The following is a 57,671-nucleotide window of genomic DNA, read 5'->3' as shown; positions in this document are numbered from 1 at the left end:
CTCGAAAATCGGCATCAGCCGCTCGACGTGCTCCTGGGCGCCGCCGACCATCAGGGCGTACCCGTTCTGCCGGCCCCAGACGCCGCCGGAGACGCCGACGTCGACGTAGCCGATGCCCTGCTCGTTCAGGCGCTCGGCGCGCGGGGCGTCGTCGCTGAACCGGGAGTTGCCGCCGTCGATGATGATGTCGCCCTCGCCGAGGACGCCGGCAAGCTCGTCGATGGTGGCGTCGGTGACCCCGGCCGGGACCATCACCCAGACCGCACGGGGCGACTCCAGCTTCTCGGCCAGTTCCGCGAGGCTCGCGACGTCACTCAGCTCCGCGTTGCGGTCGTAGCCGACCACCTCGTGGCCGGCGGCGCGCAACCGCTCCCGCATGTTGCCGCCCATCCGGCCGAGTCCTACCAGGCCGAGCTGCATCTGCTCCTACCTCCGTACGTCTGTCTTGCTGGGGCGCGATCAGCGGGACACGCGGATCGGCATGATGAGGTACCGGTACCCCGGGATGACCTCGCCATCCTCACCCGCGGGAGAGATGACCGCAGGCTTGAAGGCGTCGACGAACGCGAGCAGGGCGTACTGGGCGCCGAGGTTGGCCAGGCCGTCGATCAGGTACTGCGGGTTGAAGCCGATGGTGAGCGGGTCGCCGGTGAAGGTGGCCTCCATGGCCTCGCTGGCCCGGGCCTCCTCGGTGCCGCCGGCCTCCACGACCAGGCCGTCGGCGCTGAAGCTCAGCAGCACCGGCGTGGTCCGCTCGGCGACCAGGGCGACCCGCTTGACCACCTCGATCAACGTGCTGACCGGCACCCGGGCCTCAGCGTTGTGGCTGGCCGGGAAGAGCGAGCGGACCGGCGGGTAGTTGGCCCCGTCGAGCAGCCGGCTGGTGGTCCGGCGGGTGCCACCGGAGAAGCCGATCATGCCCTCGCCCGCGCCGCCCTGGGACAGCGCCATGGTCACCTGGCCGCCGAGCGGGCCGAGGGCCTTCGCGGTGTCGTGCAGGGTCCGGGCGGGCACCAGCGCGTTGAGGCTCACCTCGGGGTCGTCCGGGTTCCACTCCATCTCGCGCAGCGCGAGGCGGTAGCGGTCGGTGGCGAGCATCGCTAGGGTGCTGCCGGAGAGCTCGATACGTACGCCGGTCATCATCGGCAGCGTCTCGTCCCGGCCGGCGGCGACCGCCACCTGGGCCACCGCGGCGGCGAAGGCGGCGGCGTCGACCGTGCCGGCGCTCTCCGGCATCTCCGGCAGGGCCGGGTAGTCCTCGACCGGCATGGTCGGCAGGGTGAAGCGGGCGCTGCCGCAGACCAACTCCAGGTGGGCACCGACGGCGGCGATGTCCACCGGCTTGGCCGGCAGGGCCTTCGTGATCTCGGCGAGCAGGCGGCCGGAGACCAGCGCGGCGCCGTCGGCGTCGCCCTGCACCTCGACGGTGACCTGGCTGGAGACCTCGTAGTCGAAACCGGAGACCTGGAGATTGCCGTCGGTGACCCGGAGCATCACTCCGGCCAGCACCGGTACGGAGGGTCGGTTGGGCAGGCTCTTGGCGGTCCACGCGACCGCCTCGGCGAGCGCGTCGCGCTCCACTCGGAACTTCATCAATGCCTCCGCGTCGACGTCAGCGACAACTCTCTCATGCCGACCGCTGCCACCCGTCCCGCCCGACCGGCGGGTACCCCTCGAACCTTAGGTCGCGCGGGCATCGGCTGTGCGCCCGACCCCGTGGATCCAGGTGCCGGGGCGACTGCCGACGGCAGCGTTCCGGCCCGATCCACAGGAAGTCCAACGGTGATGATTGGTTTTTGTTGTTTAGAAGAGATAACTCATCGTCTTCATCGCACCTGTGCAAACTGTGGAGAACCGGCGTCCGCGCAGGTCAAACAGGTTATCCACCAGTGGTTTGGCTGTGGAGAACCAGGGGTACAACCGGTGTTCTGGTCCACAGCCCGCGCCGGCCCCCAGGTTGTCCACGGTTGTCCACCGGTTGTCCACCGTTAATCCACGGGGTTTCTCCCCAGCGTTGTGGACGGGCCGGACCGCGTTGATCGACGTCATCCCCAGAACCTTCAACAGGCCGCCCACAGGCTGACCGTCGGCCGTGGACAACCCGGCCGTTGTCCCCAGGCGTCCACAGCGTAGTCCCCAGGAGTTGTCCACAGTCTGTGGGTAACCGCGCCGAGACGTAGCGTGGTTTTCCACCGTCTGTGGAACAGGGGGTGTGGACAACGAAGCCGAGCTGTGGACGAACACGACGCCGATCCTGGGCCCTCGACCGGGTGGAGGGTCAAGCTTCCGACGTCCGCCGGCATGAAAAAGGCCCGGCCGGAAGTCCGGCCGGGCCTGCGCCACGGTTGCGGGGCGGACGAAGAAGTCAGGTGGTCTGCTTGATCCGGTTGGTCAGCTCGGCGATCTGGTTGTAGAGCGAGCGCCGCTCCGCCATCTGCTGGCGGATCTTCCGGTCGGCGTGCATGACCGTGGTGTGGTCCCGGCCGCCGAACGCCTGCCCGATCCGCGGCAGCGACAGGTCGGTCAGCTCGCGACACAGGTACATGGCCACCTGGCGGGCGTTGACCAGCACCCGGGAGCGGGAGTGGCCGCGCAGGTCCTCCAGGCTCACCCCAAAGTAGTCGGCGGTGGAGACCATGATCTGGTCGGCGGTGATCTCCGGGCCGGCGCCGTCCGGGATGAAGTCCCGCAGCACCTCCTCGGCGAGCGACAGCTCCACCGACGAGCGGGTGAGGCTGGCGAACGCGGTGACCCGGATCAGCGCGCCCTCCAGTTCCCGGATCGAGTTCGACACCCGCGAGGCGATGAACTCCAGCACGTCCGGCGGCGCGTACAGGCGCTCCTGCGCCGCCTTCTTCTGCAGGATCGCGATCCGGGTCTCCAGGTCCGGCGGCTGGATGTCGGCGAGCAGTCCCCACTCGAACCGGGTCCGCAGCCGGTCCTCCAGCGTCGCCAACTGCTTCGGCGACCGGTCGGAGGTGATCACGATCTGCTTGTTGGCGTTGTGCAGGGTGTTGAAGGTGTGGAAGAACTCCTCCTGGGTCCGCTCCCGGTTCTCCAGGAACTGGATGTCGTCGATCAGGAGGATGTCCACGTCCCGGTAGCGGCGCTGGAACGCGCTGGTCTTGTCGTCGCGCAGCGAGTTGATGAAGTCGTTGGTGAACTCCTCGGTCGAGACGTACCGGACCGAGCGGGCGTTGCCCAGCGTCGTGGCGTAGTGCCCGATGGCGTGCAGCAGGTGGGTCTTGCCCAGCCCGGAGCTGCCGTAGATGAAGAGCGGATTGTACGCCTTCGCCGGCGACTCGGCCACCGCGACACTCGCCGCGTGGGCGAAGCGGTTCGACGAGCCGATGACGAACGTCTCGAACATGTACTTCGGGTTGAGCCGGTTGCCGCCGGTCTCCCCGCCACCGGGCAGCCGCCGGTCGGCCTGGCCGCCGGGGCGGTGGTCCGGGCCGCTCCGACCCGGCCCGCTGTCGGTGGCGCCGTCCCGGGGCAGCCCGCGTAGCGGTGTGTCGGCCGGGCCGGGGTGTTCCCGGTAGCGGGGCTCGTACCCGCCGGCGTCGGGAGCCGGGGACTCGACCCGGGACCGCTCGTCGAAGCCGCGGCGCTCGGGGCCGCGCATCGGCTCGGTGAAGGCCGTGCTGAACAGGGTGTCCTGGCCGTCCCGGCTGGCCGGGATCAGGTGCGGCCGGCCGCCGTCGGGCGTGCGCTGCCGCGGCGCCGGCTCCTCGATCGGGGGCTCGGTCGGCTCATCGGCGTACGGGGTCTCGGGCCGGCCCGGGTAGCCGAGCTCGGGGAAGTCGGGTGCTTCGACCGGCGGGCCGGGTTCGAGGCCGGCGAGCAGGTCCAGCGGGGCGTCGCGGTCCGCCGATTCGGGACCGGTGCGGTAGACGGTGCCGGCCGCGCGGCTGCCCGCGTCCTCGGCGACCCGCACGGTGACGGCCACCTGGATAGGCCGGCCGAGCCGCCGGCTGAGGGCCTCGGTGATCGCCGGGCGCAGCCGCGACTCGATCACGTCCCGGGTGAAGGCGTCCGGTACCGAGAGCAGGGCGGTGTCCTCGACGATCGCCCGCAGCCGGGTGAGCCGGAGGTACGCCCGTTGCTGCGCGGAGATGATCTCGTCGGCGAGCTCCTCGGTCGCCGCCGTCCACACCGCGGCAAGTTCGGTCGCTCCGGTCACCGTCGTGCCACCCCCTCGCCTCTGCTCCCGACCACCGCTGCTGTCCATCGGCAGTCCCGGCCCGCCACCGCGTACGCGCGGGCGTACGCCACGCCCACCCGGACGGCTGACCGGTCGTCATCCACAAGTTATCCACAGCCTGTGTGTACCGACCGATTGTGGCCGCCCACCGGACGCGGGTCGGACCTGCCCCCCTGGTTCGCGGGAGGCGCTGAAGCGGGTTCACCGTGCCGAACGATTCACTACCTTGTCCGGTCTTGCCGATCAGCGACAACCCGGAGCCCGACGCTGACCGCAATCGGGCACGCTAACAGCGGGGACCCCGCGCGTTCAACCGTCGACACCGTGGCAGCCTTGTCAACATCCGCGAAAACCGCCCCTTCGGTCGCGCTCCCAGGGGCGGCCGGGGTGGGAGTGTGTGATGTTTGACGGCTATTGCCCCCCTGCGTAGGCTGGAGCGGCTGCTCTCTCGCCCTCTGCTAGGGTGATGGGTGCTTGCTGTCCGCGGTCGCTTCCCCGTATCGCCGAGGTCCCGCGTCGCCGGGCAGCACCGATCGGAGGTCACCGGGAAGGTGGCCTGGACCACCACACGACCCCGGGCGATCCCCCGCGCGGGGCGTACGACAACGGAGAGCCTGACGTGAGCAAGCGCACCTACCAGCCGAACAACCGCCGGCGCGCGAAGACCCACGGCTTCCGGCTGCGCATGCGCACCCGTGCCGGCCGCGCCATCATCTCGACCCGTCGCGCCAAGGGCCGCGCCCGCCTGGCGGCCTGAGGCCGACCGGTCCGGTCCGGGGACGTGGGCAGAGGTGCTGGCCGCCGCGCAGCGACTGCGGCGCAGTAGCGACTTCGCCGCAGCGGTCCGGGGTGGCCGACGCGTCGGCCGTGGTGCCGTCGTGGTGCACCTGACCCTCCCCGAGCAGACCGGACCCACCGCGACAACCTCGCCGGAGCCGGCGCGGGCCAGCGGTGCGGAGTTCCCCGCACCGAGCCGCGCCGGCTTCGTCGTGTCCAAGGCGGTCGGTAACGCGGTGGTCCGCAACAAGGTCCGACGCCGGCTGCGGCACCTGGTCCGCGAGCGCCTGACGGACCTGCCCGCCGGTGCCACGCTGGTGGTACGCGCACTGCCCCAGGCCGCCGACGTGTCGTACGCCCGGCTGGGGGCCGACCTGGACGCCGCCGTCGCCGCCGCGCGTACCCCCCGGGGTCGGCGGGCCCGGTGAGCGGCGGGAACGCCGCGCCGCGGCCGACGACTAGCGGTGCCCGCATGCTGCTGGTGCCCATCATCGCGTACCGTCGGTGGATAAGTCCGGCACTGCCGGCCCGCTGCCGGTTCTACCCGTCGTGCAGTGCCTACGCCGTCGAGGCGGTCTCCCGGCACGGTGCACTGCGGGGAGCCTGGTTGACGGTCCGGCGGCTGTCGCGCTGCCACCCCTTCCACCCTGGTGGACACGACCCGGTGCCGGAGCCGGGCGACCGCCGCCGTGCCGACGTGACTGGAGCCTGAGTGTTTAGCCTCGACTGGGTCTACTACGCCATTTCGTGGATCCTGCTGACCTGGCACTCGGCCTGGGACGCCATCGTTCCGGCCGAGGCGGTGATCGGGACGAACTGGCCCTGGATCCTCGCCATCGTCTTCCTGGTGGTGACGGTCCGGGTGATCCTCTTCCCGGTCTTCGTCAAGCAGATCAAGTCGCAGCGGGCGATGCAGGCGCTCCAGCCCAGGGTCAAGGAACTCCAGGAGAAGCACAAGGGTGACCGGGAGACGCTCCAGAAGGAGATGATGGAGCTCTACCGGAAGGAAAAGGCCAACCCGCTGATGGGCTGCCTTCCGATGTTCCTCCAGATTCCGGTCTTCCTGGGCCTCTTCCACGTGCTGCGGCGTCTGGACCCGAACAAGCAGGCCAAGACGCTCTACGGCTGGACGGTCGACCAGTTCGAGAGCGCCTCGCACGCCAAGCTCTTCACCGCCCCGATCTCCGGCAAGTTCGGCTCCACCCCGGCCGAGCTGGCCAGCCTCGGTGCGAACGGTCACACGGTGAAGCTGATCGCCGGCGTCCTGGTGCTGATCATGATCGCCACCACGTACCTGACCAGCCGCCAGATGATCCTCAAGACCGGCTGGGCGGAGGACCCGCAGCAGCGGATGGTCCAGCGGCTGATGCTCTACGGCATCCCAGTGTCGCTGCTGGTGTCCGGCGCGATCTTCCCGATCGGTGTGATCATCTACTGGGTCACCAACAACCTCTTCACCCTCGGCCAGCAGCAGTGGGTGCTGCGGAAGTTCCCCCCGCCGCCCACCGCGAAGACCGGCACCGCCGCGCGGACCGGGGCCCAGCCGGCCAAGACCGGTGGCCTGCTCGGCCGCAAGGCCCAGCCGGCGGTGAAGGCCCCGGCGACCGCGCCCAAGGTGGCCGGCCCGAAGCCCGGCGCCAAGCCGGTCAACCCGAAGAAGAACCGCCCCGCCAAGCGGCAGGGCTGAGCCTCCGGGCCGCCACCGGGATCCCGGTGGCGGCCCGTTCCGGCCCCCGAGCTGCCGCCGTACGGTCGGCGCCGGGCCGGAACCGCCGCGCGGAGCGCGGTCACGGGCGAAACTGGCCCGTACAGACGTGCCCGAGGGCATCGGCGAACCCCGCGCCGCCCCGGGAGACCAGCGGACCCGACGGTCCGGCCGAGCGAGTACGGAGATGAGACCGTGACCGACACCAGCATCCCCAGCGCCGAGCAGTCCCTGGACGAGGAGACCGTGCCCACCGAGGAGGCCGAGGAGACCGGGGCCGAGTCGACGACCGCGGAGAAGAAGGCTCCGGCCGACAGCGACCTGTTCCGGCAGAGCGAGATCGCGGCGGACTACGTCGAGGGTCTGCTCGACATCCTCGACTACGACGGCGACATCGACGAGCTGGTCTCCGGCGGCCGCCCGGTCGTCGAGGTGGTCGGCGGCCGTCTGCAGAACCTGATCGGCCAGCGCGGCGCCACCCTGGAGGCGCTCCAGGAGCTGGCCCGGCTGGCGGTGTTCCGGCAGACCGGTTCGCCCAGCCGCCTGCTGCTCGACGTCGGCGGCTACCGGGCCGCCCGGCGCAAGGAGCTCGCCGCCGTCGCGAAGAACGCGGTGGAGAAGGTCAAGGAGTACGGCGAGCCGGTGCGCCTGGAGCCGATGTCCGCGTTCGAGCGCAAGTGCGTGCACGACGTGGTGAACGCGATGAGCGGCGTGGAGAGCGAGTCCGAGGGCGTCGAGCCGAACCGCCGCATCGTTGTCCGGCCGGCGGCGGACTGACGGGGTGACCCACGACGAGACGACGGCGGGTGCCGTGGCCGGCCCGGGTGGTAAGCCGCCCGGGCCGTCGCCTGTCCGGCCCGACCCGACGGTCGACCCGATCTTCTCCGGCGGCGACGACGCCTCCCCGGCTCGGCCGTCGATCACCGGCACGCCGTCGGCCGCGGACCCCGCCTTCTCCGGTGGCGGACCTGCTGACGAGCCTTCGATTCCGGTCGATTCATCGGATGCCGTGACTCCGGCCTTCTCGACCGAACCGGAGGCGGAGGAAACGACCCCGGCGGTGCCGGTGGGTGCCGTCGAACCGGTGTTCGCCGAGCCGGCGACGCCTTCCCTTCCAGAGGGCGGTAACGGTGAGGGGACGCCGTCCCCGGGCACGGCGACGCTGCCGCCCGAGCTGGCGGCGGCCGCCCGTACCCTCTTCGGCGACCGACTCGACCTGGCTGCCGCGTACGCCGAACTGCTCGCGACGGACGGCGTGGTGCGCGGGCTGATCGGCCCCCGCGAGACGCCGCGGCTCTGGGAGCGGCACCTGCTCAACTGCGCGGCGATGGCGGAGCGGATTCCGGAGGGCGCGAGCCTGATCGATGTCGGCTCCGGCGCCGGACTGCCCGGCCTGGTCCTGGCGATCGCCCGCCCCGACCTCACCGTCACGCTTGTCGAGCCACTCGCCCGACGGACCGCCTTCCTGATCGAAGCGGTGCAGCAGCTCGGCCTGACCGCATCGGTCCGGGTCTTCCGGGGCCGGGCGGAGGAGGCGGCGGCCGGGTCCCGGGACGTCGCCGCGCTCAGCGCGGACATCGTGACCGCGCGGGCGGTGGCCGCGCTGGACCGGCTCGCTGCGTGGTGCCTGCCCCTCACGGTGCCGGGTGGCCGGCTGGTGGCACTCAAGGGGGCCTCCGCCGCCGAGGAGATCGCCGAGCACGCCGACGCGGTCGCGCGGCTCGGCGGTGGCGAGCCGGAGCTGCACCGGTGCGGTGTAGGCGTGATCGACCCGCCGGCCACGGTGATCGAGGTGGTGCGGGAGCGGGTGGTCGGCCCGGTCCGCAAGAAGGGCCCCAAGCGGTCGCGCGGCGGCCGCCGCCGTGGTGGGCAAGGCCGGGATCGCTGACGCCGGTTTTGCCGTTGCCGCGACGCGAGATGGCCGACCGATCCGAACCCGACGTGGACCGGCTGCGCCCGTCGGCCGTAGGCTGGCCGCGCGTCGATAATGTGGAACGGCGGTGCCGGGTGGCACCGAACCCGACGTTCCCGCCGGGCCGTAGGCCGCGCCGCGAGCGCGGGGGCCTGATTGACGGGGTGCGGACCGACCATCCGGAGCGGGCAGGGATGACAGGTGCATGACGACGGCAGGTACGAAGATCCACGGGTGACCGGGCCAGGAGGACGACCCCCTGCCGCCGACCCCGTTTCACGTGAAACCGACTACCCGGGCTGGCCGGCGAGTGGCGAGTCCCACGACCCGTCCACGCGTCCGCCGGACGTCGACCCGGAGGCACTCCGGGACGTACCGGCCGGAGCGGGCACCCGGCCCACCTCGGCGGTGCCGGCGAACGTGCCACCGACCCGGGATCCACACGAGCCGACCGGGCGCCCCGTGAACGCCCCCAGCTCGCGTCCCACCCCGGCACGCGGCAACTCGGCTGTTCCCGGGCGCTACGAGCCGCAGCCGCCGGCCTCGGCGGTGCCGCAGCAGCTCACTCCGCAGAGCGCACCGGATCTCGCGGCCGACACGCCACCGGCCGCCGCCTACGGTGCCGAAGCCGCCGACAGCACGTACGTTTCAGGTGAAACCCCGACGCGCGAAGAGGATGATCCACCGTTGGCTATGGAGGCTATGCGCGCCGTGCAGATCCTGAATCCCAGTGGCGAGGTGACCATGCCTCGGCCCGAACGGACCCGGGTGATGTGCGTCGCCAACCAGAAGGGCGGCGTGGGGAAGACCACGACCACGGTGAACCTGGCGGTGGCGCTCGCCCTGCACGGCAACCGGGTCCTGGTGGTCGACCTCGACCCGCAGGGCAACGCCTCCACCGGGCTCAACGTCCCGCACCACACCGGCGTCCCCGACGTGTACGACTGCCTCATCGACGGCGTGCCCCTGGCGGACGTCGCCCAGACGGTCGAGGGCATCCCGAACCTGTGGTGCGTACCGGCCACCATCGACCTGGCCGGCGCCGAGATCGAGCTGGTCTCGGTCGTCGCCCGGGAGTCCCGGCTGGCCCGCGCCATCGCCGCTTACCCGGGGCACTTCGACTACGTGTTCATCGACTGCCCGCCCTCGCTCGGCCTGCTGACCGTCAACGCGCTGGTTGCCGCGCAGGAGGTGCTGATTCCGATCCAGTGCGAGTACTACGCGCTGGAGGGCCTCAACCAGCTGATCAACAACATCAATCTGGTCCGCCAGCACCTCAACCCGCGGCTCGAGGTCTCCACCATCCTGCTCACCATGTACGACCGGCGTACCCGGCTGGCCGACGCGGTGGAGCAGGACGTCCGGAACCACTTCGGGGACAAGGTGCTCCAGGCCGTGATCCCCCGGAACGTCCGGGTCTCCGAGGCCCCCAGCTACGGGCAGTCGGTGATGACCTACGATCCCGGTTCGCGCGGGGCCACGAGCTACTTCGAGGCCGCCCAGGAGATCGCCGAGCGAGGCGTCAAGGAGCCGGTGAGCCGGAATGCGTAGTGCGAAGAAGTCGCTGGGAGGCGTCGCATGAAGAACCGTCCTCGCGGCGGTCTGGGCCGAGGGCTGGGCGCCCTCATCCCCACCGGGCCGGTGCCGGGCAGCAGCCCGACGGTCGCCGAGCCCGAAAGTACGACGGCTGCGCCGGTACCGCCCCCCGCCGTGGCGGGCGCCGCCGCTGCCGTCCTCGGGGCGGCAGCGGTTGAGGAGCCCGAGCCGCAGCTGAGCCCGGTGCCGGGAGCCCGCTTCGCCGAGATCCCGGTCGACGCCATCGTGCCGAACCCCAAGCAGCCCCGGCAGGTCTTCGACGAGGACGCCCTGGAGGAGCTGAAGACCTCGATCCAGGAGGTGGGGTTCCTCCAGCCGATCGTCGTACGGCAGCTCGACGGCGAGAAGTACGAACTCGTCATGGGCGAGCGGCGCTGGCGGGCGGCCCAGGCGGTGGGCCGGGAGAGCATCCCCGCCATCGTCCGGGACACCAAGGACGATGCGATGCTCAGGGACGCGCTGCTGGAGAACATCCACCGGGCCAACCTGAACCCGCTGGAGGAGGCGGCCGCATACCAGCAGCTCCTTGAGGAGTTCGGAGCCACCCACGAGGAGCTGGCCCGTCGGATCGGCCGGAGTCGGCCGCAGATCTCGAACACGATCCGGCTGATGAACCTGCCCGCTCAGGTGCAGCGCCGGGTTGCCGCCGGGGTGCTCTCGGCCGGCCACGCCCGGGCGCTCCTCAGCCTGGACGACGCCGAGGCCCAGGAGCAGCTCGCCAAGCGGATCGTTGCCGAGGGCATCTCCGTACGCGCCACCGAGGAGATGGTGGCCCTCGCGCTCGCCGACGGACCGGCGAAGACGTCGACCGCGAAGCGCCGGCCGAAGCCGCACGCGCCGGCGCTGACGGACCTCGCGGACCGGCTCTCCGACCGGTTCGACACCCGGGTGAAGGTCGACATCGGCCGTAACAAGGGCAAGATCACCATCGAGTTCGCCACGGTCGACGACCTGGAGCGGATCGTCGGGATCATCGGGGTGGGCCAGGAGGAACAGCCAGGCGACTGAGCACCGCTCGTCGGTTTTCGGCCGCGTCGTCCCTGTGACGGCGCGGCCGACTTGTCTGTGGTCCGCGACTGCTCGTCGCGGTCGCCGGAGAATGGTCCGTCGACGCCTGTCGCCCCGACGGCCTGACGCGAAGCTCGGACCGGCGGCCCGGCCCCCGTGTGGGGCTGCTCCTGTGCCGGCTGTTGCTCGGCCGCCCGCTGCCGCCGCTCGGTTGGCTGCTCCGGAACGTGGACGACCCCGCTCTGCGGCCCGCCTGCCGCCGATTCCGGCGTGGAGGCGTCCTCTACTGCCCGCTGCCCTGCCGTCGTGCTCACGGGCCTCTGGGAGGCTCGGACGGTGAGGGTAGCGGGAGGCTCGGACGGTGAGGGTAGCGGGTCGTCTGCGGTCCGCGTGATACGGACTCAAGCCGGGTGATCCCCGCGAGTCGCTCGCCGCGATCCCGACCGTGGCCGACGGTGGGGCGCACACCTCCGGGTCGGTGGATCCACGGGCGTCCTCGTTGAGGAGCCCCGTCGCTCTGGCGCTTCTAGTCCGTCGTGGGGACCGCTGATGCTTGCGGCCGACGCTTCACGTGGAGCGGTGGCGAGGGGAGGCTGCTGGGGGTGACCGGGGCTGGCGGCGGTTTGGGCAGGCCGGCTGCTCAGCGAGCACCCTGGCATCATCGGCCGGAGCATCGCCGGGTTTCACGTGAAACGACCTCGGCGGAGCGGATTGGCGCAGGCCGGTAGCGCGGTGCGCGGCGACGTGCCCGTCGGGACACCGGGGTGGGCGGTCCGACGCGGGTGGTGGTTGCGGGGTTGGCCGTTGGGGTTGCGCCGGGGCGCGCCTTGGCTCCGGAGCCGGCCGTCTGTCAGGGGTGGCTGCGCCGGTAGGACGTAGGGCGCTTCGGGTCCATCTCCGCACTCGCTGGTTTCACGTGAAACGAGGCCGCTCGTCCGGGTGATAGCAGAACCTGGTCCTTGGCGCTCGCCGGCATGTGAGCGATTGCAGGTCGCTCGCTGGCCGGACTCCGGTCGTCGCCAGCACAGCACGAGGGCCTGCCGTCTTCCTGCCTCGCGTGACGTGACGCGACGCCGGCGCTCTGATGTGGCTCTGGGGCCGACTCGCCGTCAATGCCCGCCTCGCTCCTTCGGTGGCCCGATCCCCGCCTTGCCGTCCCTGCCCCAAAGGGGAACGGTCGGAGCGAGGAACGGAGCCACGCCGGCAGGCCGGCCGTTTCACGTGAAACAGGCGAGCAGGCGGGAGGAGTAACCGGCGCGTTCGGAGCAACGAGCAGCGGTCGCCGTCATGCACGGGCGGAGCCCACCCCGGGGTCGACTCAGGCCGGACTGTGGCGGCGATGCCAAGGACTGCCGTCAACGGCTGCTGCGCGCGTCGCCGCCGACGGCTGCTGCGCGCGTCGCCGCCGACGGCCGGCGGTCAGCAGTCGGCTGGCTTCCTCGGCCGCCTCGACAGTTGCACCACTGATCCGGACCCGACGTTGCGCGAACCGCCGACCGGGCCGCAGTGCCAACAGAGCCGCGTCGCGCCCTCGCGAGCGCAACCGGCACTGTGTCCCTGTGCCGGAGGGGGGCGACCTGGTTCCGCTCGCCGGGAGAAGTCCCGCCCTCGCGGGCGGCAACACCATGCCCGCCCGGCGGCCGTCCGGGGCGCCGGACCTGGCCCCGGCGACCCCGGCTCGGGCTGGGTGGGAGTGCAGCCGAATCGTCTGTCGGCGGCATCGTTGGTCTTCCTGCGGCCGTCCGCACCGTTGGTCGTCCTGCAGCCGTCCGCATCGTTGGTCGTCCTGCGGTCGTCCACACCGTTGGTCGTCCTCCGGCCGACCGCGCCCGGGGTCCCCACCGCCGAGGCGTGCCGTCACCGGCGCGCCCCGACGGGCGGGACCGGCCGTGACCGTGGCGGTCGTGGCAGCACCATCACTTCGCACTGCGGCTCAGGAGTGCGGTGGTCCCCGGCGAGTCGGGAGGTGGCTGATGTCCCGATCGGGGGTGTGGGCCGGCCGACGGGCGGTGTCGGACGACGAAGGGCCGCTGGTGCACCCCGCTGAGGGCCTCCACGGCGACGCCCGGTGGCCCCCCTCACCGTCGCCAGCCGGCCCGGCGGGACGGTACGCGGGCGCCCTTCGCGATCCGGCCGGATTGGCCGAGGCTGAGCCAACGCCCGCTGCCGAAGCCGACCGCGCTCCACCGGCGTCTGGAGCTAGGGCACGAGGTGACGCCGCCCGGCGAACCGGTGCCGCCTCAGCCAACGCGACGAGGACGACGCCGGCCGCGCCAGGACCCGCCCCCGCCCCTGGGGGCAGATGCAACGCAATCCAACGCCCAGGGGCATCCGGGGCGGAGCTCCGCCGGCCGGCTTCGCGACTGGGCAGACCCGCCTCCGGAGGCGAGACGCGGCAGGGCGGGATTGGAGGCAGCCTCGGGAAGGCAAGCCGAGCATCTGGTCAGCGCCGAACCAGCGCGGTCCGGCCCTGGAACCAAACGAGCGAGGCCGATGCCCATTGACCCGTCGCTCGTTAGGTAGGAAGGCCCGGCCGTGGGGTGAACATCCGGTGGACAACCAGCCGCGATCCCCGGTGGGTTATCCACAGTCGTTGTCCACAGGGTGCCCTCGTTTCACGTGAAACAGCGCTGCGAAAGCCGTGTTGAGCTGTGGATGACGCGGTGTGGTGGTGAGCTCAGCGGCCTGTGGACAACGCGGTGGACAACATCGCGGCGACCGACAACGGACGCTCGTCAACCGACGAAACGGGTAGGGACAGGCGTCGCCGACTCGGTTAGGGTCAGCCTCGTGCAGGACACCCCTCCCTCAGTGCCGGACTTCACCCAGTGGCCCTCCTTCCCCTTCGAGGGCGACCTCCGCGTCAAGCAGCTCGACGATCCGGTGCCGGTCGAACCGCCCCGCCGGGGCGAGGGAAACCGGGAATGCACCGCCTGCAACGCCCCCGACGAGGCGTACATCTGGGTCGGCGAGCGGTGGCGGGTACGCGCGATGGACCGACCCACCGGCCTCCCGATGGTGCTGATCCTGGAGTCCCGCTCCCATCTCGACCTCGGCGACCTGCCGAACCTGCTCGCCGCCGAGCTGGGCGTGATGACCGTCCGCCTGGAGCGGGCCATCCGCTCGCTGGACGGCGTCGCCCGGGTGCACGTCAACCGCTGGGGCGACGGGTCGGCGCACCTGCACATGTGGTTCCTGGCGCGGCCGTACGGGCGGCTGCAACTGCGCGGCACGTTCCTCTCCCTGTGGGACTCGATCCTGCCCCCGATCGCCGAGTCGCAGTGGCGGGAAAATCTGGCCCTGGTCGCCGCGTGGCTGGCCGAGTTCGGCGGCCGCCCGCTCGCCGAGCCGCCCCGCATCCAGTGGCAGGCCCCGTCGAGCCTCTCCTCGCCGTCGCCGGAGCGGGTGACGGCCGAGGAGGAGGAGAGCGTGTCGGTGATCGAGGCGGCGGAGGAGATCCCGGAGCCGGAGAACGACGCGGCGGCGAGCAGCGAGCCTGAGCGCGAGCCAGCGGCAGCGGGCAAGGAGCCGGCGGGCAAGGGGCCGGGGGGCAAGGAGCCCGCCGGCTGAGCCGACCGAGCAGGCGATCTTACGGGCGACGTGCGGCGGCCCGGGTGACCAGTGCGCCGAGCACCCGCCCGAAATCCAGCCCGGCGGCCTGGATGGCCAGCGGCAGCAGCGAGGTCTCGGTCATCCCTGGGGAGACGTTGACCTCCAGCACGTGCGGCTGGCCGTCCGCGTCGACGATCAGATCGACCCGGGAGAGGTCGCGCAGGCCGAGTGCTGCGTGGGCGGCGAGCGCCACCTCGGCCACCCGCTCGGTCGTCTCCCGATCCAACCGGGCGGGCGCGTGCCAGGTGGTCCGGCCGGCGGTGTAGCGGGCGGCGTAGTCGTACACGCCGTTGCGCGGCACGATCTCGACCGGAGGTAGCGCCTGCGGTCCCTCGCCCAGGTCCACCACCGAGACCGCCACGTCCATCCCGGGCACGTAGTGTTCCACCAGCGCGGTCTGGTCGTACGCGAAGCAACCGACCATGGCGGCCGGCAGCGACGCGGCGTCCCGGACCACCGCGGCGCCCAGTCCGGAGCCACCCTGCGCCGGCTTGATCATCAGCGGCAGGCCGAGCCGGTCGGCGATCCGGTCCAGCACGGCCACCGCGCCCAGCTCGGAGAAGCGGTCGTGCGGCAGGGCCACCCAGTCGGGGGTGGGGATGCCGGCCTCGCGCAGCACGGCCTTGGCCGACGGCTTGTCCCAGGCAAGCCGGGAGGCCCGGGCGTCGCAGCCGACGTAGGGCACGCCGCACAGGTCGAGCACCCCGCGCAGCGAACCGTCCTCGCCGGTGGCACCGTGCAGGGCGATCACCACGGCATCCGGTGGGTCGGCGGCCAGGGCGGGCAACAGGGCCACGTCCGCGTCCCGCAGTTCGGCCTCCACCCCGACGGCCCGCAGCGCGTCGAGCACGCGCCGGCCGGATCGCAGGGAGACGTCCCGCTCGTACGAGAGTCCACCGGCGAGCACCAGCACGTGCAGCTCGTCGGTGACGGCGGATTCGGTCACGGAAGTGTGCTCGGCAGGGCTGACGGCCATGCGGGCATCATGCCAAGTCGGGACCGGGCGCGTCCGAGCCGCCCTGCCGGCGCCGCGGCCCCGAGCCGCCGACCGCGCCGAAGACCCGGCGCATCGCGATCTCCTGCTCCATCACGCCGGCCAGCCGGCGGACGCCCTCCCGGATCCGCTCCGGCGACGGGAAGGAGAAGTTGAGCCGCATGTTGCCGCTGCCGGCACCGTCGGCGTAGAAGCCGGTGCCCGGCACGTACGCGACCCGGGCCGAGATCGCCCGCGGCATCATCGCCTTCGAGTCGAGCCCCTCGGGCAGGGTCGCCCACACGAACAGGCCGCCGCCCGGGTTGGTCCAGCTGGTGCCGGCCGGCATCAGGTCCTCCAGCGCGGCGAGCATGGCGTCCCGGCGCTCCCGGTAGACCTCCCGGTAGACCTTGAGCTGTTCCCGCCAGGGCATGGTGCCGAGGTACGTCGAAACGGCGGCCTGCGCGTAACCGCTGGGGCAGAGGATCTGCGCCTCGCTGGCGATGACCAGTTTGTCGCGGACGGCGTGCGGCGCGAGGATCCAACCCACCCGCAGGCCGGGGGCGAAGGTCTTGGAGAAGGTGCTCAGGTAGAAGACCCCGTCCCGCCGGCGGGCCCGCAGCGGCGCGGGCGCGTCCCCCTCGAAACCGAGTTGGCCGTACGGGTCGTCCTCGACCACCAGCAGGCCGGCCCGCTCGCAGATGTCGAGCACCCGCTCGCGCCGCTCCTCGCTCAGCGTCACGCCGGTCGGGTTCTGGTAGGTCGGGATGGTGTAGAGGAACTTCACCCGCCGGCCGGCGCGGGCCAGGTCGGCGATGGCGCTCTCCAGCGCCTCCGGGATCAGCCCCTGCTCGTCCATCGGCACGTGGGCGACCTGGGCCTGGGCAGCCTGGAACACCCCGAGCGCGCCGACGTACGTCGGGCCCTCGGCGAGCACCACGTCGCCCGGGTCCAGGAAGAGCCGGGCCACCAGGTCGAGCGCCTGCTGGCCGCCGACGGTGACCACCACGTCCTCGGGCGAGGCACCGCACGAGGCGTCGATCCCGGAGAGGGACATCACCTCGCAGATGCGCTCGCGCAGCTCCAGGGTGCCCTGACCGATGCCGTACTGCAGGGTGGTGACGCCGTGCTCGGAGCCGAGCCGGCCGAGCATCTCGCCGACCGCGTCCAGCGGCAGCGCCGCGATGTACGGGGCCCCACCGGCGAGTGAGACCACCTCCGGCCGGCTGGCCACCGCGAAGAGTGCCCGGATCTCGGAGGCCGTCATCCCCCGGACCCGACGGGCGTACCGGTCGGTGTAGTCGTCGAGCGTCGTGCCGGTCATGACATCACCTCGATCGGGTGTCGGCGGGGCTGCCGCCCGGATGTGGTACCCGCGATACCGGCAACCATGGCGGCCCGGGACACCGGTTGGTCGATCGTAGTCCGTGACCCCCACCACCTGCGCCGCCATGTGAAGAAAGTCCACATCCCGGACCGGCCCTCCCCGCCCCGGGTGGGCCTACGCGCGTCCTCTCCCGTACCGTCGGACAACGGCGTACGATCGCTCGTCGGGGGCAGGGACGCGGCGGAGTGGTCAGCTCCGGCAACTCCAGCTCGGCTGGTGGCCATAGTTCGGCCTCCGCGCCGCTGGGCGGCGGTCCGGACCGAATGACGGCCGGTCTGACGCCGCGCCGCGACCTGGAGCCGTCGCTGGTTCCCGCTCCGAGCCTACTGGTGGGGATGGCGCTCATGTCGCGACGTCTGGTCAGTCTGACCCTCGACACCCTCGAGGATCTGCCCCGCCCGTGCCGGCAGTGCGTCTACTGGGAGCTGGACCCCGTCTCCGCCGACCGGGCGTGCGCCGCCGGCGACCCCGGGCTGGAGAAGGAGGCCTGGATCTCCCAGACGCTGCTGGAGTGGGGCTCCTGCGGCAAACTCGCGTACGTCGACGGCATGCCGGCCGGTTTCGTCATGTACGCCCCGCCGGCCTATGTTCCACGCTCGATGGCCTTCCCCACCTCGCCGGTCTCGGCGGACGCCGCGCTGCTGATGACCGCCAACGTGGTGCCCGCCTTCGCCGGCGGCGGCCTGGGCCGGATGCTGGTCCAGGGCGTGGCCCGGGACCTCACCAAGCGCGGCATCAAGGCGATCGAGGCGTTCGGCGACGCGAAGTTCGGGGACGACGGGGACGACCCCACCCGGGCCTGCCTCGCGCCGGCCGACTTCTTCCTCTCGGTGGGGTTCAAGACGGTCCGCCCGCACCCCCGTTACCCCCGCCTGCGGCTGGAGTTGCGCACCGCGCTCAGCTGGAAGTCCGACGTCGAGTACGCGCTGGAGAAGCTGCTCGGCTCGATGAGCCCGGAGACGTTGCTCCGGCCGGTGCGTCCCGCCCCGGCCACCCGGTCGATGCGCTGACCCGGCCCGGCCCGCACTGTGGCGGCTCGGCGCCGTCAGTCCACCACCGTGCCGGCGGCGACGATCGCCCGCAGCTCACTCACGTCGATGGAGCCGGTGGGCACGTCCCGCTCGATCGGGAAGTACATCCGCTGTACGGCGGCGACGATGGCCTCGACGACCTTGTCCCGGAACCGCGGGTCGACCAGCCGGCCCCGATCCTCCGGTGAGGTCAGGTAGCCCACCTCGACCCGGACCGCCGGCATCCGCGTCAGCCGCAGCAGGTCCCACGCCTTTGCGTGGGTACGGCAGTTCTGCAGCCCGGTCCGGGCCACGATCTCCCGCTGCACCAGCCCGGCCAGCCGCTCCCCGGTCGCCGAGGTGACGCCGTTGTCGGTGCCGTAGTGGTAGGTGGCCACTCCGTTGGCCGCCGGGTTGGCGTGCCCGTCAGTGTGCAGCGAGATGAAGACGTCCGCGCCGAGCGAGTTGGCGAGCTGGGCACGATCGGCGTCCGGCAGGCAGGTCTCCGGCGACGGGCCGCGGGTCAGCTGCACCCGTACGCCGGCTGCGGCGAGCCGCCCCTCCAGCCGGCTGGCCAGGTCGTGCACGATGTCCGCCTCGGTCCAGCGGAGCGGGCCGTCCGGCACCACCACCCCCGGGTCGGTGCCGCCGTGTCCCGGGTCGATCACCACCGTCCGCCCGACCAGCGTCGGCCCGGCCTGCCGGATGGCGTCGGACTCGCGCAGCCACTGCGGCCGCCCGCCCACCACCTTCCGGCCGAGGCGGCGCAGCGCGTTCATGGTGTGCGGGCCACAGGCGCCGTCCGGCTTCAGCCCCATCTCCCGCTGGAACTGGGCGACCGCCCGGGAGGTGCGGATGCCGTAGATGGCGTCGGCCCGGCCCACGTCGTACCCCATCTCCAGGAGGCGTTCCTGGAGCGACCGGACGTCCTCGCCGATCAGCGGCTCGGGCACCGCGTGGTACAGGGCCCGGGCGCCGAACCGCCAGCGGGCCGCGTCCAGCGCCCGCCAGGTCTCCGCCCCGACCCGGCCGTCCACGCTCAGCCCGCGGGACTGCTGGAACGCCCGGACGGCGCGCTCGGTCTCGGCGTCGAAGTCGTCGCCCTTCCCATCGGCCGGAAGCAGGTCGAGGCCGGTGAGGACGGTACGGATCTCGGTCACGGCGGGTCCCCGGTCACCGGGTCGGATGGGACGCACGACGACCCCCTCTGCACGGACACTGGCTGGCCGGAGACTCCGACGGAGGTGGCCCCCATGGCTGGGGACGCTTACGGAGCGTACCGTGGCCGGTCACTATCGGCTTCCCGTTCGGGCAGGTCGGGACTACCCGTCCGGGGAAGCGGGAACCCCCGCCGCCGGGTGGCGACGGGGGTTCCCGTGGTCGTCGATCGGCTCAGAGCGCCGACTCGATGAGCTTGACCAGCTCGCCCTTGGGCTTGGCGCCGGCGATGGACTGCACCGGCTCGCCGTTTTTGAAGATGGTGAGGGTCGGCACGGACATCACCCGGTAGGTCCGCGCGGTCTCGGGGTTCTCGTCGATGTTGAGCTTGACGATGGTGACCTGGTCACCCATCTCGCCCGCGATCTCCTCGAGCAGCGGCGAGACCTTGCGGCACGGCCCGCACCACTCCGCCCAGAAGTCGACCAGGACCGGCTTGTCGGACTTCAGCACATCGCTCGCGAAGCTCGCGTCGGTGACCGCCTTGGTTGCTCCCACTATGAACCCCTCCTCCGGGACTTTTCTGAAGATGTTTCTCAGCCTTGCAGGGTGGCGATGAAGCGCTCGGCGTCCAGGGCGGCGGCGCAACCCGTACCGGCCGCCGTGATCGCCTGCCGGTAGGTGTGGTCGACCACGTCACCGGCGGCGAAGACACCCGGCACGTTCGTCCGCGTGCTGGGCGCCTGCACCTTCACGTACCCCTCGTCGTCGAGTTCGATCTGCCCGCGGAAGAGCTCACTGCGCGGGTCGTGGCCGATCGCCACGAAGACCCCGGTGACGTCGAGCACCTTGGCTTCGCCGGTGTGCACGTTCCGCACCCGGACGCCGCTGACCTTGCCGTCGTCGCCGAGGATCTCCTCGACCACGGTGTTCCACTCGACCTTGATCTTGTCGTTGGCGAGCGCGCGGTCGGCCATGATCTTGCTGGCCCGGAACGAGTCCCGGCGGTGGATGATCGTCACCGACTCGGCGAACCGGGTGAGGAAGCTGGCCTCCTCCATCGCCGAGTCGCCGCCGCCGACCACCACGATGTGCTGGTTGCGGAAGAAGAAGCCATCGCAGGTGGCGCAGGACGACACGCCGTGGCCGAGGTATTCCTGCTCACCCGGCACGCCCAGGGGGCGCCAGGCGGAGCCGGTGGAGAGGATGACGGCCTTCGCCCGGTAGGCCGTCTCGCCCACCCAGACGGTGCTCACCGCGTCCGAGCCGGTCTCGCCGGTGTCCTTGAGCTCGACCCGGGTCACGTCGTCGGTCAGGAACTCGGCACCGAACCGCTCGGCCTGCTTGCGCATGTTGTCCATCAGCTCGGGGCCGAGGATGCCGTCCGCGAAACCGGGGAAGTTCTCCACCTCGGTGGTCGTCATCAGGGCGCCACCGGACTGCACGCCCTCGATGACGAGCGGCTTGAGGTTGGCGCGCGCGGCATAGACCGCCGCCGTGTAACCGGCCGGCCCGGAGCCGATGATGATCAGGTTGCGGACCTCGTCCACTGCCGTCTCCCGATGTGTGTGTTCGTCACCGGCGCGCACCGATGTCGATCCCGAGTGCCGACGGCTCAGCGGCGTCGGCGCCTGACTTGCAGAACGTCATCGTACGAAGTGGGGATTCCCGAGCCGGTCATCCGGTGGGTCACGTCACGTGGCGGGACACGCCCGGGTGACCGTGGCCTCACCCTACCCGGGTGCGGAAGCGGGTGTCCGCGCCGGACCCGGGCACCCCGCACTCGGCTCCGCTCACCCACGCCCAGCGCTCGCCACTCCCGTCGACGAAGGTGACGACGAGTGCCGGCCGGCCCTGGAACGACGCGTAGTCGACCAGATCGAGGGTGATCAACCCGGCTCGGTGCTCGGCGCTGATCGCCCCGAGGCAGGACTCCAGCGCCTCCGGGCGGGTGAGCCGCTCCAGCCCGGCCGCGTCCGACTTGTGCCGGTCATCGGGCGCCAACCCCGGCCTGTGAACCGCCGAGGGCGAGGCGAGCGTCATGATGCTGCCGGGCAACTGGTCCGGGCTGTAGTCGGTGCCGCTGTGCTGGGGCGGTGCGGCGGTCCGGAAGGGCGCGCTGGCCGCCGTGGCCAGCTCCGGCTGCGCCCGGCCAGCGGCCGGCCCGGCGTTGTCCGCCATCGACGTCACGCCGCGGTTGGCGCCGACCAGGTGGCTGATCCCGAACCCGACCGCGGTGACCGAAGCGGCCGCCAGGGCGACCGGCCCGGCGATCCGGGCCCAGCGCCGGGAGCGCCGGCCCGGTCCCGTGTTGCGGGCCGGGCGTTCGGCCGGCCGCGTCGCCCCGTCCGCCCGCCGGGGCTGGGTCGGCACGACGGCCGGCGGCGACGTCCGAGCGGCGCGGACCTCGGCCGGACGGGCGGAGTCCGGATCCGAACCGACGATCTCGTGGCCGTCCGGCGCGGGCACGCCGGCCGGTTCCTCGGCGTCGGACCCGGCGGCGTCGGTCGGGGCCGGCCCGGCGCCGGCGAGCGCCGCCGTGATCCGCTCCGTCACGGCCAGCGGCAGCTCCGGCGCGGGGGCGGCGGCCCAGTCGGCCAGGTCGGCGTGGACCAGGTCGACCGCCCGCGCCAGCGCGGCGTACGCGTCGCCCCAGGCCGGGTCCGACTCGATCAGCCGGGCCACCGTGGCCTGCTCCGGGGTGCCGTCCAGCGCGCCGCCGACGTAGTCGGCGAGCAGGTCGGGGTCGACCCCGCTGAACTCCCGGGAAGTCACGTCTCCTCCTGGCTGGCGTCCCGCCGGGACCACCCCGACGTCGATCCGACGCCCTCGGGCGGTCGAGGGTTCCCCCCGGTGACGCGCGGCACGTCCCTCTTCTCGTCGGAACCGGTACGCAGGTGCCCGAGGAGCACGGCCAGCCGGGCCCGCCCGCGGGCGCAGCGGCTCTTCACCGTCCCCTCGGCGACACCGAGGATCCGCGCCACCTCGGCCACCGGATAGCCCTGCACGTCCACCAGGACCAGCGCGGCCCGCTGCTCGACCGGCAGTTCGGCCAGGGCCTGGCGAACCACCAGGGCGGTGTCGTGGTCGTGGGCCGGGGCGGCCGGCTCCACCCCGCCGGTGTGCCGGCCGGGCTCCCCGTCGGTGTGCACGCCGTCGGGCAGCGGGACGGTGGCGTGCGTCTGGCGTCGCCGCATCCGGTCCAGGCAGGCGTTCACCACGATCCGGTGCAGCCAGGTGGTCACCGCCGAGTCGCCACGGAACCGGGCCGCCGCGCGGTGCGCCGACAGCAGGGCGTCCTGGAGCGCGTCGGCGGCCTCCTCGCGGTCGCCGAGGGTACGCAGGGCCACCGCCCAGAGCCGGTCCCGGTGCCGGTGGAAGAGCTCGGTGAAGGCGTCCCGGTCGCCGGCGACGTGCGCGCGCAGCAGGTCGAGGTCGGACGCCCCGGCCAGCGGTCCGTCCCCGGTCGACGGCTCGGGCGTCCGCCCCCCGCGACCCGCCATCACCACGTCCACGTGAGGCGGCGCGGAAGCCGCGGCCGACGGTTCACGACCCCTGGACCGTGATCTCCTGGACCTCCAGCTTCCAGCCGTCCCCGCTGTCCTTCTTCGGCAGCTCGGTGATCCAGAAGAGCAGGTAGCGGTACTTCTGCTCCGGGTCGAATCCGGTGAACGTCATCCTGTTGCCGTCGGCCTTTTCGAACGGCTGGCCGATCTGGGTCTTGTAGCTGGCGACGAGATCCTTGTCGCCGGACGAGCTGGACGGGAAGTCTTCGGTCCCCGCGAGCAGTTGGGCCGAGGCGCCGGGGGACAGCACGGCCTGCAGCGACTTGACCGTGTGCGGGGCGCCCAGGTCGATCCAGATCCCCATGCCCTTCTTCAGCCCGCCGAACTTGCCGTGGTTCCGGTAGGTGGCGGTCGCCCAGCCCTCATTCTCGTCGCCGTCGATCACCTTTTCGGCGTCGCGCACCTCGCGGCGGTCGCCCACCGGGTCGATGATCCGGACGTCCTGGATGGTGAGCTTGCGGACCTGGGCGGCCGGCGTGCTCCCGGCTCCGGCGGGCGCGCTGCTGGACGGACGGGCCACCGGCTCCTTCGGCTGCTTCTTGTCGTCGCCGCCGAGCATGCTGATCCCGATGAGGAGCCCGACCAGGGCCACCGCCAGCAGCCCGGCGACACCCACGGCCACCTTCCGGCCACCGGCGACGGCCAGCGGCGACGGCTCCTCGCCCGGTTCGGCGGTGAAGCGCAGCGGGCCGGTCGGCTCCAGGAAGTGGTCGTCGGCGGGGACGTCCAGCCGGCTCAGCTCGGCGGCCAGCACGTCCGACGACGGTGGGGCGATCTCCGGGTCGAGCAGGTCCATGGTGAGGTCGTCGAGGTACGCCGGCACGCCGGCGCGTACCTGCCGGGGTGCGGCGATGGCGCCGCTGGCGTCGCGGACCGCGTCCGGGAGCGCGGCGCGGCCGTGCCCGGCGGTGGCGCCGTGCAGCGGGGCCTCGCCGTGCGGCCAGTGCCCGGTCAGGGCGAAGTAGAGCACCCCGCCGACCGCCCGGAGGTCGTTCTCCTGGCTGTCCGCGCCGTCGGTACGCGCGTCCGCCAGCACCACCCGGCCGTCGTCGCTGATCATGACTGTGCCGGGATGCAGGTTGCCGTGCACCATGCCGGTGGCGTGCACCGCGGCGAGGGCGCTGGCCACGGCGTTGCCGATGGCGGTCGCCCGGGCCGGGTCCAGCGGACCGTCGGCGGCGACCATCTCACGCAGGGACTGGCCGTCCACCCACTCGCGTACGACGTACGCCCGGTCGGCCTCGTCGATGGCGTCGTAGACGCCGACCAGATTGGGGTGGATCACCCGGCTGGCCGCGACGGCGGCCTGGAGCATCTCGGTGGCGGAGTCGCCACCCGGGTAGCGGAGGACCACCGCGACGGGACGGCGCAGCACGACGTCGACTCCGCGCCACACCAGCCGGCCCGCACTGTCGTTGTTGATGTGCTCGACCAGCTCATACCGCTCGGCAAGCAGCTCACCGACCGTGGGAGCACCGAAGGTCATGACCGGAGGGGCAGTCTCCTCCGCCTCCTGACCCTCGCCGACCTGGGTCACCCGTCCTCCCTCGGTGATCGTGTCGATCGATGGACCCGTGCTGCTGGGCATGTGGCTTCCTGCTCTGCCATCGAAGGAACCGGCACACCGGCGTCGACGTCCCCGTCGGCACCTGCCGTACCCGTCGAGACCGACCTTACCCGGGATGCCCGGTTCCTCGACATGTCATCTTCCCGCCGTAGCCGGTGGGACGCCAGTGACCGGGGCGGTCGACCGGGTCACGGTCGCGTCCCATTTCGGCCTTGGCACACGCACCAGCCAATCTAGAGGTTGGCAACAACTGGTCGGCGCAGGGGCTTCGACGACTCCGGCTCGGCTGGCGGCCACAACTCGGCCGCCGCGGTGCTCCGGACCGAATGAAGGCCGGTCTGGCGTCGCGCCGCGCCCTGGCGCCGTCGCCCGGTGGGGCGGACCCGCGACGCCTCGACGGATTCCCCCGGTCGGCAGGGTCACCCTCATCCTTACGGTTGGTTGTCCACAGGCCGAGTGGCCCACTGGGCCGGGAAAATTCGAGTTATCCACAGCCGTATCCCCAGGCTGGTGATCCTCGTTCACTGTCCGTCGCCGAGGTTGGTCGGTCAGCGGCCGAGGCGGCGACGAACCATCCCGACCACCTCGGTGATCTCACCGATCCGCAGCGCCATGGCCAGACCGAGGTACGTCCCGCCGATCACCACGCCGCCGATCACCAACTGGACCGCGGCGGCGAGCCAGCTCAGGTTCGCCGGGTCGCCGGGGAGCAGCCGGACCACGAGCAGCCCTACCAGGGCCGCGCCCAGCGCGGCGACGACTACCCGGCCCAGCGTCCGCATGATCGCCCCCAGTCCGATCCGGCCCACCCGGGGGCGCAGCAGCATCGCCGAGACCACCGCCGCCGCCAGGTAGGAGATGGCGTTGCCGAGCATCATGCCGGCGGCCGCGAAGGTGGCCGAGAAGGCGAGGAAGAGGCCGATCTGGAGGAGCACCCGCAGCGCCACCACCGGAATGTTGATCATGGCGGGGGTCTTGGTGTCCGGCAGCGCGTAGAAGGCGAAGGTGAAGAGCTGGCTGATCGCGAACGGCACCAGGCCGGCCGCCGCCACCAGCAGCACGGTCGAGGTGGCCACCGCGTTCTCGCCGGTGAAGGCGCCATACCGGAAGATCACGACCGAGATGGGGCCGGCCAGCACCGCATAGCAGACCGCGACCGGGGCGAGGACGGCGCTGACCATCCGGGTGCCCCGGGACAGGTCGGCGGTGACGTCGCGGAACCGGCCCTCGGCGGCGGCGGCGCTCATCCGGGGCATCAGCGCGGTGATGATCGAGACGGCGATGATGCCGTGCGCCATCATCAGCAGCAGGAAGACGTTGTTGTAGATCAGCAGGCCGGCCTTGGTCTCGCCCTTGTTGCCCTCACCGGCGGCCCGGGTGAGCAGGTTGACCACCACGAAGAGGCCGAGCTGGTTGACCGCGACGTAGCAGAACATCCACGCCCCGAGCCGGCCCAGCTCGCGCAGGCCGAGCTCGCGGAAGTCGAACCGCCACTTCCACCGGAAGCCGACCCGGCGCAGCGCGGGCAGCAGGCCGGCGGCCTGCACCGCCACGCCGAGCAGGGTGCCGCCGCCGACCAGCAGGATCCGGCCGGGGGTCATCTGCCCCGGCAGCAGAGGCTTGGCGCCGTAGACGCCGATGTACAGGCCGAAGACGCCGATCACCACGAGGTTGTTCAGGATCGGCGCCCACATGGGTGCGGCGAAGTGCCCCCGGGTGTTCAGCACCGCGGCGATCAGCGCGCTCACCCCGGTGAAGAAGAGCATCGGCAGCATCAGGTAGGACAGGCGGTTGACCAGGCCGGTGTAGTCACCGCCCTTGCCACTGGCGTAGATCGCGGTGATCACCGGAGCGAGGGCCACCGCGATTAGCGCGGCAGCGGCCAGCGTGAGCACCGCCAGGGTCAGCAGCCGCTGCGCGTACGCCTCGCCCCGGTCCGGATCGATCTTGCGACGCCGGACCAGCACCGGGATCAGCACGCTGGTGAGCACGCCGCCGAGCAGGAACTCGTACACCTGGTTCGGCAGGAACTGGGCGGTGGTGTAGACGTTGCCGACCGCGTTGCCGAGGGCGGCGCCGATCATCAGGTTGCGGACGAAGCCCGTACCCCGGCTGACCAGGCTGCCGATCGCCATCACCGCGCTGTTCGCCGCGGCGCTGGTCTCCGCGACCACCTCCTGCGGGGGCGCGGTGGCCGCCACGCCCGGCTGGTTCAGCGGCTCCGCGGAGATGAAGGTGGCCCCGTCGTCCGGCGGCTGGCCGCCACCGTGCGCGTTCGCGCTGCGGTACAGCCCGCCGCTCATCTCCAGCCTCCAAGGGGTACTACGTCGGAGCCGGACCACCGGGCCCGCACGCCCATGACCTTAGTCAACCTCGACCGCTTACCCACGCCCGGCGCAGTACCCTCCGGTCCGGACCGATAGGCTGGCGATCCCATGTCCGAAGCCTCCGCCTCCCACGCCGCCGACCGCCGCGAGCTGACCGCCGCGCAGCGTAACGCCGTCGCCGAACTGCTCCGCGTCTCGCCGGTCGCCGACGAACTCGGCCGGCGGTTCGCCAGGGCCGGTCACGAACTGCACCTGGTGGGCGGATCGGTCCGGGACGCGCTGCTCGGTCGCCTCGGCGAGGATCTCGACTTCTGCACCGACGCCCACCCGGACCAGACGCTCGACATCGTCCGGGGCTGGGCGGAGTCGATCTGGGAGACCGGGCGGGAGTTCGGCACCATCGGCTGCCAGCGCGCCGGGCTCCGTCTGGAGATCACCACCTTCCGGGCGGAGGCGTACGACCAGGTCAGCCGCAACCCGATCGTCGAGTACGGCACCAGCCTGGTCGACGACCTCAAGCGCCGGGACTTCACCATCAACGCGATGGCGGTCAGCGTCCCCGACCACCGGTTCACCGACCCGTACGGCGGGCTGGCCGACCTGGCCGCCAAGATCATCCGTACCCCGGGCACGCCCCGGGAGTCGTTCGGCGACGACCCGCTGCGGATGCTGCGCGCGGCCCGGTTCGCCGCCCAGCTCCGCTTCGCGGTCCACCCGGACGTCCGCGAGGCGATGACCCGGATGGCCGCCGACCTGGACCGGATCACCGCCGAGCGGATTCGGGACGAGTTCACCAAGCTGCTCTGCGGCGCGGACCCGATCACCGGGCTGCGGCTGCTGGTCGACACCGGGCTGGCCGACCGGTTCATCCCCGAACTCTCCAGCCTGAAGCTGGAGATCGACGAGCACGCCCAGCACAAGGACGTCTACGAGCACACCCTCACCGTGGTCAGCAACGCGATAGGGCTGGAGTCGGACGGCTGCGATTTCGTGCTCCGGATGGCCGCGCTAATGCACGACGCCGGCAAACCGGCCACCAAGGCGGTCGGCCCGGACGGCCGGGTCAGCTTCCACCACCACGAGGTGGTCGGCGCCCGGCTGACCAAGGCCCGGATGAAGGCCCTGCGCTACCCCAAGGACGTCACCGCCCTGGTGGTCAAGCTGGTCGCGCTGCACCTGCGCTTCTACGGGTACGGCCGGGGCGAGTGGACCGACTCCGCGGTGCGCCGGTACGTCACCGACGCCGGCGACCTGCTGCCCCGGCTGCACAGGCTGACCCGATCGGACGTCACCACCCGCAACCGGCGCAAGGCGGCCCAGCTCGCGGCCGACTACGACGCGCTGGAGGAGCGGATCGCCCGGATCGCCGCCGAGGAGGACCTGGCCCGGGTCCGGCCCGACCTGGACGGCAACGCGATCATGGAACTGCTCGGCGTGCCGCCGGGACCGCTGGTCGGCAAGGCGTGGCAGCACCTCAAGGAGCTGCGCCTGGAGCACGGCCCGCTGGACCGCGAGGAGGCCGAGGCGGAGCTGCTGCGGTGGGCCCGGGAGCAGGGCGTCCTCGACTGACGATCACGACGGCGCCCGCCGGAGTCCCCTGAGCAGGGGTGGTTCCGGCGGGCGCCGTCGTTGCTCCGGTGCGACGGACGGGCCCGCCGCGGGCCCGGCCGCCACCGGTCAGTGCTCGACCGCGCTGCTGTCCACGGCGGTCCGGCCGTTGGCCTGCGTACCGCCCAGCTTGGCGAGCAGCCCGGCGAGGTCGATGCCGGTGAGGTCGCTGCCGAGTTGGAGGCCCTGGGCCACGTTGCCGGCCACCGACTTGGTCAGCGAGGAGGCGCCGTCGGTGGAGATCACCGTCATCTTGTCGATCGCGCCGATCGGCGCGCTGGCCGCCTCGACCACCTGCGGCAGCACCTTGACCAGCAGGTCGAGCACGGCGGCCTCGCCGTACGCGGCGAACGCCTCGGCCTTGCGACCCATCGCCTCCGCCTCCGCCTGCCCCTTCGCCAGGATGGCCGCGGCCTCGGCCTGGCCCTCGCGCTCGATCGCCTCGGCGATCGCGGTACGCCGCCGCTGCTCGGCCTCACCCTCCTTGGCGCCCTCGATCGCGTTCGCCTCGGCCAGCGCGGCCCGGCGGGCCCGCTCGCCCTCACCGGTGAGCCGGGCCTGCTCGGCGGCGGCCTGTGCGGCCGCGATGGTGGCCTGCCGTTCGGCGTCCGCCCGCAGCACCGCCGCGTTGCGGGCCGCCTCGGCCTCCTGCTCGACCTTGTAACGGGCCGCGTCGGCCGGCTTGCGCACCTCGGTGTCGAGCTGGCGCTGCTTCAGCTCGGCGTTCCGCTCGGCGACCTTCTGCTGCTCGGAGAGGATCGCCTGGTCCCGCTCGGCCTGGGCGAGCGGCCCGGCCGCCGCCGACTTCGCCTTGGCAGCATCGATCTCGGCCTGGATGGCGGCCTGCTTGAGCGACAGGTTCCGGTTCGCCTCGGCGATCGCCTCCTCGGCGAGCAGCCGCTCCTGCTCGGCCTGCTGCCGGGCCCGGGCCTCGGCGATGGCGGCGTCCTTGAGCACCCGGGCCGCCTCCGGCCGACCCAGGTCCTGCAGGTACGACCCCTCGGCCAGGATGTCCTGGAGCTGGAAGGTGTCCAGCACCAGGCCCTGGTTGGTCATCGAGTGCTCCGCCTCCTCGGCCACCGCGCTGGCGAACGCCGCCCGGTCCCGGATGACCTCCTCGACGGTGAGCCGGCCGACGATCGAGCGCAGCGCACCGGCCAGCACCTCGCGGGTGAAGTTGTCGATCTCGTCCTGCTGGTGCAGGAACCGCTGGGCGGCGGCCCGGATCGCGTCCTCGGTGCCGCCGACCTTGACGATGGCGACGCCGTGCAGGTCGGCCCGGATGCCCTGCTTGCTCACCGCGCCCCGGATGCCGACGTCGATCCGGCGGCTGGACAGATCGAGGGACTGGAGCTTCTGCACCACGGGCAGGACGAAGACCGACGCGCCGAGCACGACCTTCTGCCCGGACATGTCGGTGGAGCGTCCGCCGTCGGCGGTCTGGGTGGTCCGGCCCTTGCGGCCGGTGACGATGAACGCCTCGTTCGGTCCGGCCACTTTGATCCGGGAGAGCACGAAGAGGATGAGGATGACGGCGAGGAGGACCGCGCCGCCGATGGCGACGAGCAGGAGCATGGGACTTCCCGTCTCTGCGATGGGGGGATCAGTAGGTCTCGACGTGCACGCTGGTCTCGCTCAGCGCCTCGACCACGAAGATCCGGGCGCCGACCGGGATCGGCTGGTCGGCGCGGGCGTTGAGCTTGACCGGTTGGCCGGCGAGGCGTACCCGGACCTCGCCGTAGCCGCCGGCGGGGACCGGGGTCACCACCAGGCCGATCGCGCCGACCAGGTGGTCCCGGGTTGGCGTGGGATCCGTGCGCATGTTGCGGGCCGCTCGGCTGAGCCGGGCCGCCAGCCACCCGGTGGGCACCGCGGCGAACACGCCGCCGGCCACCGCCGCCGCGATCATCCCGGGGGTACGCCCGCCGAGCAGTTCGTTGACGATGGCGGCGCCGAAGCCGAACGCGCCGGTGAACCCGGCGACCGCCTCCAGCGAAACCGGACCGTCGACGTCCGGATGGCCGAAGGTGAACAGCTCGGTACCGAGCAGGGCGAGCGCCAGCACGCCGACCCCGACCCCACCGATGATCAGGAAGATGAGCGTCCCCGTGGCCACGACCTGCACGGTATCGATGTCGCGCAAGGTCGACGGCTGTCCGAACGCTCAGCGCGGCGCGACCGTCAGCTCTTTGAGAACCAGATCCTTCGGCAGCGGCTGGCGGACCAGTTCCCGCCCGGTCGGGTCGGCGAGCACGAAGTCCCGCGACCCGTTCGGCCGCCGGTAGAGCAGCCGGTCGGCGGCGACCCAGACGACCTCGGCGATCGGCAGCGGGTTCACCACCCGTCCGGTGGCCGTCTCGACCAGCAGCGGCTCCTGCTGCCCCTGCACCACGACGAACCTCCCGTCCGGCGACCAGGCCCACGGGCCGGCAGGGTCCCCAGGCATCGGCTCGAACCGGGTCGGCCGGCCGTCGTCGGCGGAGAAGAGCTGCACGCCCCGGCGGGGGTGGCGGCCCGCTTCGGACCGGGACTTGTTCGGGTCGGTCTGTTGCAGCGCCACCTCCCGGCCGTCGCGCGTCCAGATGAAGAAGCAGTAGTCGGTGCAGAGGAAGCGCAACTCACTCTTGTTCACCGGGTATGTGTGCCTGGTGCCGTCCGTGCCGAGCACGATGAAGCCGAAGCGGTCGACCTGCTGGGTGGTAAAGAGCAGCCGACGGCCGTCTGGCGACCACTGCGGGTTGGAGAGCGCCCGGCCCACCTCGTACCAGCGGGTGTTTCCGTTGGTGAGGTCGATCAGGCCGACGTCGCGGGGGCGGGTTTCGTCGGTGACCGCGACGAGCGAGCCGGTGGGCGCCGGGAAGATGCCGTCGTAGCGGTCGGTCGGGTAGTAGCGGCCCCGCCCCCGGTCCAGCAGGAAGCCCGTGCCGGAACCGCCCCTGGCCTGCGCCCTGGTCACCACCCAGTCGCCGGGCAGCAGCAACGGCTTCTTCGTCCAGTCCGGCCCTGACATTGGCAGCATGGTCGGTGAGGGGGTGGCGGTGGCCGTCACGGGCGGCGTGGCAGGGTGCGCGGCCGGCCTCGGCCGGAGCAGCACGAACGGCAGTGTCACGGCGACGACCGCCAGCAGGGCGGCACCGGCTGCGGTGACCCGCCGGCGGCGACGCAGCCGGCGACCCCGGCCGAGCGCGCCGGCGGCCAGGTCGGGCGCTGGCCGGACCCCGTCGGCGAGGTCGTGCACGGCCGCCCGCAGGGTCGCGTCGAGGGCCCGGCTCATCGCGTCACCTCCGCGCGGCTCGTCAGCTCGTCCAGCCCCGGCACCAACTTGCGCAGCCGGGCCAGCGCCTTGGCGGACTGGCTGGCCACCGTGCCGGCCCGGCAGCCGAGGAGCGCCGCGGTCTGCTCGACGCTGAGGTCCTCCAGATAGCGCAGGGTCAGCACGGCCCGCTGCCGGGGCGGCAGCGACCGAAGCGCCGCCCGTAGCAGCAGCCGCAGGTCGCTGTCGTCGCCGCTGTCCCCCACCGTGGCCCGCTCCGGCAGCTCCGCGACCGGGACCTCCAGGCGCCGCGAGCGGCGCCGCCAGCCGGAGATCTGGTCGTGGTAGAGGATCCGTTTCACGTACGGCTCGGCGTCACCCCGGATCCGCGGCCAGCGTGCGTACGCCTTGGCCAGCGCGTTCTGCAGCAGGTCCTCCGCCGCGTGCTGGTTCCCGGCGAGTGCGTACGCGACGCGCAGCAGGGCGGGCCCCCGTTCGTTGACGAACGCGGTGAACTCCCCGTCGGTCACCTCTGCCACCGCCCACCTCCGTATGGAAGACGCGCGTCGCCCGCGGAATTTTGCCCCATCGATCGGAGAAGTGCTGAACCTCAGCGTCGGACCGGCGCTGCTCGCCTGTCGCGCTGCTCGGACAGTGAGCCTGGTGGTGGCGGCCGGGCTCCGGGCGGGACAATCGGGTCATGCAGTGGACCGTGCTCGACTCGCCGATCGGGGAGTTCTCCGTCGCCACCGACGGCGAAGCTGTCCGCGGGGCGCACTTCGGCCGGGTGGAGTCGGCGACCGACCGGCCCGGCGACGAGGTGGCCGCCCGCGCGCTGGCCGAGCTGCGCGCGTACTTCGCCGGTGAGCTGACCGAGTTCACCGTGCCGGTGGTGGCGCCCCGGGGGTCGGAGTTCGAGCGCGCGGTGTGGCGGGAGATGACCCTCATCCCCTACGGGGAGACGCGGACCTACGGCGAGGTGGCGAAGGCGGTCGGGGACCCGGGCGGGGCCCGGGCGGTCGGGGTGGCCTGCAACCGGAACCCGGTGCCGGTGATCGTGCCCTGCCACCGGATCGTCGGTGCCGGCGGCAAGCTGGTCGGCTTCGGCGGCGGCCTGCCGCGCAAGGTGACGCTGCTGGAGTTGGAAGCGGGCGTGGCCCTGCAACGCGCCTGGTCCTGACGTACCCGGGCAGACCGGCCGGGACACGCGAAGGGCCGGGTCCGTGCGGACCCGGCCCTTCGACGGTGCGACGGTCAGCGCGTCAGCGCTCGACCTCGCCCTTGATGAACGCCTCGACGGCGGCGTGCGCGTCGTGGTCGGCGTACTGCTTCGGCGGGGACTTCATGAAGTACGAGGAGGCGGAGAGGATCGGGCCACCGATCTTCCGGTCCAGCGCGATCTTCGCGGCCCGGACGGCGTCGATGATGACGCCGGCCGAGTTCGGCGAGTCCCACACCTCGAGCTTGAGCTCCGCGTTGAGCGGGGTGTCGCCGAAGGAGCGGCCCTCCAGGCGGATGTACGCCCACTTGCGGTCGTCGAGCCACGGCACGTGGTCCGACGGGCCGATGTGCACGTCGCTCTTGGCCATCTCGTGCGGGATCTGGGAGGTCACCGACTGGGTCTTCGAGATCTTCTTCGAGACCAGGCGGTTGCGCTCCAGCATGTTCATGAAGTCCATGTTGCCGCCGAAGTTGAGCTGGTACGTGCGCAGCAGCTCGACCCCGCGGTCCTCGAAGAGCTTGGCCAGGGCGCGGTGCACGATGGTGGCGCCCACCTGGCTCTTGATGTCGTCACCGACGATCGGCAGACCGGCGTCGGAGAACTTCTTCGCCCACTCCGGGTCGGAGGCGATGAAGACCGGCAGGGCGTTCACGAACGCGCAGCCCGCGTCGATCGCCGCCTGGGCGTAGAACTTGTCGGCCTGCTCGGAGCCCACCGGCAGGTAGGAGACGACCACGTCGACCTGCGCGTCGCGCAGCGCCTGGGCCACGTCGACCGGCTCGGCGTCCGACTCCTCGATGATCTCCCGGTAGTACTGGCCGAGACCGTCGAAGGTCGGGCCGCGCTGCACGGTCACACCGGTCGGCGGCACGTCGCACAGCTTGATGGTGTTGTTCTCGCTGGCGACGATCGCCTCGGCGAGGTCCATGCCCACCTTCTTGGCGTCCACGTCGAACGCCGCGACGAACTTCACGTCGGAGACGTGGTAGTCGCCGAAGGTGACGTGCATGAGACCCGGGACGCGGTCGGTCGGGTCGGCGTTGCGGTAGTACTCCACGCCCTGCACGAGGGACGAGGCGCAGTTACCTACGCCGACGATGGCGACGCGGACGGAGCCCATAGCGTCTGCCTCCTTCTTCTTTCATCACGGCCGCTCTTTCCTGGACTCGCCAGGCGGGGGCGGGCTGTCGTTTTCTCGTCGGCCGCCGGCCGTCCCGGCTTCCGGGACCGTCGGGGCTCGGCCGGAGCGCTCGTTGGCGATGAGCTCCTCCAGCCAGCGGACCTCGCGCTCACAGGCCTCCAGGCCGTGACGCTGCAGCTCCAGGGTGTACGCGTCGAGCCGCTCGGCTGCCCGGCCGAGCACGTCACGAAGGCCTTCGCGACGCTCCTCGATCTTGCGACGACGACCTTCCAGGATCCGGAGCCGGGTGGCCTGGTCGGTCCGGGCGAAGAACGCGAAGTGCACGCCGAAGCCCGTGTCGTCGTACGTCTCGGGTCCAGCCTGCGCTATGAGCTGGGCGAACCGTTCCTTGCCCTCCGCGGTAATGGTGTAGACCACCCGACCACGTCGGCTGGTCAGCGCGGGAACCTCCTCGGCGGTCGCGGGTGTCTCGGCGGCCTCGGTGATCCAGCCCGCCGCCTGCAACCGGCGCAGGGTCGGGTAGAGCGAGCCGTAGCTGATCGCCGCCCGGATGGCGCCGAGCTTGGCGGCCAACTCCTTGCGCAGCTCATAGCCGTGCATCGGAGCCTCCTGCAGGAGGCCGAGGATGGCGAGCTCGAGCATGGGCCACCCCTTCTTACCCCCGGCGCGGAGTCGTAACCGCCGCGATGTATCGGACCGATACATCGCACGTTAGCGGAGACGAATGATCAGGGCAAACCTTCGTTTACGCGGTCCTGTTGTCACGGATCGTGACGGCGGTCGCCTCGCCCGGCGGGGTCGCGTACCCTTTGCCGCATGCGTACGCAGCGCCAGGTCGTCGACTACTCGCTCCGGAAGCGAGCGGTGCTGCGTGACCTCCTCGCCAACCGGATCGGCACGTACGACGTCTGCGACGCCTCGCCGTACCTGAAAAACGCTGCCCGGTTCCACGGCGAGCCCACCGAGGAGCGCTGCCCGATCTGTCGCAGCGAGAACCTCATCCACGTCCACTACATTTACGGCGACGAACTCAAGCAGTCCGCCGGCCAGGCACGCAGCCGGGCCGAGTTGTCGATGCTGGCGATGACGCTGCGTGAGTTCCAGGTTTTCGTGGTGGAGGTGTGCCCCGGCTGCGACTGGAACCATCTCGTCGAGCAGTTCCTGCTCGGCCGGGACGGGCTGGCCGGCGGTACGGAGGACGGGTCGGAGCAGGGAGCGGTGAGCGGCTCGGCCGCGCAGACCGGCTCCACCCCTCGTCGAAGGCGAGAGGCGCAACGGTGAACTTGGCTGGTCCGGTCGCACCCGGCCCGATCCCCGGGCGGGACGACCGACAGCTTTTAGGTCTGATTGGTCCGATTAGGTCGGATTTGACGGCTGCGCCCCGGCAAGCCCGGGGTGTAGCGTCTCGTGTTCCAGCTCACGGCAACCGGGTGGCGGCGCCTTCGCGCCCCACCGCGAGCGGCAGGGTGTGAGGAATGAACTACGGCGATTCCAGTTCTTCGCGTGGGCGGGCCCAGATCCCGGGCCCGGGCGGTGACCCCGACTACGGCGGTGGCCCACACGGGAACGGCTGGTCATCCGGGCCCGAAGGCGGTGCCTCGGCCCGTGCCTCGGTGACGCCCCGGGGCTCTGCGTCCGGCGGGCGCGCCTCCGTCGGCGGTGTCGCCCCGGCGCCGCGCGGCGCCTCGGCCTCGGCCTCGGTGGGCCAGGCCGGTGCGGGACGCGCCTCGGTGCCCGTCTCGCCGGCTGCCGGCGGCGCCTCCGGGCGGGCCGGCTCCGGCCGCGCCTCGGTGCCGGTGTCCCCCGCCGGTCCGGCGGGGCGCGCCTCGGTCGGTGCGGCCAGCGTGGGTACGGCCGGCCGGGCGAGCGTCGGCTCGGCATCGGTCGGTGGCCGGGCCACCGTGGCCCGGGCCGGTGTGCCCGGCATGGCGGGCGGCGGTCCGGGTGGGCCGGGCGGCCCGACCGGCCCCGGCCGGGGCGGTCGCGGGGGTCGCGGTGACGACCCGGGCGCGCGGGCCCGGGCGAAGAAGCGCCGGCGGATCAACCTGCTGATCGCCAGCTTCGCCGTCTTCATCATGCTCGCCGGTATCGGCGTCGTCGGCTTCACCTACTACTCGCAGAACGTGATCCTGCCCCAGGACACGCCCCCGCCGTTGGCCACCACGATCCTTTACAGCAACGGTTCGCAGATGGCCCGAGTGGGGGCGGAGAACCGGACCTTCGTCAACATCAAGGACGTCCCGGAATACGTGCAGAACGCGGTGGCCGCGGCGGAGGATCGGAACTTCTACCGGCACTCCGGGGTGGACTACAAGGGCATCGCCCGGGCCGCCTGGAACAACCTCACCGGCGGTGACAAGCAGGGTGCCTCGACCATCACCCAGCAGTACGCCCGCAACGCGTTCGACAACCTCAACCAGGACACGTACGCGCGCAAGGTGAAGGAGGCGATCCTCGCCTCGAAGCTGAATGACCAGTACTCCAAGCCGGAGATCATGCAGCACTACCTGAACGTGATCTACTTCGGCCGGGGCGCGTACGGCATCCAGGCGGCGGCGCAGACGTACTTCGGCAAGGACGTGTCAAAGCTGAGCGTGGCGGAGGCGGCGGTGCTCGCCGCGCTGATCAAGCAGCCCGAGCCGAGCGCCACCCACAAGGGCTACGACCCGGCGATCAACCCGCAGGCCGCGCTGGAGCGGTGGAACTACGTCGTCCAGGGGATGATCACCGAGAAGTGGCTCGACGCGCCGGGCAAGAAGCCGCACCCCACCGAGTACCCGACCAAGACGTTGCAGCCCATGCCGAAGAACACCAGCGGGCTGACCAACGTGGGCAAGACCCCGAACGGCAACATCGTCAACTACGTCAAGAGCGAGCTGCGGGACCTCAAGCTCTGCACCGACGACGAGGCCGTCGCCACTCCGGGCAAGCCGCTCTGCAGCCAGGCGTTGCAGAAGGGCGGCTACCGGATCACGACGACCATCGACCCGAAGATGCAGGCGGCCGCGCTCGAGGCGGCCCAGCGCAAGTCCAAGGGGTCGGCGCTCGACGGCCAGCCCAGTAACCTCATGGCCGCCGTGGTGGCCATTGACCCGACGACTGGCGAGGTGCGCGCCTACTACGGCGGTGACGACGGTACCGGCACCGACTACGCCGGCAAGAACATCGACAACGGTGTGATCAGCGGCGGCCACTCCCCGGGGTCGAGCTTCAAGATCTACACTCTCGCGGCGGCCCTCAAGGAGGGCATCTCCATCAAGTCGCGGTGGAAGGGCTCGGCGTTCACCCCGGAAGGGGTGAAGTTCAAGGTCAGCAACGCCGGCGCCGACAAGGTCAAGTGCGGCGACTCCTGCACCCTTGAGGAATCGACGCTGAAGTCGCTGAACGTACCGTTCTACTACATTACCGAGCAGATCGGTCCGGACAAGGTCCTCGACATGGCCAAGCAGGCCGGCGTCACGACGATGTGGCAGACCGACACCAACCCGGCAACCCCGCACGACCTGACCAAGAAGGATCCGAAGGACCTAGCCCCGTCCCCCTTCTTCCACGTCATCGGCTATGGCCAGTACCCGATCACAGTGCTGGACCATGCCAACGGCGTCGCCACCTTCGCCAACCAGGGCGTCTATCACAAGGCGCACTTCATCAAGAAGGTGGAGAAGCAGGACCAGACCGGCAAGTGGCGCCCCCAGACGGGCCCGAGCAAGAAGGGCCAGCAGCGGATCCCCAAGGACATCGTCGCCGACGTGACCTCGGTGCTGGAGCAGTACCCCGGCAAGGTGAACCGCCGGCTCGCCGACGGCCGCAAGGCTGCAGAGAAGACCGGCACCTGGGAACTCGGCGACGGCAGCACGAAGAACGGCGACGCCTGGATGATCGGGTACACGCCCCAGCTCGCCACCGCCGTCTGGGTAGGCAACGTCAAGGACCGGAAGGCGATCAAGACCAAGGGCGGGGCCAACATCAGCGGTGCCGGCATGCCAGGTGCCATCTTCCAGCGGTTCATGAACGACGCGCTCAAGGGCAAACCGAAGGAAGACTTCCCACCCGCCGCGCACGTCGGCAAGGACGACACCGGCAACGGCGAGGCACCGCCCCCGCCCCCGCCCCCGGCGGGCTGCGACAACCCGCTCGGCCTGTTCTGCCCGGACACCGGTGGCAACAACGGCGGCGGCAACAACGGCGGAGGCAACAACGGCGGCGGCAACAACGGCGGTGGCTTCCCGAGCTTCCCGCCCGGACCCGGCAACGGCGGTGGTGGTGGTGGGGGAGGCGGCGGCATCCTGCCGAGCACACCTCCACGGCAGACCTACTGACCGCAGCACCCACGGCGGCGGCCGGACCACTGGTCCGGCCGCCGCCGGCGTATCCGGGCACCGGAAATCTGTGGTCGCGGCGGGACGCGAGGGCCTGACGTACGGCAGGATGCCTCTCCATGAGCACCCAGTCGACGGCAGGCATCGACGACACCGGGACTGTCGACCACCCGTCCCGCTCGGATGGTTTCGTGCGGGGCACCTCGGAGCTGATCGGCGGCCCGCTGGGCGACCATGCCGTCGCCCTGGACCGGCCGGCGGGCGGCGAGCGACGGTTCTGGACCGCCGCCCGGATCGTGCTGGCCCTGGTCTGCCTGACGCTGGCGCTGCACTGGGTGCAGAAGTCGCCCTGCCAGGACGGCGCCTGGCAGAACAACACGCAGTACACCCGGATGTGCTACACGGATGTGCTCGCCCTGTACTACGCCGAAGGGCTCAACGAGGGCAAGGTGCCCTACGCCGACCACCCGGTGGAGTACCCGGTGCTGACCGGCTACTTCATGGGCGCGCTCGGGCTGCCGGTGCACGCCCTCGGCGTGGACAACCCGAGCATCAACCAGGGGCGGTGGTTCTACAACCTCAACGCGCTGGTGCTCAGCGTCCTCGCGGTCGCCACCGTGGCGGTCATCCTCCGGCTGCGCCGACGACGACCGTGGGACGCGGCGATGTTCGCGCTCGCCCCCGCGCTGCTGCTCACCGCCACGGTCAACTGGGACCTGCTGGCCGTCGGGCTGGCCGCGTTCGGGCTGCTGGCCTGGGCGCGTACCGGACCCGGCCGGATCGGTGCCGTGCTGGCCGCCCTGGCCGGGGTGCTGCTCGGGCTCGGCGGCGCGGCGAAGCTGTGGCCGCTGTTCATCCTCGGGCCGATCCTGGTGCTCGCGGTCCGCGCCGGCCGGGCCCGAGCCGCCCTCCTGTCCGTCATCACCGCTGCGGTGACGGTCGTGGTGGTGAACCTGCCGGTGGCGATTCCCTACCGGGAGAACTGGGGGCGGTTCTTCGAGCTGAACACCACCCGGCCGATCGACTGGGGCACCCTCTGGTACATCGGCCGGTACCTGGACGGCAAGGTGAGCCCGGCAGCGCCCGGTGACCTCGGACCCTTCGAGTGGCTGAACGCCCACATCGCCACCCTCAACTGGGTGTCGTACCTGCTGTTCGGCCTGGCGTGCCTCGGCGTGGCCGCGCTGGCCTGGTTCGCCCCGCGCCGGCCCCGGCTCGCCCAGCTCGCCTTCCTGGTGGTCGCCGCTTTCCTGATCTTCAGCAAGGTTTGGTCGCAGCAGTTCGTGCTCTGGTTGCTCCCGCTCGCGGTGCTCGCCCGGCCGCGCTGGGGCGCGTTCCTGGCCTGGCAGATCGCCGAGGTCTGCTACTTCGCCGCCTTCTACGGCGAGCTGCTCGGAGCGGCGACCAGCCGGCCGGTCTTCCCCGAAGGGGTCTTCGTGCTGGCCGCCAGCCTGCGCCTGATCACCGTCGCGGTGCTCTGCGGCCTGGTGATCCGCGACATCCTGCGCCCAGAGCGGGACGCGGTCCGGGCCACCTACGCCGACGACCCGGACGGCGGCGTCCTCAACGGTGCCGAAGACGCCCCCTGGTTCGTCCGGTGGCGCCATCGCCCCGCGGCCACAGACCGTCCCGCCGAGCCCGTCACCGCCTGACCGCCGGGAGCCGGCTGGGCTCCCGGCAACCCCGCCCCAACAGATCTACTCAAGACGGAAGACGACGGCGTCACCGACCTCCGTGCGAGTCACCCCCAGCCCGTCGGAAGGTCGGTCGAGAAGCCCCTCCCACGGCGTGCCGGCGAGCCTCCCGGGCAACACGACCACGTTCTTCACCCCGAGCTCGCGCAGGTAGGCGATGCTGGGCTGGTCGGGGAAGCTGACGACGGCGTCGCGGACCCGGGCCTGGCTGTCCGGGGTGAAGCCGCTGCCCCCGTTGACCATCTCCTGGAACCGGCTGGTCGACCAGAGCATCACCGGCTGGTCCAGGTTCTGGCTGCTGGGCAGGACCAGCAGCGGGCCGTCGACCGTACGCATCGCCGCCGGCTGCGCCGGCACGACCGGGTGCGGGGTGACGTTCAGCCCTTCCACGATCACCAGCAGCAGGGGCAGCAGGGTGGCCAGGCGCAGCCACGGGCCGGGCCACGGCGGGACCCGCTCGGCGGCCACCTCGCGTACCCGGGCGCAGAACGCGGTGACCGCACCCGCCGCGAGCAGGCCGAGCAGGAGGGTGGTCCAGAGCATCATCCGGCCCGGGGTCCGCAGCCCGTTCCAGCCGGGCAGGTAGTCGAACAGCGGCACGTAGCTGAACCGGCCGCCGAAGAACCGCGTGCCCATGGCCAGGACCATCGTCACCAGCACCCCGGCGAGCAGGAAGAGCCGGTGCCGGACCCGCCAGACGGAGAAGAAGAGTCCGCCGGCAGCCAGGGCGTACAGCGCGAAGCCGGGCAGCAGCGTCATCTCGGGGTGCCAGGGCAGCACCGCCCGCGCCCCCTCGTGCAGCGGACCCCAGATCCGTGACTCGGCCGGGGCGGTGAAGAAGCCGCTCACCGGCGGCGAGTAGATCTCGATGTCGGCGAGGGTCCGCGCCGCGTTCGGGTGTTGCTGCGCAACCGTGAAGTACGGCAGCGCCAACAGCGCGCCCACCGCGGCGAAGAGCAGCCCGCCGAGCGTGTCGGCGAGGAGCAGCCGCCAACCGAACGGGCGCTTCACCCGCCGGACCAGCCAGCGCCGGGCGAACCAGATCACGGCCGAGACCAGCACGACGCCGGCCAGCAGGTAGGCGAACGGCAGCCCGATGCCGAAGCCCAGGCTGAGCTGCCACGCCGCCACCAGCCAGCCGGTGAACGCCCAACCGGCGTGGCGGCGGTGCGGACGGTAGCCGTAGCGCAGGGACCAGCCGTGGCCCCGGGCGAGCATCGCCAGCGCCAGCGGGATGCCGCCGTTCGAGAGGATGTGCAGGTGCCCGGCCTGGGCGAGCAGCCACGGGGCGTACGCGTAGCCGACACCGGCCACCGCGGCCCCGATCCGGCCCGCGCCCAGCTGCCGGGCCAGTGCGTACGCCCCGAGCGTGGCGAGCGCGTGCGCCAGCACGAACATGATGTTGTAGCGCAGCACGGCGGCCTCGGGACCGTGACCGAGCATGCCGGCCGGGGCGTACCCGAGCAGGGTGTCCGAGAAGGCGAAGCTCCAGGTCTCGGGGAAGAAGCTGTTCGAGTGCCAGAGCTGGGCCGGGTTGGTCAGCAGGATGTGCCCGGACCAGGCCATCTGCCAGGCCTGGAGGCTCGGGTCCCAGTAGTCCTGCGGCAGCGTGTAGTTCGGGTAGCGCAGCGTGGGCCAGGTCATCAGGACGGCCAGCGCCAGCGAGGCGACGGTGGCCAGGGTCCACTCGTGGATCAGGAAGCGGCCCACCGCGCGGCCCGCCCGGCGGGGCCGGGTGAGCACCGGGTCCGGAGCGGGGCCGAAGGCGGACCACGGATCGGCCGCCGTATCCGACTTGCCGTCGGCCTTCTTTCCGGACACGTCGGCCTTTCCGGACGTGTCCGCCTTTCCGGACGCATCGGCCTTTCCGGACGCATCGGCCTTTCCGGACGCGTCGGCGGCGGTGTCGTCGCGGCCAGTCTTTCCGGCCGGCTCCGCGGCGGACTTTCCGGTGCCGTTCCCGTCGGTCGGCTGAGCCGTCCCGTTCGCCTTTCCGCCGGCGGATTTCGAGGTGGCGGGCTCGGTGGTCAACTCCTTGGTCGACGTGGCGGCTTGACCCGTGGCCGGCTCTTTCGCCGGCGTGGCGGTGCCCGCACCCGGCTGCCGGATGGCCGGCTCGGGCGTCGCCGCGGCGGGGCCGTCCCGGTCGCTGCCGCCGGCGGTCGGCTGGGAGTCGCTCCCGGCCGGGCGGCCGCCGTCGGTGGTGTCGGATTGCTCGGTGGTCATGCCGCCTTGCCCAACTGCTCCCGCAGGAAGGCGATGTCCGCCGCCTGGCCCGCGGCGCCGCCCGGGGTCTCCACGATGACCGGCGCGCCGGCCGCCCGGATCACCGCCACCACCAGCTCGGGGTCGATGGTCCCGCCGGTCAGGTTGTCGTGCCGGTCCTGCCCGGAGTTGAAGGCGCCCTTGGAGTTGTTCGCGTGGATCAGGTCGATCCGGCCGGTGATCGCCTTCACCCGGTCCACCAGCCCGAGCAGTTCCTCGCCCCCGGCGTACGCGTGGCAGGTGTCGAGGCAGAAGCCCACCTCGTAGTCGGCGAGGGCGTCCCAGAGCCGGGCCAGGGAGTCGAGGTGACGGGCGCAGGCGTTGTCACCGCCGGCGGTGTTCTCGATCAGGACCGGGAGCGGGAAGCCGCCCGAGTCCGCGGCGTACGCGAAGGTCTTGCGCCAGTTGTCGAAGCCGGCGGCGAGGTCGTCGCCGGCGTTGACGTGGCCGCCGTGCACGATCAGGCCCTTGGCGCCGACGGCCGCCGCGGCGGTGGCGTGGCCGAGGAGCAGCTTGCGGCTGGGGATGCGGATCCGGTTGTTCAGGGTGGCCACGTTGACGACGTACGGCGCGTGGACGTAGAGGTCGACGCCCGCGTCACGCAGCCGGTCGGCGTCCTCCCGGGGCTTCGGGGCCTTCCAACCCTGTGGATCGGCGAGGAAGAACTGCACGGCCTCGGCGTCCCGGGCGGCGGCCTCGGCCAACGGGTCGGACGGATCGACGTGGGCTCCGATTCGCATGCAGGGCAGCCTACGTCGCGCCCCTGACGAGCGGGGTGACCGCAGCCGGCCGGCGTACCGGCGGCGGCGCGTGGGGGCGCGTCCCGCCGGGCGTCACCCGCCGGCCGGGCGCTCGTTTTCCAGGTGGGATCGACGGTCAACCCTGCACCCGGGCCCGGGTCCACAGCGGGTACTGGTGCAGGGGAGACCCCCGGAAACGGGACGCCCCGCCGTGCGGCCCGGCACGACGGGGCGGGATCCTCCGACTCGTCAGGCCCGACGGCCAAGCATCCGGTCGGTGGGGCAAATTCCTCCATTTCCCCCAAGAGGTGACGAGAGCCGTTGTATGGTCAGACCAGATGACAACACGATAAAGCTCCGCGGGGCGTCCTCGATCCAACCTCATCGGTGTGGTCGTTCCTCCCCAGGTCCCACCCAAGGAATGCGGACGGGACGCCCCGCGGCCCTGTGGACAGGGGCCCACCACCGGCACGCGACGCCGGCGGTGGGCCCCTGTCGCCGCGCCCGGGCGCCGCGCACGACCGGCCCGGGCATGATCGTCCGGACCGGGTATCCTGGTCCGGTTGTCCGCGCCCGGCCGGGTCCCCCCGCTGCCGGTCACGGGCCACGACGCACGACCTCCTGCCACGGAAGGACCGTGGCCGCTTAGCCCACAGGAGGTGAGCACGTCTTGCGTCATTACGAGATCATGGTGATCCTCGACCCCAGCCTCGAGGAGCGCACCGTCGCCCCGTCGCTCGACACGTACCTGAACGTGATTCGGACCGCGGGTGGCTCGGTGGAGAAGACCGACGTGTGGGGCCGCCGGCGCCTCGCGTACGAGATCAGCAAGAAGGCCGAGGGCATCTACGCCGTCATCGACCTCCAGGCGACGCCTGAGGCGGTGGCCGAGCTGGACCGTCAGCTGCGGCTCAACGAGTCCGTGCTGCGCACCAAGGTCATCCGGCCGGAGATGCGCTGACATTCGACCCGGCACGTCCGGATCAAGCCTCATCGATGGTGTCGGAGGGCTCTGAGAGCCTGTAGGGCAACACGATGAGTGCGCGAGGAGATGGTCATGGCAGGAGACACCACCATCACGGTCATCGGCAACCTGACCGATGACCCCGAGTTGCGGTTCACCCCGTCCGGGGCGGCCGTCGCCAAGTTCCGGGTCGCCTCGACGCCCCGCTTCATGGACAAGGCGTCCGGCGAGTGGAAGGACGGCGAGCCGCTGTTCCTCTCGTGCACGGTCTGGCGGCAGGCCGCCGAGAACGTCGCCGAGTCGCTGCAGCGCGGCGCCCGGGTGATCGTGTCCGGCCGGCTGCGCCAGCGGTCGTACGAGACCCGCGAGGGTGAGAAGCGCACCGTCATCGAGCTGGAGGTCGACGAGATCGGCCCGTCGCTGCGCTACGCCACGGCGAAGGTGCAGAAGATGTCCCGCTCGGGCGGCGGTGGCGGCTTCGGTGGTGGTGGCGGCCAGGGCGGCGGCGGAGGCAACTTCGACGACCCCTGGGCCTCGGCTGCTCCGGCTCCCTCGCGCGGTGGTTCGGGCGGCGGAAACTTCGACGAGGAGCCCCCGTTCTAATGGCGCCGAGCGCCCGCGATCGCAAACCAGGAGCAAGAGCAATGGCCAAGGCTGCGGCACTGCGCAAGCCGAAGAAGAAGGTGAACCCGCTCGACAAGGACGGGATCACCTACATCGATTACAAGGACACCGCGCTGCTGCGCAAGTTCATCTCCGACCGCGGCAAGATCCGCGCTCGGCGGGTGACCGGCGTTACCTCGCAGCAGCAGCGGCAGATCGCCCGTGCGGTCAAGAACGCCCGCGAGATGGCGCTCCTGCCGTACACGGCCACGACCCGCTGAGAGGAGGCACGGACATGAAGATCATCCTGACTCAGGAGGTGTCCGGCCTCGGCACTCCGGGCGACATCGTCGAGGTGAAGAACGGCTACGGCCGTAACTACCTGCTGCCGCAGGGCTTCGCGATCGCCTGGACCAAGGGCGCGGAGAAGCAGGTCACGGTCATCAAGCGGGCCCGCGCGGCCCGGGAGATCCGCGACCTCGGCCACGCCAACGAGGTCAAGGCCCAGATCGAGGGCCTGAAGGTCAACCTGAAGGCCCGTGCCGGCGACGGCGGCCGGCTCTTCGGCTCGGTCACCCCGGCCGAGGTCGTCGAGGCCGTCAAGGCCGCCGGTGGTCCGAGCCTGGACCGCCGCCGGCTGGAGCTGCCCGGTCACATCAAGTCGACCGGCTCCTACCCGGTGAGCATCAAGCTGCACCCCGAGGTGACCGCCAAGTTCAACCTGAACGTCACCCCGAGCTGACAGCGGACAGCACGACGGAAGGGCCCGCACCGGGAGACCGGTGCGGGCCCTTCCGCATGCTCCCTGCGGCAACTCCAGCTCGGCGCGTCTTACGCCGCGCCGCGACCTGGAGCCGTCGTCCGGCGACTTCGCCGTTGCCGATCAGCCGATCGGCTGGCCGGTCACCACGCTGATCATCACCGTCGACAGGCCGCCACCGATCACCGCCGCCGCCAGCGCCACCGTCCCCGACCGCCACGTCGTCCCGAACCCGCGCAGCACCACCGCGACGACCAGGCTGCTCAGCAGCGCCAGCCCGAACCGCGGCGCACCCGCGACCAGCGAGGCGAACGCGTGCGCCCGCGGCGAATCACAACCCCCGCCGGTGATGTCCGTGACGCACCCCGCCGGGGCCTGCCCGTCGAGGAACAGCAGCCCCACGAAGACCAGCAGCGCGGGCACCAGATAACAGGCGGCGGTGTAGACCAGCGACCGGACCGGACCGCCCGGATCCGGATCCAGCAGGTCACCGGCCAGCCGGGTCCCCGACCAGAATCCCTCCGCCTGCTCCGGCGACGCCCAGCCCTCCCGGACCGGCTTCGGCGGCATCGTCCGGTGGTCGACCTCGGCGTACCGGCCCCACTCGCCGGTGTCGGTGAGCCGGTCCCGCTCGCCGGTGTGCTCCGTCCGGTCCCAGCGGCCGGCGCCCTCCGCCTGGTCCCACCGGCCCGTGGCCGAACGGCCCCAGGCGAGCACACCCGAGGCGTCCCACGGGTCGACCGCCGGCGGCGCCACCGGATCAGGCTCGGCCGACCGGCCCCGCTCCCACGGGTCCACCGCCGGCCGGGACCAGGACTCCGAGGCCGCCCGCCGGCTCCGCCCGGCATCCGACCGGTCCTCATCCCCGCCCGAGGCGGTGCTGTCCTCCAGGCCCGACCAGGTCACCTGCGGCCGGCGCGACTGCGCGCGGCGCGGCCGGCTCCCCGTGGCGGGCCCGGCCGGCTCGTCCTCGGTGGACTCGGCCCGTCGGCTCCCGACGTACCCCTGCTCCTGCGGGGTGTCCAGGGTCCACTCGGCGGTGTGCTCGCCGGCCGGGCCGGCGTCGACGGCCGGCAGCCCGCGCCGGCCAGCCTCCGGGCGCTGTCCGACGTCCGCCCGCCAGCCACCATCCGGGTACGGCGGCTCGACGTCGTCATCGTCGGGCGCGGCGTGCCGGCCCCTGCCGTCCACCCGGCGGACGCCCGACTCCACCGCCCATTGCGGAAGGTACGTGTCCACCGGCTCCTGCTGGCCGCGCTCGACGGCTCGGCGGCGGCTCGGGGTGCGGTAGTGCTCGGGCGCGTACGACGCTGAGCTGGAGGCGGCCGGGAACGACTCGGCGGGCTCGTCCCACGGGGAGATCGGCTGGCGGTCGCGCGCGCTGCCCTCCCCGCCTCCCCAGTCCCGGTGTCTCACGGCCGGAGCGTGACCCTTCTCAACCGAAAGTGCAATCCATTGTCCAGGTGTAGCCGTTCGCGGTGATGGTACGGGACGAACGGTGCCCAGGCCCGACCGGAAATCTGTCGTCCACAGGCTGTGGATTGCAGAACCGCAGGTCAGAGGCGGTCGAGCCAGGATTCTCCATCACTTGTCCACACCCTGTGCACACGCTGCGCACATGTCCGTCCCCGGGCGTCCACAGGTTGTCCCGAGGCTCGTCCACCGGCATTGTTGAGGGTCTGACCTCGGGTTCCGTATCGTGGTCCCCCGACCGTCCGGGCGGTGGCCCCCGATCGACCGGAGGGTCGTCGGAGATGTCATACCCCGGCGGTAGAGCTGGACTCGATCCGACGCAGCGAGGGGGGACCCGTGTCGGTCACCGACGACGCGCGGACGGAGCGGACCGGGGGGCCGCCGCCCGCGCAGGCACAACGGGACGCGCAGTTCGAGAAGACCCCGCCCCAGGACGTGGCCGCTGAGCAGTGCGTCCTCGGCGGCATGCTGCTCTCCAAGGACGCCATCGCCGACGTCGTGGAGATCCTGAAGTCCAACGACTTCTACCGCCCCGTGCACGCCACCATCTTCGACGCGATCCTCGACATCTACGGCCGGGGCGAGCCGGCCGACCCGATCACCGTCGCCGCCGCCCTGGCCGACTCCGGCGACCTGGCCCGGATCGGTGGCGCGCCCTACCTGCACACGCTGATCGCGAGCGTGCCCACCGCCGCCAACGCCGCCTACTACGCGCGCATCGTCGGCGAGCGCGCGGTGCTGCGCCGGCTGGTCGAGGCCGGCACCAAGATCGTCCAGCTGGGGTACGGCACCGGCCAGGGCGGCAGCCGGGACGTCGACGACATCGTCGACCTCGCCCAGCAGGCCGTCTACGAGGTGACCGAGAAGCGGGTCAGCGAGGATTTCGCCGTCCTGGCCGACATGCTCCAGCCGACGCTGGACGAGATCGAGGCCGTGGGTGCCCAGGGCGGCGTGATGACCGGGGTGCCGACCGGCTTCAGCGACCTCGACCGGCTGTTGAACGGCCTGCACCCGGGCCAGCTCATCATCGTGGCCGGCAGGCCTGGTTTGGGCAAGTCAACGGCAAGTATGGACTTTGCCCGTAATGCCTCCATTCGCTCCAACCACGCGTCGGCGATCTTCTCGCTGGAAATGAGCAAGGTCGAGATCGTCATGCGACTCCTCTCGGCCGAGGCGCGCGTACCGCTGCACGTGCTGCGCAGCGGCCAGCTCTCCGACGACGACTGGACCAAGCTGGCCCGCTGCATGGGCGAGATCAGTGAGGCGCCGCTCTTCGTGGACGACACGCCGAGCATGAACCTGATGGAGATCCGGGCCAAGGCGCGCCGGCTCAAGCAGAAGCACGATCTCAAACTGATCGTGGTCGACTACCTCCAGCTGATGACCTCGCCCAAGCGCACCGAGAGCCGGCAGCAGGAGGTGGCCGACCTCTCCCGTGGCCTCAAGCTGCTGGCCAAGGAGGTCGAGTGCCCGGTGATCGCGGTGAGCCAGCTGAACCGTGGCCCCGAGCAGCGCACCGACAAGCGGCCCCAGCTGTCCGATCTGCGTGAAAGTGGCTCGATTGAGCAGGATGCGGACGTTGTCATCCTGCTGCATCGCGACGACTACTACGACAAGGAGTCGCCGCGGGCCGGGGAAGCCGACTTCATCGTTGCCAAACACAGGAATGGCCCCACCGACACCGTGACGGTCGCGGCCCAGCTGCACCTGTCCCGCTTCGTCGACATGGCCATCGTCTGACCCGTCCCGCCGCGATGACTTTCCGGCCCGGACGCCGTCACAGCGAGCCGACAGGGCCTGCGGTGCAGGACTGACGGTGAGGCTCAGCCGAGCAGCGGAAACCAGCCGGCGGACTCGCCCAGGTCCCGCCGGTCGCGGTCGGTGAGCGGGATCCGGCCGGTGGCCTTGAGCAGGTACTCCCGGTCGTCCCAGCCGGTCGGCCGGACCGCGTCGTCGCTGAGCAGGCCGTCGACGGTGGTCACCGCGACGCCGACGGCGGCGGCGCCGGGTGGGGGTGCGTCCGGCAGATCGACCACCAGGTCGAGGTGGTGGACGACGGCCTCCGTGGTGAGGGTGGCCAGCAGATCGGGTACGGCGATCACCTGGCCCTGGGTGGTGACGCAGGCGTGCGGATCAGCGCCGTGCACGGCCGCGCCGGCCGCGCGGACGGCGGCGGGGGCGGTGTCGCACCAGAGCCGCACCACACCGCTGGGCCGGTCGAAGGCGGCGGCCGAGCGGCGGACCCACCAGGCGTGCCGCACGCTGGCCTCGTCGCCGCCTCCCGGGGTGAACGCGCGCCAGTAGCTGACGTCGTCCACGTCGGCCGGGCCGTCGGCGGGGCTGGCAAGCGCGACCAGGGCCCGCTGGGCGTCGCAGAGGATGTGGAAGAGCAGGTCGGCGACGAGCCATCCCCGGCAGCGGGTCGGTCGTTGCAGGTCGGCGTCATCGAGATCGGCGACCACGCGGGTGATGCCGTCGTAGGCCTGCGCCAGGGCGATGTGCTGCCCGGTGGGCTTCATGGGGGTGAGCGTCGCACACGGAACGCCGCGCGGCACCTCGACGGAGGTGCCGCGCGGGCGGGCCGGGGTGTGCCCCGGCCCGGCCGGGTACCGGTCAGTCGAAGAGCTCGCCGAGGAAGCCGTGGCGCTTCTTGCGGCGGTAGTGGCCGTGGTAGCCGTGGTGCTGGCCGTGGCCGTACGCGGGCTGCGCGTAGCCGTGGCCGGGCGGCGGCGGAGGGGGCGGGACGGCGCCGTAGCCGGGCTGGTGCGGGGCGGCGGCGGGTGGCGGTGGCGGCGGCGGGGCGTAGCCGCCGGCGGCCGGGGCGGCCGGCTGGGGGCTGTGCTGCTGGTTCCAGTTCGCCTCGGCCTCGAACAGCTTCTCGAGCTCGCCGCGGTCGAGGAAGATGCCCCGGCACTCGCCGCACTGGTCGATGATCACTCCGCTGCGCTCGTACTGGCGCATTTCGCCATGACATTTGGGACAGGTGAGCTGCATGGCACCGACGGTACCCGGTGACCTCACGCGGTGGCCTTAAGCGTTTCCGTCACCTCGTTGTCGGAGACCTCGTGGAAGTCCTCGTAGTACGCGCCGACCGCCATGAAGTCGGTCGGCGTCTCCAGAATGACCACCTGGTCGGCCTCGCCGGCCAGCATCTCGTACGCCTCCCGGGAGCCCACCGGCACGGCCACCACGACCCGGGCCGCACCCAGGTGGCGGGCGACCTGCACGGCGGCGCGGGCGGTGGCGCCGGTGGCCAGCCCGTCGTCGGCGATGACCGCCGTTCGCCCGGTGAGGTCGAGCGGCGGCCGGCCGGCCCGGTACAGGCCCTCGCGGCGCTCCAGTTCGGCCTGTTCCCGCTGCCGGACCTCGGCTTTGTCGACCTCGCTGAGCCGGTTCGCGACCATCTCGTTGAGGACCTGCACGCCACCGGGGCCGAGCGCACCGTATGCCACCTCGGGTGCGAACGGCACGCCGAGCTTGCGGACCACCAGCACGTCGAGGGGCACGCCGAGCCGTTCGGCGATCACCCGGGCGACCTCCACGCCGCCGCGTACCAGCCCGAGCACGATGACCCCCGGCCGCCCGGCGAGGTCGGTGAGCTTGTCGGCGAGCATGCGGCCCGCCTCGGCCCGATCGCGATAGGTGGTCATGTCCTCAGGTTTACGCCCTGCCGACCGGCCGCGTCCGGGAGTTGGCGGAAGCGGCCCGGGCGGGCGCCTCAGGGCGCACCGCGGCTTCCGGGAGTGCCAGCGCGGGGGCCCAGACCAGCAGGGCGACCGGGTAGAGCAGGTAGCCGAAACGGGTCGAGGGCATCAGCAGGATCGCCGCGAGCAGCCCGTACCCGCAGATCAGCGCGGTGGTGGCGGCGGTGCGCGGCGGACGGCGGAGGAGCCGGACGGCGATCGCCGCCCCGGCCGCGACCAGCAGCGCGGCGGCGACGATCCGGCCGGCGGGCAGCGCGGTGGCGATCAGGTGGCCGGGGAACGGGGACTGCGCGGGACTGGTCACCAGCCCGTGCCCGAGCGGGAAGCGCAGCACGTTCTCCACCAGCGCGTCACGGTCGACCAGCAGGGCGGGGACCAGCACGAGCGCCGGCAGCCCGAGGGCACCGAGGGCGGTGCGGAGGCCGGCCCGGCGGGTGGCGGCCCAGCAGATCAGCACGAGCGCGACCGGCCAGGCGAAGAGTTTCAGGGCGCCCGCCGCGCCGACCGCCAGGCCGGCCCGACCGGGCCGCTCGGCGGCGGCGAAGGCCAGCCCGAGCAGGCAGAGCGCGAGTACGGGCAGGTCGTCGCCGCCGGTCGCCAGGGTGAGCGCGCAGACCGGCAGCACCGTGGCCGCCTGGACGGCCCGGAGCAGCGCGGCGTGGCGGCGGGGCGTGGCCGGGGCGGGTCGGCTGCGCAGCGTGGCCACCGCGAGGGCCAGCACACCGGCGGTGACCAGGGCGAACCAGACCCGCGCGTCGGTCCACCAGGCGTCGACGGCGGCCCGGGGCAGCCCGAACAGCGCCATGCCCGGCTGGTACGGGGTGTAGCCGAGCAGTTGCTCCGCCGGAGGTAGCGCGGCGATGGCGTCGTGCCCCAGGTAGGGGGTGCCGTGCTCGGCCAGCCGGGCGCCGGCGTGCTCGACCACGACCACCTCCTCCTGCGCCCGGTCGGTACGCCCCGCCGCCCGCTGGATGCTCTGCGCCACGACCGGCAGCAGCGCGGTGGTGACCCAGGCAAACCCGGTGACCGCCCAGCGGGCGCCGAGTCCGGTGAGCGGTGCGTCGCAGCGGTGCCGCCGGGCGAGGAGTTGACCGGCGACGGCGAGCGCGGCCACCAGGTAGCCGACGGCGCCGACCGTGCCCCAGGCCCGGTGCGGGAGCAGGGTGGAGGTGGCGGCGGTGACCCCGGCGAAGACCGCCGAGACGGCGTAAAGGCCCAGGTCGAGGGCGAGCCCGCCGGCGGCGGAGTCCACGGCCCGCCAGCGACGGAAGCTTCGATCGGGGGCGACGATCACGCGGCCCAGTCTGGCAGACGGCGCGCCCCGGCACCCGGGTCGTGCTCCTCGTCGCAGGGCCGGCCGGCGGCGGTGGGTTCCGCGTATCCGCCAAGAGCTGGCGGATTACCCCGAGGGATCAGTGGTGGCTGGACTCGTCGGCGGTCTGGCCGGCGGCGGACGCCGAGGTGGCGGCGCGCCCCCGGCCGCCGGTGCGGCGACCCGGCAGGCGGATCACCGCACCCGCGTCGTGCAGCGGCGCCACGAGGCTGCCCGGCCGGCCGCCCGCCCCCCGCTGGAGGGCGGCGAGCAGCGCGCCGGCCGGCAGCGGCCGGGCGAAAAGATGGCCCTGGCCGGCGGCGCACCCCAGCTCCCAGAGCGCCCGCCGCTGCGGTTCGCTCTCCACGCCCTCGGCCACCACGGTCAGGTCGAGGCTGCGGCCCAGGTCGAGGGTGGAGCGGATCACGGCCGCGGCCTCGGCCGAACTCTCCATGGCGGTGACGAAGCTGCGGTCGATCTTCAACTCGTGCACCGGGATGCGGGACAGCAGCGACAGCGAGGAGTAGCCGGTGCCGAAGTCGTCGAGGGCCAGCCGTACGCCGGAGTCGCGCAGCCGGCTGAGCACCCGGTCCACCACGTCGAGCTGGCTGAGCGTCAGGGTCTCGGTCAGCTCCAGCACCAGCCGGTCCGGGGGCAGGTCGTGCGCCCGCAGCCGGGCCAGCACCGCCCCGGGGAAGCGGGCGTCGAGGAGGCTGCGGGGCGACACGTTCACCGAGACGGGCAGGTCGAAGCCGGCGGCCCGCCAGCTGCCGGCCGCGATCAGCGCCTGGTCGAGGATCGCCTCGGCGAACGCGGGCAGCAGCCCGGAGCGTTCCACCGCCTCGATGAAGCGCAGCGGGTCGATCATGCCGTGCGTCGGGTGGTGCCAGCGGGCCAGCGCCTCCGCACCGATCACCTCGCCGCTGCCCAGGTCGACGATCGGCTGGAAGTTGACGGTGAACTCGTGATCGGCCACCGCGCGGGAGAGTTCGCCGCCGAGGGTGAGCCGGCCGAGGTCCGCGGTGTCCCGGGTCGGGGCGTACGTGGAGATCCGCTGGCCGGCCCGCTTCGCCTGGTACATCGCCACGTCGGCGCGACGCAGCAGCTCGGGCATCCCGCCATTGGCCGGGGCGACCGCGATGCCGCCGCTGGCTTCCACGCTGATCCGCATGCCGTCCAGGTCGAGCGGCTCGTGCAGGGCGGCCAGCAGTGCCTCGGCCCGGTGCGCGGCCACCGCCGGGGCGGGCAGCCCGCGCAGCAGCACGGCGAACTCGTCGCCGCCGAGCCGGGCCACCAGGTCGCCCAGGCGGGCCGCGCCGCGCAGCCGGTCGGCGACCTGCATCAGCACCCGGTCACCGGCGCCGTGCCCGAGGGTGTCGTTGACCTCCTTGAAGTGGTTGAGGTCGATCAGCACCAGCGCGGTGACGCCCTCCGCGTGCCGGGTGGTGAGCTGCTCGGTGCCCTCATCGAGCAGGTGACGCCGGTTGGAGAGCCCGGTCAGGGCGTCGTGGGTGGCGGCGTACGCGTGCTCCTCGGCGATCCGGGCCAACTCGGCGTACGCCTGAGCGTTGCGGACCGCGGTGCAGAGCGCGGAGGCGAAGGTACGCAGGGTGTACTGCTCCCGCTCGGAGAGCTCGACGGGCCCGGCGAACCGGAGTCGCAGCACACCGACGTCGGCGTTCTGGTCATGGCCTTCGAGGCGGGTCGCGAGCACCGAGCCCTTGATCACGCTGGGGTTACCGGCCGGCCCGCGGTAGGTGATGGCACCTCCGGCACCTCGGACGAGTCGCGACTCCTCGCGAAGCTCGATGTCGACCTCGTCGGCCGAGAAGAGTTCGGTGGCCTGGGTGACCGCAGTGGTGAGCACCTCGTCCAGGTCGACCACATTGAGGGCGTCCGTGGTGCGGGCGAGACGTTGCCAGGCGTCCCGTTCCGCCCGGCTGCGTAGCCGGCTTGAGTAAGCGAGGTGCAGGCTCAGGACGAGTGGTGGGACGACCACCAGGAACGTCGGGTTGATCCGGAGGATCAGCAGGGTCGACAGGATCACCGAGAAGCGAGCGACGACGCTCGCCAACCGGAGGTCGAGCTGCTGGCGGAAGCGATTGAGGATCGGGGTCCGCGTCGCGAAGGCGAGGACCGGGAACATGAGCAGCTCATCCAGCACGACGACCGTCAGATAAGCCAGCACCAGGGCGGGGAGCGAGTGGGGAACCGGCCCCGACCAGGGCCATGTCCATCCGGACGCCGCCAGCACCATCCCGCCAACCGCCGCCAGCGTCATTTCCTTGGCGACGCCGAAGGCCAGCTTGATGGGAGGGAGGCGACCGATCATTCGGGTGATCGCGACACCCAGCCCGGTGGCGACGATCACCCATGGGACCGGGGCGACGGCCAGGCCGATCACCGAGGCCGCATCTGTCCAGGAGACGCCGTGGGTAGTGGCCCGGATACGGATCCGGACATTGACGGTGGCGGCAACCGCGACGAGGAATGTCAGAGTGGCGGCCCGCGTGAGATCGGTCGAGGTCGTCAGGCCCTGAACCTGGATGAGCCGGAGACTTGCCAGCAACGTGATCGCGGCGGCAAACACGACGAGACCGACAAGCAGCAGCAGCCGCCGATCGGTCCCATTGTCGCGTGCGTTGGCGCGAGTCACGTTTCCTGCCTCCACCGCGCTCAAGCGTTGCGGTGCGTGTACCCGTACTGTACGGCCCGCTCAGGCGCCCGGGAAGGTTGATCACAGCCAGTCGTTGCCGCGCATCTGCTTCGCCCTTCGCTCGATCCTGCGGAGCCGTTCGGTTGCGACCCCCATCGACGCGGGCTATCTTATGGCGTTTCGGCAGGCTTGGTGACATTAGATGTCCATATGCGCATAATGCGCTAATGCTGTCTTCTCTTGTCACTCGCTGTCTTTGTCTGGAGACTGACCGCATATTCCGGGTGACCTGCCAATGCTGATTATCGAGGCGGCATCGACGGGATGTCTCTAGCAGTTTGGTTCCAGAGCCGGGCCGCGCGGTTGTCCCGGCAGTCGTCCAACCTGCCGTTCCACGCACCGAAAAAATGTCGTCGCTCTCTGATATCTTCTGAAAGTCGGGGGCCGGATCGTGCGCTATCCGGCTTTAGGGCGGCTTACGCATATTCTGACCTGAAATGCAGTGGTTATTTGAATTTCGTTTACCACGCTGCGGAGGAAGGATTGACGGAGGTCCGTCTCCTAGGGGCGCCGGAGGTGTGGCGGGGGTCGACCCGGCTTCCCCTAGGTACGCCGAAGCAGCAACTCGTGCTGGCGATGCTCGCCGTGCACGGCGGGCGAGTCGTCACGATCGAGTCGCTCGTCGACGAGTTGTGGCCGGATGAGCCGCCCCGCTCAGCCGTAGCGAACGTGCGGACGTACGCCGGCAATCTGCGGCGAACCTTCGAGAAGCACCAGGATCCTGTCCTCTCCCGGTCGCCGGGCGGCTACCGGCTTGAGCTGACCGACGAGTCGGTGGACGTACCCAGATTCGAGTACCTCGTCGATGCGGCCGAAAGCGCGTGGGCACGCGGCGAGGTCGGCGGTGCCAGCACGCTGCTGGCGCGTAGTGACGAGCTCTGGCGCGGCCCCCTGTTGGCCGGTCTGTCGTTGGGGCCGGTCCTCTCCGCCCGTCGGGCAGCCCTGGACGGGCAGCGCCTGTCCGCGATCGAACTCCGGGCGTGGCTGGATCTCCGGCTCGGTCGTAGCAGGCCCGCCATCGCCTTCCTCACCGATCACGTAGTCGCGCATCCCTACCGGGAACAGGCTCATGCGTTGCTCGTTCGCGCGCTCTACCTGGACGGCGATCCGGCCGGTGCCCTGGCCGCGATCCGTCACGCGGAGTCCGTACTCAGGGAGCAGCTCGGCATCAAGCCCGGCGCGGAGTTGCAGGCGCTGCGCGAGCGGATCGTCAATCGGGAACCCCTTTTCGACTTCTCCGAGTCGCCTGCGCCGGATGGCCGCCCTCATGGTCGGGTCGTGCCGCGCAGGCCCTCGGCAAAGGCCGCGCTCGGGAGTGAGGGCCGGCTGGCCGTCAACCATCTTCCGCGCGTGGTAGCCGACTTCGTCGGGCGGCGGGAGCTGACGGAGCGCCTCTTGACCGAGATCGCAGTGGCGGGCCAACGCACGTCACCTGTCCGTGTCATCCACGGCATGGCGGGAGGCGGCAAGACAGCCTTCGCCGTACATCTGGCGTACCAACTTGCCGACAGCCACCCCGATGCACAGCTCTTCATCGACCTACGGGGACATGCCGACGGCTTGCCCGTCGACCCGGCGGAGGCGCAGACCGCGCTGCTCCGGCAACTGGCGGTTCCCGCCGGCCGGATACCAACCGACCATGTCCTGAGGGGCGAGTTGTGGCAGCGCGAGCTGCGAGGGCGCCGAGCGGTCATCGTGCTGGACAACGCGGCCGGCAGTGATCAGGTCATACCCCTCCTGCCTGCTGCCCCTGGCTCGGTCGTGCTCGTGACGAGCCGCCGTCGACTGCTGGGCGGGGACACCGGCCCGCCCGTACCGCTCCCGGCGCTGGCCCCGGACGAGGCGCTGCAACTGCTCGCCCGCACCGCCGGTGCGGATCGAATTGAGCGTGAGCGGGAGGCGGCCATGGCGGTGGCGCGCCATTGCGGTCATCTGCCACTCGCCATCCGGCTTGCGGGGGGCCATCTCGCCCATCGACCCTCCTGGCGGGTTGCCGACCTGGCCCATCGCCTGAGCGTCGGTGGGATACTGCGCCAGCTCGCCGTCGAGCAGCAGACGGTGGCGGGTGCCTTCAGCGCCTCCTATGAACCACTGGCCGAACCGGTCAAGCGGTTGTTCCGACTCGTCAGCGTGCATCCTGGTGCCCATTTCGATGTGGCGATGGCGGCGGCGCTGGCGGACCTGCCGTTCGATCGTGTGGAGGCGATGCTCGACGACCTCCTCGACCAGCACCTGATCGAGGAGATCGAGCCGGGCCGCTACCGTCTCCACGATCTGATGCGGCAGTACTCGGCCGAGCTGTCCCAGGCTCCGGACGAGGCGCGGGACCGGGAGGAGGCCGCCCACCGGCTTCTCGATCACGTGCTCCACGAATCGGTCGGTCGAGCGCAGCTTCTTGAGCCCTCGGCACTGCGCGCCCACGTCCGTCTGGCACCGCCGCGACGACCCGACCTACTCGGCCGTTCCGACCCGCCCGACGTCGAGTGGCTGGAGCGGGAGCGTTCGAACCTCGTCGCTCTGATCGAGTTCGCGGAGCGGGAGGCTCTTGACCCGTGGGCCTGGCGGCTCGCCCGCGCCATGTGGCGGTTCTGCTACATCCGCGGCTACTTCGAAGACATCCTCGTCACCCACCGTCGGGGCCTGGCTGCGGCGGAGAAGTGCGGCGACCGGGCGGCACAGGCGGTCATGAACAACTACCTGGCCTCCGCGTACACCCGTACCGGTAGCTACCTGGACTCGCTGCGGCACCTCGAAACGGCGGTGTCCATCTCCAGGGAGCTCGGCGACCACGCCAATGAACACCGGTACCGGGCGAATCTCGTCGTCGTCCACTGGCTGACCGGCAGTCCGTCGCGGTCGGTCAAGCTCGGGCGGCAACTTCTGCGAGAGCGCCTGGGGGGCGAGGCGGTCGATCCGATCCTGTCCCTGCCGAACCTCGGGTTCGCCCTTACCACGCTGGGTCGTTACGCAGAGGCGATTCAGGCGCACCGGCAGCACCTGTTCCTCGGGCGGTGCCGGGGGAACCAGTACGACATTTCAAACGCTCTCGGTCATATCGCGTCCGTCGAGAACCGGCTAGGTCACTTCACCAAGGC

46 protein-coding genes and 1 pseudogene (2 of these 47 cut by a window edge) are annotated in these 57,671 nt (G+C 71.8%); 21 read left to right on the top strand and 26 right to left on the bottom strand.

Annotated elements, in window-relative coordinates; all coding sequences use genetic code 11:
• The 3 genes from gnd to dnaA form a co-directional block, all read right to left on the bottom strand.
• A protein-coding gene (gene gnd / locus ACFYML_RS17905; RefSeq protein WP_357434428.1) for a phosphogluconate dehydrogenase (NAD(+)-dependent, decarboxylating) crosses the window boundary here: on the bottom strand, positions 1–420 show its 5' end (the start). The gene continues 459 nt to the left of window position 1, outside the view; the window shows 420 of its 879 coding nt (coding positions 1–420); the start codon lies at positions 418–420; its stop codon lies off the left edge, out of view.
• A 39-nt stretch (positions 421–459) separates the two neighbouring features.
• Complete coding sequence (gene dnaN, locus ACFYML_RS17900; protein ID WP_387421647.1) at positions 460–1,593, bottom strand: DNA polymerase III subunit beta; 1,134 nt, start codon at positions 1,591–1,593, stop codon at positions 460–462.
• A gap of 772 nt (positions 1,594–2,365) precedes the next feature.
• Entirely contained in the window at positions 2,366–4,231 is a 1,866-nt protein-coding gene (dnaA, locus tag ACFYML_RS17895) for a chromosomal replication initiator protein DnaA (protein WP_387421646.1), read from the bottom strand.
• Positions 4,232–4,823: 592 nt separating this feature from the next.
• Here dnaA and rpmH point away from each other — a divergent pair.
• From rpmH to ACFYML_RS17850, 9 genes and pseudogenes are all read left to right on the top strand, one after another.
• Entirely contained in the window at positions 4,824–4,961 is a 138-nt protein-coding gene (rpmH, locus tag ACFYML_RS17890) for a 50S ribosomal protein L34 (RefSeq protein WP_073836962.1), read from the top strand.
• Positions 4,962–4,995: 34 nt separating this feature from the next.
• Positions 4,996–5,409 (top strand): ribonuclease P protein component, encoded by a 414-nt coding sequence (gene rnpA, locus ACFYML_RS17885; protein WP_387421645.1) that lies wholly within the window; start codon positions 4,996–4,998, stop codon positions 5,407–5,409.
• A 44-nt stretch (positions 5,410–5,453) separates the two neighbouring features.
• The gene (gene yidD, locus ACFYML_RS17880) at positions 5,454–5,693 is read left to right on the top strand and encodes a membrane protein insertion efficiency factor YidD (RefSeq protein WP_222870422.1); all 240 of its coding nucleotides are present in this window, start codon (positions 5,454–5,456) and stop codon (positions 5,691–5,693) included.
• Entirely contained in the window at positions 5,694–6,668 is a 975-nt protein-coding gene (gene yidC / locus ACFYML_RS17875; protein ID WP_387421644.1) for a membrane protein insertase YidC, read from the top strand.
• Between the two features lie 213 nt (positions 6,669–6,881).
• Positions 6,882–7,463 (top strand): protein jag, encoded by a 582-nt coding sequence (locus ACFYML_RS17870; protein WP_387421643.1) that lies wholly within the window; start codon positions 6,882–6,884, stop codon positions 7,461–7,463.
• Positions 7,464–7,848: 385 nt separating this feature from the next.
• A complete protein-coding gene (gene rsmG / locus ACFYML_RS17865; RefSeq protein WP_387421726.1) occupies positions 7,849–8,574 on the top strand; it encodes a 16S rRNA (guanine(527)-N(7))-methyltransferase RsmG in 726 nt (241 codons plus the stop codon).
• Positions 8,575–8,799: 225 nt separating this feature from the next.
• Positions 8,800–10,149, top strand: coding sequence for an AAA family ATPase (locus ACFYML_RS17860; RefSeq protein ID WP_387421642.1), 1,350 nt, complete (start codon positions 8,800–8,802; stop codon positions 10,147–10,149).
• 27 nt (positions 10,150–10,176) lie between these two features.
• Complete coding sequence (locus ACFYML_RS17855) at positions 10,177–11,202, top strand: ParB/RepB/Spo0J family partition protein (RefSeq protein ID WP_387421641.1); 1,026 nt, start codon at positions 10,177–10,179, stop codon at positions 11,200–11,202.
• A 2,811-nt stretch (positions 11,203–14,013) separates the two neighbouring features.
• Positions 14,014–14,599, top strand: a pseudogene (locus tag ACFYML_RS17850) (hypothetical protein); the annotation flags it as partial.
• Positions 14,600–14,791: 192 nt separating this feature from the next.
• Here ACFYML_RS17850 and ACFYML_RS17845 read toward each other — a convergent pair.
• Together ACFYML_RS17845 and ACFYML_RS17840 are read right to left on the bottom strand one after the other, a co-directional pair.
• A complete protein-coding gene (locus tag ACFYML_RS17845; protein WP_387421640.1) occupies positions 14,792–15,790 on the bottom strand; it encodes a D-alanine--D-alanine ligase in 999 nt (332 codons plus the stop codon).
• Between the two features lie 7 nt (positions 15,791–15,797).
• Positions 15,798–17,111: a PLP-dependent aminotransferase family protein gene (locus tag ACFYML_RS17840; protein ID WP_387421639.1), complete on the bottom strand. Its 1,314-nt coding sequence runs from the start codon at positions 17,109–17,111 to the stop codon at positions 15,798–15,800.
• 407 nt (positions 17,112–17,518) lie between these two features.
• Between ACFYML_RS17840 and ACFYML_RS17835 the strand changes: the two genes are divergently transcribed.
• The gene (locus ACFYML_RS17835) at positions 17,519–18,184 is read left to right on the top strand and encodes a GNAT family N-acetyltransferase (RefSeq protein WP_073837123.1); all 666 of its coding nucleotides are present in this window, start codon (positions 17,519–17,521) and stop codon (positions 18,182–18,184) included.
• Positions 18,185–18,219: 35 nt separating this feature from the next.
• Here ACFYML_RS17835 and ACFYML_RS17830 read toward each other — a convergent pair whose 3' ends face one another.
• The 7 genes from ACFYML_RS17830 to murJ form a co-directional block, all read right to left on the bottom strand.
• Positions 18,220–19,380, bottom strand: a complete 1,161-nt coding sequence (locus tag ACFYML_RS17830; protein WP_387421638.1) for an N-acetylmuramoyl-L-alanine amidase — start codon at positions 19,378–19,380, stop codon at positions 18,220–18,222.
• Between the two features lie 196 nt (positions 19,381–19,576).
• Entirely contained in the window at positions 19,577–19,900 is a 324-nt protein-coding gene (gene trxA, locus ACFYML_RS17825) for a thioredoxin (RefSeq protein ID WP_073836974.1), read from the bottom strand.
• 38 nt (positions 19,901–19,938) lie between these two features.
• Entirely contained in the window at positions 19,939–20,892 is a 954-nt protein-coding gene (gene trxB / locus ACFYML_RS17820; RefSeq protein ID WP_357434417.1) for a thioredoxin-disulfide reductase, read from the bottom strand.
• A gap of 178 nt (positions 20,893–21,070) precedes the next feature.
• Positions 21,071–22,117, bottom strand: a complete 1,047-nt coding sequence (locus tag ACFYML_RS17815; RefSeq protein ID WP_387421637.1) for a hypothetical protein — start codon at positions 22,115–22,117, stop codon at positions 21,071–21,073.
• Complete coding sequence (gene sigM, locus ACFYML_RS17810; RefSeq protein ID WP_387421636.1) at positions 22,114–22,845, bottom strand: RNA polymerase sigma factor SigM; 732 nt, start codon at positions 22,843–22,845, stop codon at positions 22,114–22,116. The genes ACFYML_RS17815 and sigM overlap by 4 nt, the downstream gene beginning before the upstream one ends.
• Before the next feature lie 43 nt (positions 22,846–22,888).
• The gene (locus tag ACFYML_RS17805) at positions 22,889–24,496 is read right to left on the bottom strand and encodes a protein kinase family protein (RefSeq protein WP_387421635.1); all 1,608 of its coding nucleotides are present in this window, start codon (positions 24,494–24,496) and stop codon (positions 22,889–22,891) included.
• 527 nt (positions 24,497–25,023) lie between these two features.
• On the bottom strand, positions 25,024–26,778 hold the full coding sequence (murJ, locus tag ACFYML_RS17800; RefSeq protein ID WP_387421634.1) for a murein biosynthesis integral membrane protein MurJ: 1,755 nt from the start codon (positions 26,776–26,778) through the stop codon (positions 25,024–25,026).
• A gap of 132 nt (positions 26,779–26,910) precedes the next feature.
• Between murJ and ACFYML_RS17795 the strand changes: the two genes are divergently transcribed.
• A complete protein-coding gene (locus ACFYML_RS17795; RefSeq protein WP_387421633.1) occupies positions 26,911–28,371 on the top strand; it encodes a CCA tRNA nucleotidyltransferase in 1,461 nt (486 codons plus the stop codon).
• A gap of 108 nt (positions 28,372–28,479) precedes the next feature.
• Here the strand turns inward: ACFYML_RS17795 and ACFYML_RS17790 are convergent, their stop codons facing one another.
• Genes ACFYML_RS17790 through ACFYML_RS17775 form a run of 4 tightly spaced genes read right to left on the bottom strand, consistent with a single transcriptional unit; the run spans position 28,480 to position 32,202 of the window.
• Positions 28,480–29,985, bottom strand: coding sequence for a flotillin family protein (locus ACFYML_RS17790; RefSeq protein ID WP_387421632.1), 1,506 nt, complete (start codon positions 29,983–29,985; stop codon positions 28,480–28,482).
• Between the two features lie 28 nt (positions 29,986–30,013).
• Entirely contained in the window at positions 30,014–30,535 is a 522-nt protein-coding gene (locus ACFYML_RS17785) for a hypothetical protein (protein WP_357434763.1), read from the bottom strand.
• Positions 30,536–30,574: 39 nt separating this feature from the next.
• Positions 30,575–31,684 carry a TolB family protein gene (locus ACFYML_RS17780; RefSeq protein ID WP_387421631.1) on the bottom strand — a complete coding sequence of 370 codons (1,110 nt, stop codon included), beginning with the start codon at positions 31,682–31,684 and terminating at the stop codon, positions 30,575–30,577.
• Positions 31,681–32,202, bottom strand: coding sequence for a SigE family RNA polymerase sigma factor (locus ACFYML_RS17775; protein ID WP_387421630.1), 522 nt, complete (start codon positions 32,200–32,202; stop codon positions 31,681–31,683). The genes ACFYML_RS17780 and ACFYML_RS17775 overlap by 4 nt, the downstream gene beginning before the upstream one ends.
• A gap of 161 nt (positions 32,203–32,363) precedes the next feature.
• Between ACFYML_RS17775 and ACFYML_RS17770 the strand changes: the two genes are divergently transcribed.
• A complete protein-coding gene (locus tag ACFYML_RS17770) occupies positions 32,364–32,843 on the top strand; it encodes a methylated-DNA--[protein]-cysteine S-methyltransferase (protein WP_387421629.1) in 480 nt (159 codons plus the stop codon).
• 82 nt (positions 32,844–32,925) lie between these two features.
• On the opposite strand, the gene ACFYML_RS17765 is transcribed toward ACFYML_RS17770, so the two are convergent.
• Together ACFYML_RS17765 and ACFYML_RS17760 are read right to left on the bottom strand one after the other, a co-directional pair.
• Positions 32,926–34,005, bottom strand: coding sequence for an inositol-3-phosphate synthase (locus ACFYML_RS17765; RefSeq protein WP_357434408.1), 1,080 nt, complete (start codon positions 34,003–34,005; stop codon positions 32,926–32,928).
• Between the two features lie 24 nt (positions 34,006–34,029).
• Positions 34,030–34,668, bottom strand: coding sequence for a PadR family transcriptional regulator (locus ACFYML_RS17760; RefSeq protein ID WP_073836986.1), 639 nt, complete (start codon positions 34,666–34,668; stop codon positions 34,030–34,032).
• A gap of 174 nt (positions 34,669–34,842) precedes the next feature.
• Between ACFYML_RS17760 and ACFYML_RS17755 the strand changes: the two genes are divergently transcribed.
• From ACFYML_RS17755 to ACFYML_RS17745, 3 genes are all read left to right on the top strand, one after another.
• Entirely contained in the window at positions 34,843–35,307 is a 465-nt protein-coding gene (locus tag ACFYML_RS17755; protein WP_387421628.1) for a DUF5318 domain-containing protein, read from the top strand.
• Positions 35,308–35,501: 194 nt separating this feature from the next.
• Complete coding sequence (locus ACFYML_RS17750) at positions 35,502–38,345, top strand: transglycosylase domain-containing protein (protein WP_387421627.1); 2,844 nt, start codon at positions 35,502–35,504, stop codon at positions 38,343–38,345.
• 119 nt (positions 38,346–38,464) lie between these two features.
• Positions 38,465–39,997, top strand: coding sequence for a glycosyltransferase family 87 protein (locus ACFYML_RS17745; RefSeq protein WP_387421626.1), 1,533 nt, complete (start codon positions 38,465–38,467; stop codon positions 39,995–39,997).
• Between the two features lie 45 nt (positions 39,998–40,042).
• Here ACFYML_RS17745 and ACFYML_RS17740 read toward each other — a convergent pair whose 3' ends face one another.
• Both ACFYML_RS17740 and ACFYML_RS17735 read right to left on the bottom strand, forming a co-directional pair.
• Positions 40,043–42,265: a hypothetical protein gene (locus tag ACFYML_RS17740; protein WP_387421625.1), complete on the bottom strand. Its 2,223-nt coding sequence runs from the start codon at positions 42,263–42,265 to the stop codon at positions 40,043–40,045.
• Positions 42,262–43,044: a deoxyribonuclease IV gene (locus tag ACFYML_RS17735; RefSeq protein WP_387421624.1), complete on the bottom strand. Its 783-nt coding sequence runs from the start codon at positions 43,042–43,044 to the stop codon at positions 42,262–42,264. The genes ACFYML_RS17740 and ACFYML_RS17735 overlap by 4 nt, the downstream gene beginning before the upstream one ends.
• A 670-nt stretch (positions 43,045–43,714) precedes the next feature.
• On the opposite strand from ACFYML_RS17735, the gene rpsF reads away from it, so the two are divergent.
• From rpsF to rplI, 4 genes are all read left to right on the top strand, one after another.
• Positions 43,715–44,005, top strand: coding sequence for a 30S ribosomal protein S6 (gene rpsF / locus ACFYML_RS17730; protein ID WP_073836992.1), 291 nt, complete (start codon positions 43,715–43,717; stop codon positions 44,003–44,005).
• 78 nt (positions 44,006–44,083) lie between these two features.
• Entirely contained in the window at positions 44,084–44,611 is a 528-nt protein-coding gene (locus tag ACFYML_RS17725) for a single-stranded DNA-binding protein (RefSeq protein WP_198940427.1), read from the top strand.
• 41 nt (positions 44,612–44,652) lie between these two features.
• Positions 44,653–44,892: a 30S ribosomal protein S18 gene (rpsR, locus tag ACFYML_RS17720; RefSeq protein ID WP_013289355.1), complete on the top strand. Its 240-nt coding sequence runs from the start codon at positions 44,653–44,655 to the stop codon at positions 44,890–44,892.
• Between the two features lie 14 nt (positions 44,893–44,906).
• A complete protein-coding gene (rplI, locus tag ACFYML_RS17715) occupies positions 44,907–45,353 on the top strand; it encodes a 50S ribosomal protein L9 (protein ID WP_357434401.1) in 447 nt (148 codons plus the stop codon).
• A gap of 141 nt (positions 45,354–45,494) precedes the next feature.
• Here rplI and ACFYML_RS17710 read toward each other — a convergent pair whose 3' ends face one another.
• Entirely contained in the window at positions 45,495–46,787 is a 1,293-nt protein-coding gene (locus tag ACFYML_RS17710) for a hypothetical protein (protein WP_387421623.1), read from the bottom strand.
• A 393-nt stretch (positions 46,788–47,180) separates the two neighbouring features.
• On the opposite strand from ACFYML_RS17710, the gene dnaB reads away from it, so the two are divergent.
• The gene (gene dnaB, locus ACFYML_RS17705; protein ID WP_387421725.1) at positions 47,181–48,584 is read left to right on the top strand and encodes a replicative DNA helicase; all 1,404 of its coding nucleotides are present in this window, start codon (positions 47,181–47,183) and stop codon (positions 48,582–48,584) included.
• 83 nt (positions 48,585–48,667) lie between these two features.
• Here dnaB and ACFYML_RS17700 read toward each other — a convergent pair whose 3' ends face one another.
• The 5 genes from ACFYML_RS17700 to ACFYML_RS17680 form a co-directional block, all read right to left on the bottom strand.
• Positions 48,668–49,363: a maleylpyruvate isomerase N-terminal domain-containing protein gene (locus ACFYML_RS17700; RefSeq protein ID WP_387421622.1), complete on the bottom strand. Its 696-nt coding sequence runs from the start codon at positions 49,361–49,363 to the stop codon at positions 48,668–48,670.
• Between the two features lie 94 nt (positions 49,364–49,457).
• Positions 49,458–49,838: a zf-TFIIB domain-containing protein gene (locus tag ACFYML_RS17695; protein WP_357434398.1), complete on the bottom strand. Its 381-nt coding sequence runs from the start codon at positions 49,836–49,838 to the stop codon at positions 49,458–49,460.
• 23 nt (positions 49,839–49,861) lie between these two features.
• A complete protein-coding gene (locus tag ACFYML_RS17690; protein WP_387421621.1) occupies positions 49,862–50,494 on the bottom strand; it encodes a phosphoribosyltransferase in 633 nt (210 codons plus the stop codon).
• Positions 50,495–50,504: 10 nt separating this feature from the next.
• Entirely contained in the window at positions 50,505–51,842 is a 1,338-nt protein-coding gene (locus ACFYML_RS17685; protein WP_387421620.1) for a glycosyltransferase 87 family protein, read from the bottom strand.
• A 118-nt stretch (positions 51,843–51,960) separates the two neighbouring features.
• Entirely contained in the window at positions 51,961–54,516 is a 2,556-nt protein-coding gene (locus tag ACFYML_RS17680) for a putative bifunctional diguanylate cyclase/phosphodiesterase (RefSeq protein WP_387421619.1), read from the bottom strand.
• A gap of 324 nt (positions 54,517–54,840) precedes the next feature.
• Here ACFYML_RS17680 and ACFYML_RS17675 point away from each other — a divergent pair, with 324 nt between their 5' ends.
• A protein-coding gene (locus ACFYML_RS17675; RefSeq protein WP_387421618.1) for a BTAD domain-containing putative transcriptional regulator crosses the window boundary here: on the top strand, positions 54,841–57,671 show its 5' portion. It continues 490 nt past the right edge of the window; only the first 2,831 of its 3,321 coding nucleotides appear in the window; it begins with the start codon at positions 54,841–54,843; its stop codon lies off the right edge, out of view.

It is taken from the genome of Micromonospora sp. NPDC007230 (assembly GCF_042869115.1).
In the GTDB taxonomy this organism is placed as follows: domain Bacteria; phylum Actinomycetota; class Actinomycetes; order Mycobacteriales; family Micromonosporaceae; genus Micromonospora.
Note: the sequence above shows the minus strand (reverse complement) of the source record. Positions and strands in the feature narration are given on the sequence as shown.

Bases quoted from the DNA above. Each gene is read 5' to 3' on its own strand.
- dnaN (WP_387421647.1), bottom strand. From the start codon at position 1,593: ATGAAGTTCCGAGTGGAGCGCGACGCGCTCGCCGAGGCGGTCGCGTGG.
- dnaA (WP_387421646.1), bottom strand. From the start codon at position 4,231: ATGGACAGCAGCGGTGGTCGGGAGCAGAGGCGAGGGGGTGGCACGACG.
- yidD (WP_222870422.1), top strand. From the start codon at position 5,454: ATGCTGCTGGTGCCCATCATCGCGTACCGTCGGTGGATAAGTCCGGCA.
- ACFYML_RS17855 (WP_387421641.1), top strand. From the start codon at position 10,177: ATGAAGAACCGTCCTCGCGGCGGTCTGGGCCGAGGGCTGGGCGCCCTC.
- ACFYML_RS17845 (WP_387421640.1), bottom strand. From the start codon at position 15,790: ATGGCCGTCAGCCCTGCCGAGCACACTTCCGTGACCGAATCCGCCGTC.
- ACFYML_RS17840 (WP_387421639.1), bottom strand. From the start codon at position 17,111: ATGACCGGCACGACGCTCGACGACTACACCGACCGGTACGCCCGTCGG.
- ACFYML_RS17835 (WP_073837123.1), top strand. From the start codon at position 17,519: ATGTCGCGACGTCTGGTCAGTCTGACCCTCGACACCCTCGAGGATCTG.
- sigM (WP_387421636.1), bottom strand. From the start codon at position 22,845: ATGGCGGGTCGCGGGGGGCGGACGCCCGAGCCGTCGACCGGGGACGGA.
- ACFYML_RS17805 (WP_387421635.1), bottom strand. From the start codon at position 24,496: ATGCCCAGCAGCACGGGTCCATCGATCGACACGATCACCGAGGGAGGA.
- murJ (WP_387421634.1), bottom strand. From the start codon at position 26,778: ATGAGCGGCGGGCTGTACCGCAGCGCGAACGCGCACGGTGGCGGCCAG.
- ACFYML_RS17795 (WP_387421633.1), top strand. From the start codon at position 26,911: ATGTCCGAAGCCTCCGCCTCCCACGCCGCCGACCGCCGCGAGCTGACC.
- ACFYML_RS17790 (WP_387421632.1), bottom strand. From the start codon at position 29,985: ATGCTCCTGCTCGTCGCCATCGGCGGCGCGGTCCTCCTCGCCGTCATC.
- ACFYML_RS17780 (WP_387421631.1), bottom strand. From the start codon at position 31,684: ATGAGCCGGGCCCTCGACGCGACCCTGCGGGCGGCCGTGCACGACCTC.
- ACFYML_RS17770 (WP_387421629.1), top strand. From the start codon at position 32,364: ATGCAGTGGACCGTGCTCGACTCGCCGATCGGGGAGTTCTCCGTCGCC.
- ACFYML_RS17765 (WP_357434408.1), bottom strand. From the start codon at position 34,005: ATGGGCTCCGTCCGCGTCGCCATCGTCGGCGTAGGTAACTGCGCCTCG.
- ACFYML_RS17760 (WP_073836986.1), bottom strand. From the start codon at position 34,668: ATGCTCGAGCTCGCCATCCTCGGCCTCCTGCAGGAGGCTCCGATGCAC.
- ACFYML_RS17755 (WP_387421628.1), top strand. From the start codon at position 34,843: ATGCGTACGCAGCGCCAGGTCGTCGACTACTCGCTCCGGAAGCGAGCG.
- ACFYML_RS17750 (WP_387421627.1), top strand. From the start codon at position 35,502: ATGAACTACGGCGATTCCAGTTCTTCGCGTGGGCGGGCCCAGATCCCG.
- ACFYML_RS17745 (WP_387421626.1), top strand. From the start codon at position 38,465: ATGAGCACCCAGTCGACGGCAGGCATCGACGACACCGGGACTGTCGAC.
- ACFYML_RS17740 (WP_387421625.1), bottom strand. From the start codon at position 42,265: ATGACCACCGAGCAATCCGACACCACCGACGGCGGCCGCCCGGCCGGG.
- ACFYML_RS17735 (WP_387421624.1), bottom strand. From the start codon at position 43,044: ATGCGAATCGGAGCCCACGTCGATCCGTCCGACCCGTTGGCCGAGGCC.
- rpsR (WP_013289355.1), top strand. From the start codon at position 44,653: ATGGCCAAGGCTGCGGCACTGCGCAAGCCGAAGAAGAAGGTGAACCCG.
- rplI (WP_357434401.1), top strand. From the start codon at position 44,907: ATGAAGATCATCCTGACTCAGGAGGTGTCCGGCCTCGGCACTCCGGGC.
- ACFYML_RS17700 (WP_387421622.1), bottom strand. From the start codon at position 49,363: ATGAAGCCCACCGGGCAGCACATCGCCCTGGCGCAGGCCTACGACGGC.
- ACFYML_RS17695 (WP_357434398.1), bottom strand. From the start codon at position 49,838: ATGCAGCTCACCTGTCCCAAATGTCATGGCGAAATGCGCCAGTACGAG.
- ACFYML_RS17690 (WP_387421621.1), bottom strand. From the start codon at position 50,494: ATGACCACCTATCGCGATCGGGCCGAGGCGGGCCGCATGCTCGCCGAC.